Origin of the sequence: Burkholderia sp. LMU1-1-1.1 (genome assembly GCF_040675865.1) — a bacterium.
In the GTDB taxonomy this organism is placed as follows: Bacteria; Pseudomonadota; Gammaproteobacteria; order Burkholderiales; family Burkholderiaceae_D; genus Rugamonas.
The window spans coordinates 1-56759 of sequence record NZ_JBEGHG010000008.1 but is presented as its reverse complement, the minus strand read 5'-3'; the positions used below and the strand labels follow the sequence as shown (position 1 = coordinate 56759).

The 56759-nt window shown below is 64.3% G+C and carries 49 protein-coding genes and 1 rRNA gene (1 of these 50 running past the window's edge); 13 read left to right on the top strand and 37 right to left on the bottom strand.

Going from position 1 to position 56759, the window contains the following annotated elements; genetic code table 11:
- From astD to MRBLMU1_RS08975, 4 genes are all read right to left on the bottom strand, one after another.
- A protein-coding gene (gene astD / locus MRBLMU1_RS08990) for a succinylglutamate-semialdehyde dehydrogenase (RefSeq protein WP_363499882.1) crosses the window boundary here: on the bottom strand, positions 1–1050 show its 5' portion. It extends 447 nt beyond the left edge of the window; 1050 of the gene's 1497 nt are visible here — the first part of the coding sequence; the start codon lies at positions 1048–1050; its stop codon lies off the left edge, out of view.
- Positions 1043–2101, bottom strand: a complete 1059-nt coding sequence (gene astA, locus MRBLMU1_RS08985; RefSeq protein ID WP_363499880.1) for an arginine N-succinyltransferase — start codon at positions 2099–2101, stop codon at positions 1043–1045. Before astA ends, astD begins: the two co-directional genes overlap by 8 nt.
- A 13-nt stretch (positions 2102–2114) precedes the next feature.
- Positions 2115–3167 carry an arginine N-succinyltransferase gene (locus tag MRBLMU1_RS08980; RefSeq protein ID WP_363499878.1) on the bottom strand — a complete coding sequence of 351 codons (1053 nt, stop codon included), beginning with the start codon at positions 3165–3167 and terminating at the stop codon, positions 2115–2117.
- 99 nt (positions 3168–3266) lie between these two features.
- Positions 3267–4511: an acetylornithine/succinyldiaminopimelate transaminase gene (locus MRBLMU1_RS08975; protein WP_363499876.1), complete on the bottom strand. Its 1245-nt coding sequence runs from the start codon at positions 4509–4511 to the stop codon at positions 3267–3269.
- Positions 4512–4781: 270 nt separating this feature from the next.
- On the opposite strand from MRBLMU1_RS08975, the gene MRBLMU1_RS08970 reads away from it, so the two are divergent.
- Positions 4782–5480: a DUF1349 domain-containing protein gene (locus MRBLMU1_RS08970; protein WP_363499874.1), complete on the top strand. Its 699-nt coding sequence runs from the start codon at positions 4782–4784 to the stop codon at positions 5478–5480.
- A 21-nt stretch (positions 5481–5501) separates the two neighbouring features.
- Here the strand turns inward: MRBLMU1_RS08970 and MRBLMU1_RS08965 are convergent, their stop codons facing one another.
- Entirely contained in the window at positions 5502–6452 is a 951-nt protein-coding gene (locus tag MRBLMU1_RS08965; protein ID WP_363499872.1) for a GlxA family transcriptional regulator, read from the bottom strand.
- Positions 6453–6478: 26 nt separating this feature from the next.
- A complete protein-coding gene (locus MRBLMU1_RS08960) occupies positions 6479–7393 on the bottom strand; it encodes a DMT family transporter (RefSeq protein ID WP_363499870.1) in 915 nt (304 codons plus the stop codon).
- Between the two features lie 88 nt (positions 7394–7481).
- On the opposite strand from MRBLMU1_RS08960, the gene MRBLMU1_RS08955 reads away from it, so the two are divergent.
- The 3 genes from MRBLMU1_RS08955 (at position 7482) to MRBLMU1_RS08945 (ending at position 9190) form a co-directional block, all read left to right on the top strand.
- Positions 7482–7955, top strand: coding sequence for a MarR family winged helix-turn-helix transcriptional regulator (locus tag MRBLMU1_RS08955; protein ID WP_363499868.1), 474 nt, complete (start codon positions 7482–7484; stop codon positions 7953–7955).
- Positions 7952–8236 (top strand): hypothetical protein, encoded by a 285-nt coding sequence (locus tag MRBLMU1_RS08950; protein WP_363499866.1) that lies wholly within the window; start codon positions 7952–7954, stop codon positions 8234–8236. Before MRBLMU1_RS08955 ends, MRBLMU1_RS08950 begins: the two co-directional genes overlap by 4 nt.
- Before the next feature lie 117 nt (positions 8237–8353).
- Complete coding sequence (locus MRBLMU1_RS08945; RefSeq protein ID WP_363499864.1) at positions 8354–9190, top strand: HDOD domain-containing protein; 837 nt, start codon at positions 8354–8356, stop codon at positions 9188–9190.
- A 212-nt stretch (positions 9191–9402) separates the two neighbouring features.
- Here MRBLMU1_RS08945 and MRBLMU1_RS08940 read toward each other — a convergent pair whose 3' ends face one another.
- The 6 genes from MRBLMU1_RS08940 to eat all read right to left on the bottom strand — a co-directional run bounded on the left by MRBLMU1_RS08940 (position 9403) and on the right by eat (position 15438).
- Positions 9403–10020: a glutathione S-transferase family protein gene (locus MRBLMU1_RS08940; protein WP_363499862.1), complete on the bottom strand. Its 618-nt coding sequence runs from the start codon at positions 10018–10020 to the stop codon at positions 9403–9405.
- A 59-nt stretch (positions 10021–10079) separates the two neighbouring features.
- On the bottom strand, positions 10080–10775 hold the full coding sequence (locus tag MRBLMU1_RS08935; RefSeq protein ID WP_363499860.1) for a helix-turn-helix transcriptional regulator: 696 nt from the start codon (positions 10773–10775) through the stop codon (positions 10080–10082).
- A gap of 6 nt (positions 10776–10781) precedes the next feature.
- Positions 10782–11624, bottom strand: coding sequence for an ethanolamine ammonia-lyase subunit EutC (eutC, locus tag MRBLMU1_RS08930; protein WP_363500148.1), 843 nt, complete (start codon positions 11622–11624; stop codon positions 10782–10784).
- Positions 11625–11656: 32 nt separating this feature from the next.
- On the bottom strand, positions 11657–13048 hold the full coding sequence (locus MRBLMU1_RS08925; RefSeq protein WP_363499858.1) for an ethanolamine ammonia-lyase subunit EutB: 1392 nt from the start codon (positions 13046–13048) through the stop codon (positions 11657–11659).
- Positions 13049–13222: 174 nt separating this feature from the next.
- On the bottom strand, positions 13223–14038 hold the full coding sequence (locus MRBLMU1_RS08920; RefSeq protein WP_363499856.1) for a TorF family putative porin: 816 nt from the start codon (positions 14036–14038) through the stop codon (positions 13223–13225).
- A gap of 20 nt (positions 14039–14058) precedes the next feature.
- Positions 14059–15438, bottom strand: coding sequence for an ethanolamine permease (gene eat / locus MRBLMU1_RS08915; protein WP_363499854.1), 1380 nt, complete (start codon positions 15436–15438; stop codon positions 14059–14061).
- Positions 15439–15616: 178 nt separating this feature from the next.
- On the opposite strand from eat, the gene MRBLMU1_RS08910 reads away from it, so the two are divergent.
- On the top strand, positions 15617–16588 hold the full coding sequence (locus tag MRBLMU1_RS08910; RefSeq protein ID WP_363499852.1) for a helix-turn-helix domain-containing protein: 972 nt from the start codon (positions 15617–15619) through the stop codon (positions 16586–16588).
- Between the two features lie 6 nt (positions 16589–16594).
- On the opposite strand, the gene MRBLMU1_RS08905 is transcribed toward MRBLMU1_RS08910, so the two are convergent.
- Positions 16595–17128, bottom strand: coding sequence for a chromate transporter (locus MRBLMU1_RS08905; RefSeq protein WP_363499850.1), 534 nt, complete (start codon positions 17126–17128; stop codon positions 16595–16597).
- Positions 17121–17720: a chromate transporter gene (locus tag MRBLMU1_RS08900; protein ID WP_363499848.1), complete on the bottom strand. Its 600-nt coding sequence runs from the start codon at positions 17718–17720 to the stop codon at positions 17121–17123. The genes MRBLMU1_RS08905 and MRBLMU1_RS08900 overlap by 8 nt, the downstream gene beginning before the upstream one ends.
- Positions 17721–17824: 104 nt before the next feature.
- Between MRBLMU1_RS08900 and MRBLMU1_RS08895 the strand changes: the two genes are divergently transcribed.
- Positions 17825–18712: a LysR family transcriptional regulator gene (locus MRBLMU1_RS08895; protein ID WP_363499846.1), complete on the top strand. Its 888-nt coding sequence runs from the start codon at positions 17825–17827 to the stop codon at positions 18710–18712.
- Positions 18713–18975: 263 nt separating this feature from the next.
- Here MRBLMU1_RS08895 and secF read toward each other — a convergent pair whose 3' ends face one another.
- The 5 genes from secF to queA form a co-directional block, all read right to left on the bottom strand.
- Positions 18976–19998 (bottom strand): protein translocase subunit SecF, encoded by a 1023-nt coding sequence (secF, locus tag MRBLMU1_RS08890; RefSeq protein WP_363499844.1) that lies wholly within the window; start codon positions 19996–19998, stop codon positions 18976–18978.
- A gap of 15 nt (positions 19999–20013) precedes the next feature.
- The gene (secD, locus tag MRBLMU1_RS08885; RefSeq protein ID WP_363499842.1) at positions 20014–21912 is read right to left on the bottom strand and encodes a protein translocase subunit SecD; all 1899 of its coding nucleotides are present in this window, start codon (positions 21910–21912) and stop codon (positions 20014–20016) included.
- A gap of 80 nt (positions 21913–21992) precedes the next feature.
- On the bottom strand, positions 21993–22325 hold the full coding sequence (gene yajC, locus MRBLMU1_RS08880; protein ID WP_090324870.1) for a preprotein translocase subunit YajC: 333 nt from the start codon (positions 22323–22325) through the stop codon (positions 21993–21995).
- Between the two features lie 126 nt (positions 22326–22451).
- Complete coding sequence (gene tgt / locus MRBLMU1_RS08875) at positions 22452–23591, bottom strand: tRNA guanosine(34) transglycosylase Tgt (protein ID WP_363499839.1); 1140 nt, start codon at positions 23589–23591, stop codon at positions 22452–22454.
- A 13-nt stretch (positions 23592–23604) separates the two neighbouring features.
- The gene (queA, locus tag MRBLMU1_RS08870; protein WP_363499837.1) at positions 23605–24630 is read right to left on the bottom strand and encodes a tRNA preQ1(34) S-adenosylmethionine ribosyltransferase-isomerase QueA; all 1026 of its coding nucleotides are present in this window, start codon (positions 24628–24630) and stop codon (positions 23605–23607) included.
- Positions 24631–24769: 139 nt separating this feature from the next.
- Here queA and recG point away from each other — a divergent pair, with 139 nt between their 5' ends.
- On the top strand, positions 24770–26860 hold the full coding sequence (gene recG / locus MRBLMU1_RS08865; RefSeq protein WP_363499835.1) for an ATP-dependent DNA helicase RecG: 2091 nt from the start codon (positions 24770–24772) through the stop codon (positions 26858–26860).
- A 315-nt stretch (positions 26861–27175) separates the two neighbouring features.
- On the opposite strand, the gene MRBLMU1_RS08860 is transcribed toward recG, so the two are convergent.
- The 5 genes from MRBLMU1_RS08860 to MRBLMU1_RS08840 all read right to left on the bottom strand — a co-directional run bounded on the left by MRBLMU1_RS08860 (position 27176) and on the right by MRBLMU1_RS08840 (position 33564).
- Complete coding sequence (locus tag MRBLMU1_RS08860) at positions 27176–28393, bottom strand: MFS transporter (protein WP_363499833.1); 1218 nt, start codon at positions 28391–28393, stop codon at positions 27176–27178.
- Positions 28394–28465: 72 nt separating this feature from the next.
- Positions 28466–29461 carry a Gfo/Idh/MocA family protein gene (locus tag MRBLMU1_RS08855; RefSeq protein ID WP_363499831.1) on the bottom strand — a complete coding sequence of 332 codons (996 nt, stop codon included), beginning with the start codon at positions 29459–29461 and terminating at the stop codon, positions 28466–28468.
- Positions 29462–29521: 60 nt separating this feature from the next.
- A complete protein-coding gene (locus MRBLMU1_RS08850; RefSeq protein ID WP_363499829.1) occupies positions 29522–30319 on the bottom strand; it encodes a DUF3025 domain-containing protein in 798 nt (265 codons plus the stop codon).
- Between the two features lie 3 nt (positions 30320–30322).
- Positions 30323–31375, bottom strand: coding sequence for a dihydroorotase (pyrC, locus tag MRBLMU1_RS08845; protein WP_363499827.1), 1053 nt, complete (start codon positions 31373–31375; stop codon positions 30323–30325).
- Between the two features lie 203 nt (positions 31376–31578).
- Positions 31579–33564 carry a zinc-binding dehydrogenase gene (locus tag MRBLMU1_RS08840; protein WP_363499825.1) on the bottom strand — a complete coding sequence of 662 codons (1986 nt, stop codon included), beginning with the start codon at positions 33562–33564 and terminating at the stop codon, positions 31579–31581.
- Between the two features lie 107 nt (positions 33565–33671).
- Here MRBLMU1_RS08840 and MRBLMU1_RS08835 point away from each other — a divergent pair, with 107 nt between their 5' ends.
- The gene (locus MRBLMU1_RS08835; protein ID WP_363499823.1) at positions 33672–34592 is read left to right on the top strand and encodes a LysR family transcriptional regulator; all 921 of its coding nucleotides are present in this window, start codon (positions 33672–33674) and stop codon (positions 34590–34592) included.
- A gap of 117 nt (positions 34593–34709) precedes the next feature.
- On the opposite strand, the gene MRBLMU1_RS08830 is transcribed toward MRBLMU1_RS08835, so the two are convergent.
- The 5 genes from MRBLMU1_RS08830 to MRBLMU1_RS08810 all read right to left on the bottom strand — a co-directional run bounded on the left by MRBLMU1_RS08830 (position 34710) and on the right by MRBLMU1_RS08810 (position 39426).
- Positions 34710–36146 (bottom strand): amidohydrolase family protein, encoded by a 1437-nt coding sequence (locus MRBLMU1_RS08830; protein WP_363499821.1) that lies wholly within the window; start codon positions 36144–36146, stop codon positions 34710–34712.
- 44 nt (positions 36147–36190) lie between these two features.
- On the bottom strand, positions 36191–36883 hold the full coding sequence (locus MRBLMU1_RS08825; RefSeq protein WP_363499819.1) for an amino acid ABC transporter permease: 693 nt from the start codon (positions 36881–36883) through the stop codon (positions 36191–36193).
- Positions 36883–37614, bottom strand: coding sequence for an amino acid ABC transporter permease (locus MRBLMU1_RS08820; protein ID WP_363499817.1), 732 nt, complete (start codon positions 37612–37614; stop codon positions 36883–36885). The genes MRBLMU1_RS08825 and MRBLMU1_RS08820 overlap by 1 nt, the downstream gene beginning before the upstream one ends.
- A 16-nt stretch (positions 37615–37630) precedes the next feature.
- Complete coding sequence (locus tag MRBLMU1_RS08815; protein ID WP_363499815.1) at positions 37631–38611, bottom strand: amino acid ABC transporter substrate-binding protein; 981 nt, start codon at positions 38609–38611, stop codon at positions 37631–37633.
- 89 nt (positions 38612–38700) lie between these two features.
- Entirely contained in the window at positions 38701–39426 is a 726-nt protein-coding gene (locus MRBLMU1_RS08810) for an amino acid ABC transporter ATP-binding protein (RefSeq protein ID WP_363499813.1), read from the bottom strand.
- A gap of 248 nt (positions 39427–39674) precedes the next feature.
- On the opposite strand from MRBLMU1_RS08810, the gene MRBLMU1_RS08805 reads away from it, so the two are divergent.
- Complete coding sequence (locus MRBLMU1_RS08805) at positions 39675–40937, top strand: dicarboxylate/amino acid:cation symporter (RefSeq protein ID WP_363499811.1); 1263 nt, start codon at positions 39675–39677, stop codon at positions 40935–40937.
- 145 nt (positions 40938–41082) lie between these two features.
- Here MRBLMU1_RS08805 and MRBLMU1_RS08800 read toward each other — a convergent pair whose 3' ends face one another.
- Both MRBLMU1_RS08800 and MRBLMU1_RS08795 read right to left on the bottom strand, forming a co-directional pair.
- Complete coding sequence (locus MRBLMU1_RS08800) at positions 41083–42498, bottom strand: M20/M25/M40 family metallo-hydrolase (protein WP_363499809.1); 1416 nt, start codon at positions 42496–42498, stop codon at positions 41083–41085.
- 126 nt (positions 42499–42624) lie between these two features.
- Positions 42625–44484, bottom strand: coding sequence for an ABCB family ABC transporter ATP-binding protein/permease (locus MRBLMU1_RS08795; RefSeq protein WP_363499807.1), 1860 nt, complete (start codon positions 44482–44484; stop codon positions 42625–42627).
- 61 nt (positions 44485–44545) lie between these two features.
- Here MRBLMU1_RS08795 and MRBLMU1_RS08790 point away from each other — a divergent pair, with 61 nt between their 5' ends.
- Both MRBLMU1_RS08790 and MRBLMU1_RS08785 read left to right on the top strand, forming a co-directional pair.
- A complete protein-coding gene (locus tag MRBLMU1_RS08790) occupies positions 44546–44995 on the top strand; it encodes an acyl-CoA thioesterase (protein WP_090324820.1) in 450 nt (149 codons plus the stop codon).
- Positions 44996–45014: 19 nt separating this feature from the next.
- Positions 45015–46586 carry an alkaline phosphatase D family protein gene (locus MRBLMU1_RS08785; protein ID WP_414646053.1) on the top strand — a complete coding sequence of 524 codons (1572 nt, stop codon included), beginning with the start codon at positions 45015–45017 and terminating at the stop codon, positions 46584–46586.
- Between the two features lie 34 nt (positions 46587–46620).
- Here MRBLMU1_RS08785 and MRBLMU1_RS08780 read toward each other — a convergent pair whose 3' ends face one another.
- The 4 genes from MRBLMU1_RS08780 to MRBLMU1_RS08765 form a co-directional block, all read right to left on the bottom strand.
- Positions 46621–48297 carry a long-chain-fatty-acid--CoA ligase gene (locus tag MRBLMU1_RS08780; RefSeq protein ID WP_363499802.1) on the bottom strand — a complete coding sequence of 559 codons (1677 nt, stop codon included), beginning with the start codon at positions 48295–48297 and terminating at the stop codon, positions 46621–46623.
- A gap of 2 nt (positions 48298–48299) precedes the next feature.
- Positions 48300–49991 carry a long-chain-fatty-acid--CoA ligase gene (locus MRBLMU1_RS08775; protein ID WP_363499800.1) on the bottom strand — a complete coding sequence of 564 codons (1692 nt, stop codon included), beginning with the start codon at positions 49989–49991 and terminating at the stop codon, positions 48300–48302.
- Positions 49992–50180: 189 nt separating this feature from the next.
- The gene (locus MRBLMU1_RS08770; protein WP_363499798.1) at positions 50181–51317 is read right to left on the bottom strand and encodes an aminopeptidase; all 1137 of its coding nucleotides are present in this window, start codon (positions 51315–51317) and stop codon (positions 50181–50183) included.
- Between the two features lie 9 nt (positions 51318–51326).
- Complete coding sequence (locus MRBLMU1_RS08765; RefSeq protein WP_363499796.1) at positions 51327–53405, bottom strand: molybdopterin-containing oxidoreductase family protein; 2079 nt, start codon at positions 53403–53405, stop codon at positions 51327–51329.
- Between the two features lie 159 nt (positions 53406–53564).
- Here MRBLMU1_RS08765 and MRBLMU1_RS08760 point away from each other — a divergent pair, with 159 nt between their 5' ends.
- Complete coding sequence (locus MRBLMU1_RS08760) at positions 53565–54758, top strand: M20 aminoacylase family protein (RefSeq protein ID WP_363499794.1); 1194 nt, start codon at positions 53565–53567, stop codon at positions 54756–54758.
- A 200-nt stretch (positions 54759–54958) separates the two neighbouring features.
- Here MRBLMU1_RS08760 and MRBLMU1_RS08755 read toward each other — a convergent pair whose 3' ends face one another.
- Positions 54959–55804: an NAD(P)-dependent oxidoreductase gene (locus tag MRBLMU1_RS08755; RefSeq protein WP_363500145.1), complete on the bottom strand. Its 846-nt coding sequence runs from the start codon at positions 55802–55804 to the stop codon at positions 54959–54961.
- A gap of 161 nt (positions 55805–55965) precedes the next feature.
- Here MRBLMU1_RS08755 and MRBLMU1_RS08750 point away from each other — a divergent pair, with 161 nt between their 5' ends.
- Positions 55966–56508, top strand: coding sequence for an acyloxyacyl hydrolase (locus MRBLMU1_RS08750; RefSeq protein WP_363499792.1), 543 nt, complete (start codon positions 55966–55968; stop codon positions 56506–56508).
- A gap of 132 nt (positions 56509–56640) precedes the next feature.
- On the opposite strand, the gene rrf is transcribed toward MRBLMU1_RS08750, so the two are convergent.
- A 5S ribosomal RNA gene (rrf, locus tag MRBLMU1_RS08745) occupies positions 56641–56753 on the bottom strand.
- Positions 56754–56759 lie beyond the last annotated feature (6 nt).

Sequence of the window (56759 nt, the reverse complement as noted above, 5' to 3'; positions counted from 1 at the left end):
TACCATGTCCTCCTGCGCCCGCACCAGGCGTTTGGCCACCGCCGACGAGACGACAGGGCCCATGAATGGCGCCGGTTCGGCATTCGAGGCGCCGATGGTCAGGCGGCCGGCCACGTCGACCAGGCGCGCGACGATCGCGTCGCCGGCCGCGCCGGTCGGCAGGATCAGGCGGCGCGCGCAGGTGCAGCGCTGGCCGGCCGAAATGAAGGCCGACGAAATCGCCATGAAGACGGCGGCGTCGATATCTTTGACGTCCCAGATCACCAGCGGATTGTTCCCGCCCATTTCCAGCGCCACCATCTTGCCCGGCTGGCCGCCGAACTGCTTGTGCAGCGCGGAGCCGGTCTGGCAGCTGCCGGTGAACAGCACGCCGTCGAGCAGCGGATTCTGGCCCAGCGCGACGCCGGTATCGCGGCCGCCGTTGACCAGATTGATCACGCCTTTCGGCACGCCGGCTTGCTCCCACAGCTGCACGGTCTTGACGGCGGTGCGCGGCGCGTATTCGCTCGGCTTGAACACCACCGTGTTACCGGCGATCAGTGCCGGCACGATATGGCCGTTCGGCAGGTGGCCGGGGAAGTTATACGGACCGAAAACACCGAACACGCCGTGCGGACGGTGGCGCAGCACCGCTTCGCCGTCGGCGACCTTGTTGTGCGACTCGCCGGTGCGCGCGCCATAGGCCTGCACCGAGATATCGATCTTGTTGGCCATCGTCGCCACTTCGGTGCGCGCTTCCCACAGCGGCTTGCCGACTTCCTCGGAGATCAGCAGCGCCAGTGCCTCGGCGTCCTGCTTCAGCAGATCGCGGAAACGGGTGCAGACGGCGATGCGCTCATCGAGCGGCGTCAGGGCCCAGGCTTCGAAGGCCTCGCGCGCGGCGGCGCAGGCTTGCGCCACATCTTGCGGCATCGATTCATTGCTGGCCCAGGTCTGCTGGCCGTTCGATGGATCGATGGTCGAAATTTCGGCGCCGCTGCCCGGCAGCCATTCGCCGTTGATGAAGTTACTGAGTGCGGTGTTCGATGCGTTGGGCGATGCGTTAAACATGGGGATTCTTCCTCAAATTGAGAGTCAGTGTGCGGACGGTATCGCCGGCCTTGCAGCACAGGGCGTCCTGCTCCGCGACGGGCAGCTCCAGGGTGCCGTTGACGGGCACCGACTGCGACAGGATCATGCGGAAATCGCTCAGCGTGGTGTTCGACACCAGCATCGGTTCATCCGCCGGCGCCTCGGGCGCGCACGCCGAGGCCAGATCGGAGACCGGACCGATTTCGGCCAGCGTGCTGTCGCGCATGGCGCGCAGCTCCGACACGCGCGCCTGCAGCACCGGGCCGGCGTCGAAGATATCGATATAGCCTTCGAAGTACAGGCCCTCCTGCTCCAGCAGGCGGCGCGCCGGCGCGGTCGAGGTGTGGACCTTGCCGATCACCTGCTGCGCGTCCTCCGGCAGATAGGCGACGTACAGCGGCTGGCGCGGCATCAACTCCGCGATGAAGGACTTCTTGCCGACGGCGGTCAGGTCGTCGACGTGGTCGAAATCCATCTTGAAGAAATGGCGGCCCAGTCCCTCGTAGAACGGCGAGCGGCCGCCCTCCTCCTGGTAGCCGCGCATTTCGGCGATCAGCTTTTCGGTGAACAGGTGCGGGAACTGGGCGATGAACAGGAAGCGGCTTTTCGACAGCAGCTTGCCGTTGTTGCCGGTGCGGTAGTCCGGGTGCAGGAACAGCGAACACAGTTCGGTGCTGCCGGTCAGGTCGTTCGACAGGTACAGCGTTTCCATGCGGGTGAACACATCGAGCTCGCGGCTCGAATGCACCAGGGTGCCGATGCGGTAGTTATAAAACGGCTCGTTCAGTCCGACCGCGCCCTTGATCGCGCACACGCCGGCCAGGCGGCCCGTGTCGGTATCCTCCATCACGAACATGTAGTCGCGCTTTTCGGGCGGGATGGTTTCGGCGAACGAGGCGACGGCGATCGCGACGCGGTCGCCCATCATCTTCATGTCCGGCTTGAGGGTGGTCATGCCGCTGCCGACCTGCGTGGCCATCACGTACAGGGCGTCGAGGTCGTCGGCTTTGATTGCGCGTACTACTAGCATAGGTTGTCCACTCTTAGATTCTGACGCAGATGACGGTGTCGCCGTCGGCGACTTGCAGCGCCTCCAGCACATCGGCCGGCAGCGCGGCGGTGACTTGCGATTCCAGCGCGCCGCAATGGGTGATCACGGCGCGGAAGTTATGCTCGGCGCCCGACGACACCGCGTAGCGCAGCTGCGGCTCGCGGCCGCGGTCCGGCGTCTCGGCGGCGGTGGCGACGCGGCGCTGCAGCGCGCCGCTGAAGGTGCGCAGCGAATTCTTGTGCGCCTGCAGGATCGGGCCGCCGTCGAAGATGTCGATGTAGTCGTCGGCCTCGAAGCCTTCGGCCGTCAGCAGGTTGAACGCCAGCTCGCCCGACGGATGGATCTGCCCCATTGCCGCCTGCGCGTCGCCCGGCAGCAGCGGCACGTACACCGGGTAGTGCGGCATCAGCTCGACGATCAGGGTGCGGTTGCGGGCGCCGCCGATCACGCGTTCGGCGTCGAGGAAATCCATCTGGAAGAACTTGCGGCCCAGCGCGTCCCAGAACGGCGAGCCGCCGGCGTCGTCGGTCACGCCGGCCAGCGGCACGAAGAAGCGGTCGGAGAAGCGGTGCGGCGCCAGCACGGCGAACATTAGCCGCGCGCGCGACAGCAGAGCCGCTTCCGGCGTGCCGTATTCGCGTTCGCCGACGTAAAAACTGGACAGCTGCGAGTAGCCGGTCAGCTCCGAGCAAAGCGTCAGCGCGTGCACGCTGTGGCTGATGTTCAGATCGCGCGACACCTGCTGGATCACGTCGTTGCGGAACGAGAAATAGGTGCCGTTGGAACCGGCGGCGGCGAAGATCGCGGCGGTGCCGACGATGGTTTTATCGGCCAGCGACTCATCGCCCAACGACTCAAGCACCAGCAAATACGCTTCTTCGCTCGGGATATCCACGTGCGCGGCGAACGACGCGATCGAACGCTCGATCATGGCGAGTATTTTCTCGCGCGTCTTCGGCAGGGTATGCACTCCCGGCATCGGCACCGCGGCCAGCGCTTCGAGGGCAGCGATATCCGCAAGTTCGACCGGACGGACTACATACATGGGAACTCCTTCGGTAATTCAACGCAAGCGACCCGGCGCATCGGAATGCGCCGGGTCCCAAATGAAAAGCGACGGAACCAGGTCCGCCGCAAGTACTTCTTAGGCTGCGGCGATCATGCCGTCCAGCGACAGGCGCAGGATGCGGTCGACTTCAGCGATCTGCGCGTCGGAGACGATCAGCGCCGGCGCCAGACGCACCACGTCCATGCCCGCGATCAGCACCATCAAGCCATTGCCTTCGGCGGCCTTCTGGATATCCTTCGAGCGGCCCTTCCAGGCGTCGGTGACGACCATGCCCAGCAACAGGCCGGCACCGCGCACCTGCGTGAACACTTGCGGGTAGTCGGCGATCAGCTTTTCCATCGTGCCGCGCAGCTTGGCGCCGGCTTCCTTCACCCGCGCCAGGAAGGCCGGCTGGTTGATCGTCTCGAGCACCGTCAGCGCCACGGTCGCGGCCAGCGGGTTGCCGCCGTAGGTGGTGCCGTGCGAGCCGACGCCCAGGGTCGCGGCCAGTTCGTGGGTGGTCAGCATGGCGCCGATCGGATAGCCGTTGCCCAGCGCCTTGGCCGACGTCAGGATATCCGGCGTGATGCCGTAGGTCATGTAGTGGAACAGGTCGCCGGTGCGGCCCATGCCGCATTGGACTTCGTCGAAGATCAGCAGCGCGCCGGTCTTGGTGCACAGGTCGCGCAGCTCCTGCAGGTAGGCCTTGTCGGCCGGGACCACGCCGCCCTCGCCTTGCAGCGGTTCGACGATCACGGCGCAGACGTCGTCGCCGATGGCGGCGCGCGCCGCTTCGATATCGTTATAGACGATATGGTCGATCGACGGCGGCAGCGGCTCGAAGCCTTCGGTGTACTTCGACTGGCCGCCGACGGACACGGTGAACAGCGTACGGCCGTGGAACGACTGGTAGCACGAGATGATGCGCGATTTGTGCGCGCCGAATTTGCCGTGCGCGTATTTGCGCGCCAGTTTCAGGGCCGCCTCGTTGGCTTCGGCGCCGGAGTTGCAGAAGAAGGCGCGGTCGGCGAAGGTCGCCTCGGTCAGCGCGAGGCCCAGGCGCAGCACCGGCTCGTTGGTGTAGCCGTTACCGAGGTGCCACAGCGTGTTGGCCTGGCGGGTCAGCGCCTCGACCACGACCGGGTTGCAGTGGCCCAGCGAGGCCACGGCGATGCCGGACGTGAAGTCCAGATAGTGTTTGCCATTCTGGTCCCACAGGTCCAGGCCAGCGCCTCGGACCGGAACCATCGCTGCGGGTGCGTAGGTAGGCACCAGGACTTCATCAAAAGTCTGACGAGTCACAGGACGGGTCGTTACGGTCGTATCTAGCTTGGCGTTCATGGCATTCCCTATCAATGTTAGTGGGGCGACCAGCAGAAATCCGCTGACGTTGCGCCATTATAGGCAGGACCGCAAAACGCTTCTTTCGGATACGCGACAGGCATTTTCAAATTCGCCACGTCTGCAAGGCCGCGCCATAGGGGAGGCGGCCATATTTTATTAACATCAAGACATCATGCGTGTTATTTTTCTTTTAACACTATGGGAGCGCTTCCATTTCGGCGGGCGGCCCCGGGCGCGCGGACGCCAATCACCGAGGACGACATCTTCATGTTTCAAGACAAGAAATCCACACTTGGCGCGCTCGCCGTTGCGGCGGCGCTGATGCTGATGGCGGCGCAGGCGCACGCCAGCGAGGCCACGCTCAAGGACGGCAAGCTGGTGATCGACACGCTGCCGTTCGCGCTCGAATCGCAGCTCGACCTGGGCGCGGCCAGCGTCAAGGACAAGGCGCTGGTGTTGCAGGCCAAGAAGGGAACCGACCTGTACGCCAACACGGACGGGACCGAGATCGCCGACAAAACGCCGCGCGTGCTGTTCCAGCCGGTCGGCGACTTCATTTTTTCGGCCAAGGTCACGGCCGGCGCCAACCACGCGTTCAACGGCGGCGCGCTGATCGTCTACAACGACAAGGCCAACTGGGCCAAGCTGCTGTTCGAGTTCGCCAAGACCGGCGCGGCGGGCATCTCGTCGACGGTGGCCAAGGGCGTCGGCGACGACGCCCACCACGGCGTGCGGCCGGGCGGCGCGGTCTACCTGAAGGTGTTGCGGCGCAAGGACATGTTCGTGTTCTACACGTCGCCGGACGGGCGCGACTGGAGCATGGTGCGCAGCTTCGGCCTGCCCGGGGCGGCCACCGTGAAAGTCGGCTTCTCTTCGCAATCGCCGGCCGGCGACGGCTTCAGCGCGCAGTTCTCCGACGTCAAATTCCGGAACGCCACGTTCAAGGACTTCTGGCAAGGGGAGTAAAGCGGCCCGGCGGCGAACGGCTCAGGCCGGCCGGTTGGCCAGCTTGCGCTGGCGCTCCTCGCGCGGGGTGTTGCCGAACAGCGCGCCGAAGGCGGTCGAAAAGTGCGAGCCGGACGAGAAGCCGCACATCAGCCCGACCTGGACGATCGAGTGGTTGGTGTCGAGCAGCAGTTGCCGGGCGCGTTGCAGCCTGAGCTCCAGGTAATAGCGCGACGGCAGGCTGTTCAGGTATTGCTTGAACAGGCGCTCCAGCTGCCGGCGCGACAGCCCGACCAGGTTGGCGATGTCGTCGGTCGACAGCGGTTCCTCGATGTTGGTTTCCATCAGGGTCACCGCCTCGGACAGGCGCGGCTGCAAGGCGCCGAAGCGGGCCTGCAGCGCCACCCGCTGGCGCTCCTCGTGGCCGCGCACGCGCTCGATGCACAGCCCCTCCTTGATGGCGGCCTGCACCGTCGCGCCGAACAGGGATTCGATCAGCGTCAGCGAGAAGTCGATGCTGGCGGCGCCGCCGCAGCAGCTCAGGTGGCGCCCGTCGAGCTCGAACAGGTGGGGCGTCAGGATCGCGCGATCGTTGATGTGCTCGGTATCGGCGTACAGCGCCCACGGCAGCGCGATGCGCACGCCCGCCATCAAGCCGGCCTCGGCCAGCCACAGCACGCCGGCGCCGACGCCGCCCCAGTAGTCGGCCGCGCGGCAGCGCTCGATCACGGCGCGGCCCAGCTCGGGCGCCATCGGCAATTGGTTCTCGTCGGCCACGAGCAGCGCCAGATGGTGCTGCGCCGGCTGGGCCAGCGCCATTTGCGCCGGGGTCATCGTCTCCAGGTGCAGGGCGTCCTTGCCGAGGATGGTCGCGGCCAGCCGCAACGGCTGCACCAGCCCGGCCCAGGTGATGGCGTCGGCCTCGCCCGCGTTCACCAGCAGCATGCGCAGGGGCCGTTGCCGGGCGAGCGGGGAGAGGTTAGCGAAGGACATCGGTGATCGTCATGTGGTTATGTTGCCTATTCGGGCGCCAGCGCGGCGGCCGGACGCTCGGTGCTCCACTGGCTGACTATCATACCGGAGATCAAGAGCGCCGCGCCGAGCAGGCCGTTCCAGGCCAGCGTCTCGCCCAGCCAGAAATAGGCGAAGATCGCCGCGCAGCCCGGCTCGAAGGCGTAGATCACGGCCGCCTCGTTGGCGCTGCTGTGGCTCTGGCCCCAGGTCTGCAGCGAGATGATGGCGGCCGTCGCCACCACGCCCAGGTAGACGATGTTGACGCCGTACGTCACCAGCCCGGTGCGGATGTAGCTCAGGTAGTTGGGCAGGTCCTCGGCCCGTTCGGCCGCGCCCAGCGGCACCTCGCGCAGCAGCAGCCAGACGGCCGAGCACAGCGCCACCGTGACGATCTGCGACGCCGTCAGCACCATCAGCTTCTCGACCTTGCGGGTGGTCGCCGCCATCAGCACCACGTAGATGCCGAAAAACACCGCGCACAGCAGCGCCAGGGTGTCGCCGCGCCCCCAGACGAAACCGCCCTCCCAGCACAGCGCGAACAGGCCGGCCAGCGCCAGCCCCAGCGCGACGACGATGCGGCGCTCCAGTATCTTCCCCATCAGCACGCCGATCAGCGGCGGCACCAGCACGTTCAGGCCGGTGACGAAGGCGTTGCGGTTGGAGGTGGTCAGCGCCAGTCCCTCGATCTGGAACACGTAGCACAGGAACAACACGCCGCCGGCCAGCACGCCCCAGCGCACATCGCGCCATTTGGCGCGCCACAGGAAAGGCAGCAGCAACAGGCTGGCGATGGCGAAGCGGCTCAGCACGATCCAGCTGGCGGACAGATAGCCGGTCATGTCCTTCATCGCCGGAAAGGTCGTGCCCCAGACCAGTGTCACGATGAGCAACGCGACGACGCCGCGCAAGTGGTGTGGCATGTTTTATTATCAAGTAGATTAGAAATTATTGTGGCGCATAGTGTACCCGCCGGGGCCGCAAATTGCGAACCAGCTATAATCACTGTCTATGGGTGAACGATATCTGAAAAGTATCCGGTTGCTGGCCGAATGCATGCAGGGCTTTGAACGCCTGTCGAGCGAACAGGCGCGCCGGAGCGGTTTGACGCATCCGCAGTTCGACATCATCGCCACGCTGGGCAATACGCCCGGCATGTCGTATAAGGAGCTGGGCGAAAAAACGCTGATCACCAAGGGCACGCTGACCGGCGTGATCGAACGGCTGGAACAGAAAGGGCTGGTGGAGCGTCAGCGCAACGACTGCGACAAGCGTTCTTTCTTCGTCCGGCTGACGGCCGAGGGCGAGGCGACGTTCAACGCCGCCTTCCCCCAGGTGATGGAGATGGGCAGGAAGCTGTTTGCGGACTACCGCGAGGAAGATCTCGCGGCCCTTGAAAAAAACCTGTCCAAGCTCAAAACTGTGATCATGGCCAGCCATCCCGGATGCCCGTCCACCCCCGACCCAACCAAGGAAAACATTTGAAAACGACTCTGCTCGAAGGCAAAAAGCCAGCCAAATTCGACAAACACATCATCGGCAACCTGTTGCTCAACGTCGCCACCCCGGATGAAGTACGCCAGGAAAAGCTGCTGATCGGCGTGCGCAACGAGGACGGCGAGATTTATCGCCTGATCGGCGCCACCAAGCACAATAGCTTCATGAATGCTATCGAAGAGCTGTTCGACCTCGGCCTGACCGACGAACTGCAGGACTCCGACGACATCGTCGAAGGCTGCGACGCCATCTTCAGCGAACAGCAGTAATCCGCGGTAATCCGGCCGGCCGTGGCGGCCGGCGGCGGCCCGGGCGGGTGTGGCGCGGCATGAAAGTATTTTCCGGAAAAGTGCTCCAGGGCAATATTCGGGAGTATAATTTTTGTGATGGACAGACTCGACGCCTTCAAAGCTATCGCCGCGCAAGCGAGCCGGGGGGAACTGACGTTTCCGGCCAACGTCAACGCCTCGCTGCGGCTGCAGCAGGCGCTGAGCGACCCGGACTGCCACGTCGAAGCGGCGGCCAAACTCATCCAGGCGGACCCGTTGCTGGCCGCGCGCAGCGTCGCCATCGCCAACTCGGTCGCCTACAACCGTTCCGGTACTGAAATTTCCAGCGTCCGCGCGGCCGTCCAGCGGCTCGGCGTGCGCACCTTGCAATCGCTGGTCGCGGCGTTGATCGTGCGCCAGATCGGCAGCCAGGTCACCGAGCCGGTCTTGCGGGACAAAGTCAATCAATTGTGGGAACACACGGCGCATGTCGCCGCGCTGTCGCAGGTCATCGCGCGGCGCGTCACGCATGTCGATCCGGACACGGCGCTGTTCGCCGGCATCGTGCATGAGGTGGCGGGGTTCTACATGCTGTCGTGCGCGGGCGCGTATCCGGAGGTCATGGAGGGCGAGCCCGAGGATTGGGTCGAGCATGGCGAGGTCGAGATCGGCCGTGGCGTGCTGACCAAACTGGGCGTGCCGGACGGCGTGTATAAATCGATCGAGGCGATGTGGCTGGGCTTGCGCGCCTTGCCGCCGGAAACCTTGGGCGACACGCTGCTGTTGGCCAACGATTTGTCGCCGGTGCATTCGCCGCTGTATCAGCGGCCGGGCGCCACCACCTTGCAGGGCGCGCGCACCATCGACTTTGTCGTCGGCGAAGGGACCCTGCATGCGATCATGAGCGAGTCGGCGCATGAGGTGCGGTCCTTGTATGCGGTGTTGATGCTCTAGTACGTGGCGCGAGGCGCCGCCCCCACCCGCACATAGCGTCGAGCCCGTGTAGAAATGGTGGACCTGACCCCGGAGTTGCAGGCAAAAAAAAGCCCGCTTGGTAGCGGGCAAAGTCCAAAACTAGGGATCTCCTCCAGAGGAGACAGTTCAAGAATACCTGCCCCCGCCTCCCTGCTCTGTGCGCCAACTCACATAGCGGGGACATTTCATCATCACCATACCGGTTCGGTGTTTTTCCAGACCTCGAGCTGACGCACGCGCTCGTACCACGCCATGATGTGGGGATATTGCTTGACCGGCAGCTTCGCTTGTTCGGTGTACATCAGCGGCGGCGCGACCGCGAAATCAGCCAGGCTGAGCTTGTCGCCGACCAGCCATTCGCGTCCCGCCAGGTGGCTGTCCAGCACAGCCGCGAACTGCGCCAGCTGCTTCTCGGCGCGGGCGATCACGTCGGCGTCCGGCCCGCCCTGGCCGATCAGGCCCTTCCAGATCCGTTCGAACGTCAGGTAGCCGATCGCCGGCGACCAGTGCTGGCATGCCCACAGCATCCAGCGATTGATGTCGGCCCGCGCCAGGATATTGTCGGGATATAGCGTCTGGCCCAGGGTGCGGTCGGCCAGGTATTGCATGATGGCGCACGATTCCCATAAGGTGAAGTCGCCGTCCTGCAAGACGGGTAGCTTGCAATTGGGATTGAGCTCGGTCAGCAGGCGCCGGTCGTCCGGGTTCATCAAATTGACCTCGGTCAGATCCAGCGGCGTGCCCATGGTCTCGGCGGCCAGCATCACGCGGCGCGAGTTGGAGGAGATGGAGTGGTGGAAGAGTCGCATGGCTTGCTCCGATGAGTGGGTGAGGACTGCATCGTACGGCCACCCCGCGACAGTTTTTGTCAGGAGTCTTCGGGGATCGCGTGTTCCCGGCGCCACGTGCGCAGCAGGTCGTGGCGGCGCGCGGGATAGCGCTCGCCCGTCGTCTGCACCTCGGCGATGCGGTCGATGCGGAAGTGGCGGAACGCCATGCGCAGCTCGCACCACGCGGCCAGCATGCGGCTGCCTTCGAAGAACGCCAGCGCGAACGGCCACACCATCCGGTCCGACGCCGCGCCCTTTTCGTCGCGGTAGCCCAGCCGCAGCCGGTGCTGGTGGCGGATCGCTTCGCGCACCGGCCGCACGTGGACGTCGGCGGCCTGGTCGCAGTTGGCCCCCATCGGCACCCACAGGCTGGTTTCGGCCATGTCGTCGCGCAGGTCCTTGGGCGTGGCGGTGGCGATCTTGGCCAGCGCGCTGGTGGCGGCCGCCGCCAACCCTTCGTCGCCCTGGCGGCGCACCCAGCGCGCGCCCAGCACCAGCGCCTCCAGTTCGTCCGGGCCGAACATCAGCGGCGGCAGGAAGCTGCCGGCTTTCAGCATGTAACCGACGCCGGCCTCGCCCTGCAGCGGCGCGCCCAGGCTCGATAGGGTCTGGATGTCGCGGTAGATCGTGCGTTCGGAGACGCCCAGCTGTTCGGCCAGGCGGGCGGCGGTGACGGGACGGCGGTAACCGCGCATCGCGTCCATCAGCAGGAAAAGTCGGCCGGATCGGCTCATGTTTTTTTAGTCGTGGTCGAGCAGGAAGTTGCGCCGGGGCGCGTCCAGTGCGTGGTTGTCGGTGGCCGTTTCATCCTTGAGCGCGACACCGGACAATTGCCGTTTGCGCGCTTCGGATAACAGATAGTGAAGCTTGAACGCTGCGTCGTCGTAGGTCAAGCCCGCCGGACGCACATTCGAGATGCAATTGCGGCTGGCGTCGGTCAATCCGGTCTTCGGCGCCCACGTCAGGTACAGGCCCATGCTGTCCGGCGAGCTCAGGCCGGGCCGCTCGCCGATCAGCACCACCACGGCGCGCGCGCCGAGCAGCTCGCCCACCTCGTCGCCGACCGCCACCCGGCCCTGGCCGACGATGGCCGGCGGCGCCAGCGACCAGCCGTCCACCGCCAGCCGCGCCATCAGCGTCTGGACGAAGGGGACGGCGTTTTGTTCGATGGCCAGCGCCGACAGGCCATCGGCGATGACGATCGCCAGGTCGTAGCCGCCCGGTTCCGTCGCCCGCCGCCGCAACAGGGCGTCGCGCGAGGCGTCGTCGAGCCGGCGGCCCAGGTCGGGCCGCTGCAGATAGATGTCGCGGCTGGCCGCCGCGCTGTGCAGCGGCAGGCAGCGCAGGCCGCAGGCGGCCAGCAGCGCCTCGCCCAGCGCGGCCTGGTCCAGCGCCAGATGCACGGCGTCGCGGGCGCGCGCGTGCGCCAGCTGGAACGCCAGCTGCGGCGCGGTCGGCTGGCTGACGCCGCTGCGTCCCAGCGCGATGCGCGCGGCCGTGAAGCGCCGCAGCGACTGCCAGGGGTTGGCGGTCACCACGCCGTCGCCGCCGTCTTCGTACTCCGGCGCCGGCTGGCCGACCATGATGTTGCTCTCGTCCATGGAATTCCTGTGCTTTACGTCAAACTGGCCAGCGCGCGCTGGAACGCCACCGGCATGCCGTTGCCCAGGGTGGCGCGTTCATCGTCGGTGAAAATGTTCATCGCCTTCAGCCACGCCTCGAATTCGGGCGCCGTCTTCAGGCCCAGCACGCGGCGCGCGTACAGGGCGTCGTGGAAGGACGTGGTCTGATAGTTGAGCATGATGTCGTCCGAGCCCGGGATGCCCATGACGAAAGTGCAGCCGGCCGCGCCCAGCAGTGTCAGCAGCATGTCCATGTCGTCCTGGTCGGCCTCGGCGTGGTTGGTGTAGCAGACGTCGCAGCCCATCGGCAGGCCCAGCAGCTTGGCGCAGAAGTGGTCCTCCAGCCCGGCGCGGATGATCTGCTTGCCGTCGTACAGATACTCGGGGCCGATGAAGCCGACCACCGAGTTGACCAGTAAGGGCTGGAACTTGCGGGCGACCGCGTAGGCGCGCGTTTCGCAGGTTTGCTGGTCGACGCCGTGGTGGGCGTTGGCCGACAGCGCGCTGCCCTGTCCCGTTTCGAAATACATGACGTTGTCGCCGACCGTGCCGCGCCGCAGCGACAGCGCGGCCTGGCGCGCCTCGTCGAGCAGCGCGATGTTGATGCCGAAGCTGGCGTTGGCCGCCTCGGTTCCGGCGATCGACTGGAACACCAGGTCGACCGGGGCGCCGCGCTCGATGGCGGCGATGGTGTTGGTGACGTGGGTGAGCACGCACGATTGCGTCGGGATGCCGTAGCGGGCGATGATCTCGTCGAGCATGGTGACGATCTTGATCACCTGCGGCACGTTGTCGGTGGCCGGGTTGATGCCGATGACGGCGTCGCCGCTGCCGTACAACAGGCCGTCGAGCACGCTGGCGGCGATGCCGGTGGCGTCGTCGGTCGGGTGGTTCGGTTGCAGGCGCGTCGCCATGCGGCCCTGCAGGCCGATGGTGTTGCGGAAGCGGGTGACGACGCGGCATTTTTTCGCCACCAGGATCAGGTCCTGGATGCGCATGATTTTGGAGACGGCTGCCGCCATCTCGGGCGTGATGCCGGGGGAGACGGCGGCCAGCGCCGCTTCGTCGGCGGTGTCGCCGAGCAGCCAGTTGCGGAAGTCGCCGACCGTCAGGTGGGCGATGCGGGTGAAGGCGCTCTTGTCGTGGTCGTCGATGATCAGGCGCGTGACCTCGTCTTGTTCGTAGGGGATGACGAGTTCGTTGAGGAACAGCGTCAGCGGCAGGTCGGCCAGGGCCATTTGCGCGGCGACTCTTTCCTCGGCGCTGGCGGCGGCCAGGCCGGCGAGGTGGTCGCCGGAGCGGGCCGGCGTGGCTTTCGCCATCAGGTCCTTGAGGTCGCGGAACTGGTAGGTTTTGCTGCCTACCATGTGCGAGAAGCTGCTCATTCGTGTCTCCGATGCCAATTCCAATTCCGGGTTCCTCGCAAACACGTAGGACGGATTCGGCGGGACGCCGTAGTCGGCCATCGATGCGCCGTCGGCGGCGCAACCATGGCCGATTACGCTTCGCTAATCCGCCCTACGTGTCTCCGTTGATACCGGTTATTCCAAGGTGCCGATTTAGAACGTGCGCGTGGCCGTCACCAGCAACCGCTTTTGCACCACGTTCTTGCCGCTGCCGTCGGCGTTGAAGAAGGTCCACAGCGGTGTGCCATTCTTGCTGGCGTCGCCGCTGTTGTACACCGCCGCCGCCGAGAACGCCCATTTGTCCATCGTCTTCGTCACGCCCGCCTTTACATCATAAAAATTGAACTCGCTCATGTGGCGCACGTTCTGCTTGCCCGCGTGCAGGTTCAACACCAGGCCCGGCGCCAGCTCCGGATTCCAGTTCACTTCGCCATACAAGGTGCCGCGCGTGTCGACCAGCTCGCCCGTGGTGGGCTGGACCGTGAAGCCGAACCAGCGCTTGTTCAGCGACACCCAGCCGTAGGCGTTGAAGGCGCCGATGTTCACGCCCAGCTTGGCCTCCTGCGTATGGTACTTGATGTCCTTGCCGCCCGTCGCGTAATGCGCGCCGGGGAACCAGTACGTGACCAGGCCGGCGTCGATGACGGTGTCGGCGTTCAGGCTGTGGCGGTAGCCGCCGTAGACGTCGATCTCCGACCCGGCGCCGTTGTTATAGGCCGCGTGCGAGACGCCCGAGCCGAACAGGCCGAGGTAGAAGCCGCTCGAATGCGTGGAGTCCAGGGTGGCCTGGATGGTCGGCTTGGCCTGCGTTTGCGAGATGCCCCGGAACAGGTAGTCGGAGACGACGGTGACGTTGCCGCTCTCGGTCCAGTCGGGCGCGGGGGCTGGTGCAGCCGGCGCGGGATCGGCCGCCATCGCGGCACCGGAGAACAAAGCGATACAACCCAGCATGATGATAGTTTTAGACATCGAGTATGCTCCAAGATAAATTAAACGGGGTCCAACGCGGCGTGCTGCTGGCGGCTGTCCTTGGTGAACAGGAAGAACACGTAGCCGGCGGCAAGGAAGCCGACGAACAGCGCGAAGATCAGCGGGTTGTAATAGATCATCGTCCCCATGCAGACCAGCGCGCCGGCCAGCGCGATGGCCGGGAACAGCGGGTAGAACGGCGCGCGGAACGGCCGCGCCATGTGCGGCTCGGCGCGGCGCAGCTTGAACAGGCTCAGCATGCTGATGATGTACATCGTGATGGCGCCGAACACCGACATGGTGACGATGTTGGCGGTCAGGGTCAGACCGCCGATCTTGATCAGCTCGTCGCTGTAGATGGCGGCGATGCCGACCACGCCGCCGGCCAGCACGGCGCGGTGCGGCGTCTTGAAACGCGGATGGATCTTGGCGAAGTAATGCGGCAGATAGGCCTCGCGCGCCAGCGCGTAGATCTGGCGCGAGTAGCCGAGGATGATGCCGTGGAAGGAGGCGATCAGGCCGAACAACCCGAGCCACACCAGCATGTGCAGCCAGCCGCTGTTTTCGCCGACGATCAGTTTCATGGCCTGCGGCAGCGGGTCGTTGATGTTGGCCAGCTTGGTCCAGTCGCCGGCGCCGCCGGCGAACACCATCACGCCGATCGCCAGCAGCACCAGGGTGATGATGCCGGTGATGTAGGCGATCGGAATCGAACGCCGTGGATCTTTGGCTTCCTCGGCCGCCATCGCCACGCCTTCGATCGCCAGGAAGAACCAGATGGCGAACGGGATCGCCGCGAACATGCCCGGCACCGACGCCAGGCTGAAGCTGTCCGCGCCCGACCAGCCGCCCTTGGTGAAGTTGGCCATGGAGAAGCCCGGCGCGACCACGCCCATGAACACCAGCAGCTCGAAAATCGCCAGCAAGGCCATCAGCAACTCGAAGGTGGCGGCCACCTGCACGCCGATAATGTTGAGCGTCATGAACACCAGGTAGGCGCCCACGGCGGCCAGCTTGGGGTCGATCTGCGGGTACTGCACGTTCAGGTAGGCGCCGATGGCCAGCGCGATGGCGGGCGGGGCGAACACGAACTCGATCAGCGTGGCGGCGCCGGCCAGGTAGCCGCCGGTGGGGCCGAAGGCGCGCTTGCTGTAGGCGAAGGGGCCGCCGGCGTGCGGGATCGAGGTGGTCAGCTCGGTGAAGCTGAAGATGAAGGTGGTGTACATGGCCGCGACGAACAGCGCGGTGATGGTGAAGCCGAGGGTGCCGGCCGAGGCCCAGCCATAGCTCCAGCCGAAGTATTCGCCGGAGATGACCAGCCCGACGGCGATGCCCCATAGCTGGAAGGTGCTCAGCGTCTGCTGCAGCGCGGGCTTGCCGGCCGCTTGTTTTGCGTTCATATTTTTTCCCCTAATTTAGCCGCGTCTGAGCCCGGAGGGACGCTTGGTCCGGGCGGGTATGGAAGTTGCTGCGAATTTCAGTATAGAAGCGGGGCCGGGCCGGCCGTTATCGAAAATCGGCAAACTTGAAGCCGCCCTGCCCGGCGGCGGCGCTAAATACAACAGCGGGGGAATTGATATGCACCAGACTGCAACACAGTTGTTGCACCATGCGCGCGATGTGCGCACGGTGCTGGCGCACGACGCCGACGCGCTGGCCAGCGAGCTGACCAACTGGCAGCAGCGCTACGACCAGATCAGCTCGGGTCTGTTCCACGGTGCCCTGACGGAACGTCAGTTACCCCAGCTACAAGTGTTTCGCGAACGTCTGAGCCAGTCGGTGCGGCAGTCGTGCCGCGTGTGGCCGGACGCGATCTGGTTCGGCCTGCCCGACCACGCGGCGGCCACGCGCATCAACGGCCGCCAGACCGAGGCCGATTCGATCATGGTGCAGCCGGGCAATGTTGAGTTCGAGTTGGTCACGCCGAGCGACTACAGTATCTATGGCATCGTCGCCAGCCGGCAGCTGCTGACCGATACCGCGCGGGCGCACGGCTGCGAGATCGACTGGCGGCGCGTGCAGGCGGCCGACCTGCTGCAAGTCGACGCGGCGGAGCGCGCGGCCTTCCTGCGCACCCTGGCGCGGCTGCTGCCCGATGAGACGCAACCCGCCGCCGGCGAGGCTGAGCCGCAGTGGCAGCAAGGCGTTCTGCTGGCGCTGCTGGATATGCTGGATCATCGATGCGTGGAGCCGGAACTGGCCGCCAGCCTGCAGCGGCGGCGGCGCGTGGTGGCGCTGGCGCGCGAGTATATCCATGCGCACCGCAGCGAGGCGATCACCGTGCCGGAGCTGTGCGAGCAGGTGCACGTGAGCCGCCGCACACTCCAATATTGTTTCGAGGATGTGCTGGGCATGAGCCCCATGCTGTACCTGCGCATGATGCGGTTGAACGGCGTGCGCCGCCAGCTGAACGACGGCGCGCCGGGCGAGGTGGCGATAGGCGATGTCGCCGATGCCTGGGGCTTGAGTAACTTTAGCCAGTTCTCCAGCGACTACCGCAAGCTGTTCGGGCTATGTCCGTCGGCGACGTTGAAGGCGCGCGCACAGTAGCGGCGGTCAGATGATGTGCAGGGCGCCGGCGGCGGCGCCGAGCGCGATCAGCACCACCGGATTAAGCTTGGTGCGCAGCAGGATCAGCGCCGACAACAAGGTCACGACATCGGCGCGCCAGTCGGTGTTGGATATGCCGGTGAACAGCCACGCGGTGGCGGCCATCAAGCCGATCGACATCGGGCCGAACGCCTCGCCCAGCGCGCGCGACAAGCGGCTGCCCGCGCGGCCCGCGTGCCAGCGGACGGCGGTGAGCGTCAACAAGGTGGACGGCACGATCACGGCGACGGTCGTCATGATGGCGCCGGACCAGCCGCCGATCAGCCATCCCACCAGGGAGATGAACAGCAGGTTCGGGCCGGGGGCCGCCTGGGCGATGGCGTAGGCGGCGGAGAACTGTTCGTTGGTCAGCCAGTGCTGCCCTTCGACCACATACTGTCCCACCTGTGGAGCCAGCAGCACCACGCCGCCGCCGACCGCCATCAGCGACATCAGAGCGATATGCAGCGACAACTGGCCGATCGGCGATTGCTCATTCATGTTTGTCTCCCAGCAGATACGCGGCGGCGGTGCCCAGCGGCGCCAGCACGCAGAACACCAGCGCCAGCTGCCACTTCAACAGCCCAAGCGCGATGAAGGCCAGCACCATCAACACCAGCTTTAACTGATCGTGCTTTCGACGCCAATGGGCCTTGGCGAACATCGCCAGCGCCATCTTCGCCGCCGTCGCCAGGATCAGCCCCGCCGCGACGGCGGCCATGCCGCCGATCGCGCGCCGTATGATCTCCAGGTCGCCGAACTGCTGATACACCACACCCAACCCGATGACGATGAAGAACGGCCCGAGGATCAAGCCGCCCACCGCCGCCAGCGCGCCGGCGATGCCGGCGTAGCGGTTGCCGACCATCAGGCCGACATTGCAGACCGTCGGTCCGGGCAGCATCTGGCTCATCGCCATGCACTTGGCGAATTCCTCTGCCGTCAGCCACTTGTGCTGCTCGACCAGGGCGCGATAGGCGAACGGCATCACGCCGCCAAAGCCCATCAGCGCCAGCCTGGAGAAGACGAAGAAAATCGTCGATGGGGACAAGTGGTCTGCGCGCTCGGTAAGCGCGCCTGCCTGGGTGTGCATGGTGTGTACTCCTGGACTCGATGGCGGGATTTTCCTCCTCCATCAAATATAAGTACAATGAATTTATTTAGACCATTCATTCAATAGATTGATGAAAGCCATTGATGAAGATTGATATTCTCGGCGTGCAGGCGTTTGTCGCGATCGCGGACTTTGGCGGCTTTCAGAAAGCGGCGGATACGCTGCATGTGACGCAAACGGCGGTGACGCAGCGGCTGCGCAACCTGGAGGATTTCCTCGGCGTGATGCTGGTCGAGCGCACCACGCGCTCCATCGCGCTGACCAGCATCGGCAAGGACTTCCTGCCGCAGGCGCGCAGGTTGCTGCAGGAGCTGTCGTCCACGCTGACCGAAATCCGCGAGACCGGCAAGGCGCAACGCGGCGACATCTCGATCGCCAGCGTACCCACCGCAGGAATTCAATTCCTGCCCGAGATCATTCGCGAATACTCGGCGCGTTTTCCGGGAAACCGCGTCAAGATACTCGATCACGCATCGGCGCGCGTGGCCGAGGCGGTGCTGAGCCGCGAGGCGGAATTCGGCATCAACCTGTCCGGCAGCACGCATCCGGATTTGGTCTCGGTGCCGGTGGTGCAGGACGAATTCGTGCTGCTGTGCCGCGACGACCACGCGCTGGCCAAACGGCGCTCGCTGACGTGGGTGCAGATCCAGCCTTACCCGTTGATCTTCTCCGGCGACGTCAACGGCAATCGCGCGCTGCTCGACAGCTACCTTGGCGACAAGAGCATGAATCTGAGCCTGCAGTTCCAGTACGAGGTGCAGCGCAGCTCCACCGCCATCGGCCTGGTGGCGGCCGGCGTGGCGGCGGCCATCGTGCCCAATCTGGCGATCCAGAAGGGTACCTATCCGCGTCTGCGCGTGATCAAGCTGAAGGAGCCGACCATCTCGCGCCAGCTCGCCCTGATCACCCGCAAGTCAGGCCACCTGTCACCCGCCGCGCGGGCGCTGTACGACCTGATCAAATCCGCATGACCACGGGTGGGGAGAGAGCTGCGCGGTCCGTGTGGTAAACCTTCTTTTTTCTCCTCGCTTTTCTTCTCTTTTCTTCTATTTCGATCGCTAATTTAAAAAAGCGGGGGAACGAGAAGAAAATAGAAGAAAACAGAAGTCAAAAGAGAGGGTTTACCACAGGGAGTGGAATACGCCCACCGCCCCACCGTACCCCCGACTTCCCGCACGACGTAAAAAACCCTCCCGGCGCGAGCGCGGGGAGGGTCTTCGAGGAGTGGCGGCGATTACACGACCGCGCCGTCCGTTTCGTCTTTTTCCTTGACCGGCTTGATCAGGTCTTCGCGCTTCACGCCCAGCCACATGGCGATGGCGGCGGCGACGAACACCGACGAGTAGATACCGAAGCAGATACCGATGGTCAGCGCCATGGCGAAGTAGTGCAAGGTCGGGCCGCCAAAGAACAGCATCGCCAGCACCATCATCTGCGTGCTGCCGTGGGTGATGATGGTCCGCGAGATGGTCGAGGTGATCGCGCTGTCGATCACTTCATGCACGCTGGCCTTGCGCTGCTTGCGGAAGTTCTCGCGAATCCGGTCGAAAATAACCACCGATTCGTTGACCGAGTAACCGAGCACCGCCAGCACGCCGGCCAGCACCGTCAGCGAGAATTCCCACTGGAAGAAGGCGAAGAAGCCGAGGATGATCACCACGTCGTGCAAGTTGGCGATGATCGCCGACACGGCGTACTTCCACTCGAAGCGGATCGCCAGGTAGATCATCACGCCGATCACCACCATCACCAGCGCGTTCAAGCCGTTCTGGGTCAGCTCGTCGCCCACCTGCGGGCCGACGAACTCCACCTTGCGCAGTTCGACCTGCTCGACGTTGTTAGGGCCCATGCAAGCCTGTTTGACGACGTGCTCGCCCTTGGCGTTGACGTTGTCGACCTGGGTCAGCGCGCCTTTTTCAGCCTTGCACAAGGCATCGTAGACCTGTTGCGAAGCGTCCTTGGCGGTGATGTTCTTCACCACCGGCAGACGCAGCAACACGTCGTGCGCGGTGCCGAAGCCGGCCGCTTCCGGGTGCTCGTAGCCGATGCCGCGCAGCGACGCCCGTATCGCCTCGAGATTGGCCGGTTGCGCGTACCGCAGCTCCATCACGGTGCCGCCGGTGAACTCCACCGACAGGTTCAGTCCGCGATGGAACAGGAAGAACACGGCCGCGACAAAGGTCAACGCCGAGATGACGTTGAACACCAGTGCATGCCGCATGAACGGTATGTCTTTTTTAATGCGGAAAAATTCCATGTGATATGCCTCGAATTATTTGGTATCAGGACGCGTCGCGACCTTGCCGCCAGTCGCGTTGTCCGGCCGCCAGATGGTGCCGATGGCGATCGATTGCAGCTTCTTCTTGCGGCCGTACCAGAGGTTGACCACGCCACGCATGATGAACACGGCGGAGAACATCGAGGTCAGGATACCGAGCGTGTGCACCACGGCGAAACCGCGGATCGGACCGGAACCGAACACCAGCAGCGCCAGGCCGACGATCAGGGTGGTGACGTTGGAGTCGATGATGGTGGCCCAGGCGTGGTCGAAGCCGGCCGAGATGGCCGACTGCGGCGACGCGCCGGCGCGCAATTCCTCGCGCACCCGCTCGTTGATCAGCACGTTCGAGTCGATCGCCATACCCAGCGCCAGCGCGATAGCGGCCATGCCCGGCAAGGTCAAGGTCACGCCCAGCAGCGACAGCAAGGCCACCAGCAGCAGTAGGTTGCACGCCAGCGCGAACACGCTGAACAGGCCGAACATCATGTAGTAGGCGATCATGAAAACGGCCACGGCGGCGAAGCCGTACATCGTCGAGTGGCGGCCCTTGTCCACGTTCTCGGCGCCCAGTTGCGGGCCGATGGTGCGTTCCTCGATCACTTCCATCGGCGCGGCCAGCGCGCCCGAGCGCAGCAGCAGCGCCAGCTCGGCCGAGTTCTCGGAGTTGCCCATGCCGGTGATCTGGAAGCTGCTGCCCAGTTCGGCCTGGATGGTGGCGACCGACAACACTTCCGGCTTGCCTTTTTCAAACAGCACGATCGACATCTTCTTGCCGATGCGGTCGCGGGTGGCGTCGCGCATGCGGCGCCCGCCATCGCCGTTCAGGTCGATGCTGACGGCCGGCTGGCCGTTCTGGTCCTGGCGCGCGGTGGCGCTGGAGATGTAGTCGCCGGTCAGGATCACGTCCTTGCTCAGCACGACCGGCACGCCCTTGCCGACGGTGAACAGTTCCGAATTCAGCGGAATCGACGACGTCAGCTCGGTGCCCGGGGTGATCGACTCGTCGACCATGCGGATTTCCAGGGTGGCCGTGCGGCCGATGACGGCGCGCGCGCGCGCCACGTCCTGCACGCCCGGCAGTTGCACGATGATGCGGTCCGGACCTTGCTGCTGGATCAGCGGCTCGGCCACGCCCAGCTCGTTGACGCGCTTGGACAAGGTGGCGATGTTTTGCTTGACGCCCTCGTCCGTGGTCTGCTTGATGGACGCCGGCTTCAGGGTCATCACGGTTTTCAGGTCGGTGTCGGCGCCGGTGTCGGCGAACGTCACGTCCGGCAACTGGTCGCCCAGCACGGCCTTGGCCTTCTGGCGAGTGGCGTCGTCGCGGAAGTTGACGACGATGGTGTCGCCCACGCGCTCGATGCCGGCGTGGCGCACGTTCTTGTCGCGCAGCAGGCTGCGGGCGGACGCCTGCATGCCTTGCACGCGCTTGGCCAGCACGGCCTTGGTGTCGACCTGCATCAGGAAGTGCACGCCGCCGCGCAAGTCGAGGCCCAGGTGCATCGGCGTCGCGCGCAGCGCCTGCATCCATTTCGGGGTGTCCGGCTGCAGGTTCAGCGCGACCAGGTACGACGGATCGACGGGATCGGCGTTCAGCCCTTTTTCCAGCACCGCCTTGGCGCGGAACTGGGTGTCCGGATCGGGGAAGCGCACGCGCACCGAGGCGTAGGTGCCGGTGCCGTCGAAGGTCAGCTCGCTGTGCGGGATTTTTTCCCGGGTCAGCACTTCATCGACCTTGGCGATCATGTCCGACGTCAGCTTGAGCGTCGACTTGCCGCTCGTCACCTGCACCGCCGGCGATTCGCCGAAGTAGTTGGGCGCGGCGTACAGCGCGCCCAGCAGGATGGAGACGGCAATGAGGATGTATTTCCAGACGGGATAGCGATTCATATTGTTCAACGTTCAGGGTTAGGCGTCGGATGCAATACGGCCCGCTTATCCTGGGACAAGCGGGCCGGGGCCTGGGCCGGTTACAGCGCCTTGAGCGTGCCTTTCGGCAGGACCATGGTCACGGAGTTCTTCTGCACCACCAGTTCGGCGCCGCTGGAGATCTCCAGCGTGATGTACAGGTCGGAGATCTTCGAGATGCGACCGAGGACGCCGCCGGCGGTGACGACTTCGTCACCCTTGGCCAGCGCTTCCATCATGGCCTTTTGCTCCTTGGCGCGCTTCTGCTGAGGACGGATCATCAGGAAGTACATCGCCACGAACATCAGAATCAGAAAACCATACTGGCCCAGGAAGCCGCCGGTCGCGCCGAGGGCGTCGAGTGGATTTTGGGCATACGCGTTGGATATAAACACAGGTGACTCCGATAATAGTTTGAAAAAACAGCGCTGTATTCTAGCACTGGCCGGAAGCCGAAAGGACTTCCGGTTATATGGGTGGTTGAATTCTTTTTACAAGACTTGCAACACTTGTTGAAGCAATTAGATGCCGCGCGCCCGTTCCGCGTGGAATTGCAGGGTCCAGGCGTGGAAACGGTCGTCATCCAGCGCCTCGCGCATCTGGCGCATGATGTCCAGATAGTAGTGCAGGTTGTGGATGGTGTTCAGGCGCGCGCCCAGGATCTCCTGGGTGCGGTTCAGGTGGTGCAGGTAGGCGCGCGAGAAATTGCGGCAGGCGTAGCACGAGCAGGTGCTGTCCAGCGGCTCCTTGTCATCCTTGTAACGCGCGTTCTTGATCTTGATGTCGCCGAAGCGGGTGAACAGCCAGCCGTTGCGGGCGTTACGGGTGGGCATGACGCAATCGAACATGTCGACGCCGTTTGACACGCCCGCCACCAGGTCCTCCGGCGTGCCCACGCCCATCAGGTAGTGCGGCTTGTTGGCCGGCAGCTTGGGGCCGACGTGCGCCAGGATGCGCATCATGTCCTCCTTCGGCTCGCCGACCGACAAGCCGCCGATGGCCAGGCCCGGGAAATCGATCTCTTCCAGGCCGGCCAGCGACTCGTCGCGCAGGTTCTCGAACATGCCGCCCTGGACGATGCCGAACAGCGCGTTCGGATTCTCGCCGCGATGGAATTCGTCATGCGACCGTTGCGCCCAGCGCAAGGACATGCGCATCGACTTTGCCGCCTCGTCAAGAGTGGCCGGACGGTTGTCGATTTCATACGGGGTGCATTCGTCGAACTGCATGACGATGTCGGAATTGAGCACGCGCTGGATCTGCATCGACACCTCCGGCGACAGGAACAGCTTGTCGCCGTTGATCGGCGAATTGAAATGCACGCCCTCTTCCGTGATCTTGCGCATCGCGCCCAGCGAAAACACCTGGAAACCGCCGGAATCGGTCAGGATCGGCTTGTCCCACCCCATGAAGTCGTGCAGGCCGCCGAATTTCGAGATAACGTCGTTGCCCGGGCGCAGCCACAGGTGGAAGGTGTTGCCCAGGATGATCTGGGCGTCGATCTCCTTCAACTCCAGCGGCGACATCGCCTTGACCGAACCATAGGTGCCGACCGGCATGAAGATCGGGGTCTGCACCACGCCGTGGTTGAGTTTGACTTCGCCGCGGCGGGCCTTGGTCAGGCCGCTGCTATCGGTCTTGTGTAGCGTAAATTCCAACATTGGGGATTCCTTATTATGCTCGGGCTTGCGTCGTCAGCAGCATGGCGTCGCCATAGCTGAAGAAGCGGTATTCGTTGGCGATCGCGTGGGCGTAGGCCGCGCGGATCTCGTCGTAACCGGCGAAGGCCGACACCAGCATCAGCAGGGTCGACTTGGGCAGGTGGAAATTGGTGATCAGCCGCGTGACGGTCTTGAACCGGTAGCCGGGCGTGATGAACAACGCGGTGTCGGCGCTGCCGGCCTCCAGCTGCCCGCTTTGCGAGGCCGACTCCAGCGCGCGCAGGCTGGTGGTGCCGACCGCCACCACGTCGCGCCCGGCGGCGCGCGCCGCGCGCACCGCGTCCACGGTCTCCTGCGGCATGGTGTACCACTCGGTATGCATCTTGTGCTCGGACAACACCTCGGCGCGCACCGGCTGGAAGGTGCCCGCGCCCACGTGCAGGGTCACGTAGGCGAACTCGACACCTTTGGCCTTCAGCTCGGCCAGCAGCTTTTCGTCGAAATGCAGGCCGGCGGTCGGCGCGGCGACGGCGCCGGGCACCTTGTTGAACACGGTCTGGTAGCGCGTCTCGTCGAAGGAATCGGCGTCGTGCTCGATGTACGGCGGCAGCGGCAGGCGGCCGTGGGCCTCGATCAGCTCGAACACGTCGGCGTCGAAGTGCAGCGTGAAGAACTCGCCGGCGCGCTCGCCGACGGTGACGTCGAAGGCGTCGGCCAGGCGAATCTTGACGCCGGGGCCGGGCGACTTGGAGGCGCGCACCTGGGCCAGCACGGTGCGGTTGTCGAGCACGCGCTCGACCAGCGCCTCGATCTTGCCGCCGCTTTCCTTGACGCCGAAGAAACGCGCCTTCAGCACGCGGGTATCGTTCATCACCAGCAGGTCGCCGGCCTGCAGCAGGCCGACGATGTCGGCGAACTGGCGGTCGACGATCGTCTCCCCGTCCAGGTGCAACAGACGGGAGGCGCTGCGGTCCGGCAGCGGGAATTGCGCAATACGCTCTTGCGGCAGGTTAAAATCGAAATCGGAAAGCGAATACATTTTGCGGACTTCTGGAAACTGTTGAAGAAAATCGGGTACGCCATAAACCTATGGGTAGCCTTACAATACCGGCGTCATTGCCATTGATTTGTCACGGGCAACCCTCTATTTTACGCTAGTGCCCGAAAAACGCTCGAATATGCCTCTGCCGCCACCCAACAGCGCGCTGAAAAGCCCGCCCAAGCCCGCCCGGAAGACCGTCAGCCCGGAAGCCAAGCTGGCCAAGCTCGGCCTGCACACGGACATGGACCTGGTGCTGCACCTGCCGATGCGCTACGAGGACGAGACCCAGGTCATCACCATCGAGGAAGCACGCCTGCACGGCGGCGACACCTCGCAGGTCGAGGGCGTGGTGGTCAAGAACGAAATCACCTACAAGCCGCGCAAGCAACTGCTGGTGCACATCGCCGACGAAACGGGCGACCTGCAACTGCGCTTCATGAACTTCTACGGCAGCCAGGTCAAGCAGCTGGCCGAAGGCACGCGGGTGCGCGCGCGCGGAGAGCTCAAACACGGTTTCTTCGGCGCCGAGATGGTGCATCCGGCCTACAAGGTGATCAACGAGGGCGCCCCGCTGCCGACTTCCCTGACGCCGGTGTATCCGTCCGGCGAAGGCCTGTCGCAGCCTATCCTGCGGCGCGCCATCGGCGACGCCATGAAGCGGGTCGACTGGACCGACACCTTGCCGGCCGAGCTGCGCGCCGAGATGCGGCTGTCGGACTTCGAACCGGCGGTCAGGCTGCTGCACCATCCGCCGCAGCAGGTCGACGAGCACGCGCTGGCCGACCGCTCGCATCCGGCATGGACGCGGGTGAAGTTCGACGAGCTGCTGGCGCAGCAGCTGTCCTTGAAACGCGCGCAGCGCGCGCGCCGCTCCAAGGGCGCCGCCGCGCTGAAAGTGGTCGGCGCCTTGTCCGAGCGCTTCCAGGCCGCACTGCCGTTCAAGCTGACCGGCGCGCAGCAGCGCGTGCTCGATGAAATCCGCGCCGACTTGCGCCACCCGTTCCCGATGCAGCGGCTGTTACAGGGCGACGTCGGCAGCGGCAAGACGGTGGTGTCCGCGCTGGCCGCCGCACAAGCGATCGACAGCGGCTTCCAGGCCGCGCTGATGGCGCCGACCGAAATCCTCGCCGACCAGCACTTCCGCAAGATCGCCGCGTGGATGGAACCGCTGGGCGTCAAGGTCGCGTGGCTGACGGGCAGCCTGAAGAAAAAGGACAAGCTGGCCGCCTATGAACTGATCGAATCGGGCGAAGCGCAGCTGGTGATCGGCACGCACGCGCTGATCCAGGAAGCGGTCATCTTCGCCAATCTGGGGCTGGTGATCGTCGACGAACAGCACCGCTTCGGCGTCGGCCAACGGCTCACGTTGCGCAACAAGGGCAACGAAGGCGCGATCCCGCACCAGCTGATGATGTCGGCCACGCCGATCCCGCGCACGTTGGCGATGACCTACTACGCCGACCTGGAAGTCTCGGTGATCGACGAACTGCCACCGGGGCGCAGCCCGATCGTCACGCGCGCCATCGACCAGAACCGGCGCGACGAAGTGATCGAACGCGTGCACGCGGCGGCGCTGGAAGGCCGGCAGATTTACTGGGTCTGCCCGCTGATCGAGGAATCGGAAGCGCTGCAACTGCAAACGGCGACCGACACGCACGCGCTGCTGGCCGAAGCGCTGCCTGACCTGAGCGTGGGCCTGGTGCACGGACGCTTGAAGCCCGCCGAAAAGCAGGCGGTGATGGACGCCTTCATCGCCAACGAAATGCAGGTGCTGGTGGCGACGACGGTGATCGAAGTGGGCGTCGACGTACCGAATGCGTCGTTGATGGTGATCGAGCACGCGGAGCGATTCGGGCTATCGCAGCTGCACCAGTTGCGCGGGCGCGTGGGGCGGGGTTCGGCGGCCAGCGTGTGTTTGCTGCTGTATCAAAGCCCGTTGGGCGGCGTCGCCAAGCAGCGGCTGATGACGATGCGCGAAACCACCGACGGCTTCGAGATCGCGCGGCGCGACCTCGAGATACGCGGGCCTGGCGAATTCCTCGGCGCACGGCAATCGGGGCAAGCGATGCTTCGCTTCGCCGATCTGGAGACGGACGGCTGGCTGGTGGACCAGGCGCGCGACGTCGCGCACGACCTGCTGCACGCCGACAGCGCCGAAAAAGCCGCCACGGTCGAAGCGCACCTGGCCCGCTGGCTAGGCGGCCGCGAAGAATTCCTCAAAGTCTAATCCGGGGTCAGGTCCACCATTGCTACACGGGCTGGGCTTTAACAAGGCTGTCGGCGGCTCCTGGCGGATTACGCTTCGCTAATCCGCCCTACGTGTTTCCGCATTATTATTGACCTTGGTGGTCATCATGTAATTCGCGGGGGCCACGGCGTGCGGCTCAGCCGTGGAGACACGTAATCCGCCATGTACGCTCCGCTCAGAAGCACATGTAGAATCGGTTCGCCAGATCGACCACGAACTCCGGCTGCAGGTACGCCATGAACACCAGCGCCACCACCACTACACCCGCCGCCCGGAGCGCCCACGTTTTCATCGCTACGCCGCCTTCAATACGCTGCGCACCACCGGCAGCTCGTTGATCGGCAGATTAATCAGCCCCGCCATCACGCCCAGCGCAATCGAGATGCCCCAGACGATGTCATAGCTGCCCTGCTTGGCGAACAGGAATCCGCCCATCCACACACCCAGGAAGCTGCCCACCTGGTGCGAGAAGAACACCACGCCCGCCAGCATCGACATATGCTTGACGCCGAAAATCCCGGCGATGATCCCGTTCGTCAGCGGCACCGTCGACAGCCAGATCAAGCCCATCGCCGCCGCGAACACGTACACCGAGAACGGCGTCAATGGCGCCAGCAGGAACAGCGAGATCACAACCGACCGCGTGAAGTAAATCGACGACAGCAAATACCGCTTCGGCAGCCGTCCACCCAATTTGCCGGCGTAGTAGGAGCCGACAATATTGAACAAGCCAATCAGCGCCAGCGCCATCACCGCCACGCTCGGATCGCCGATGCCCTTGTCCTTCAGATAGGCCGGCAGGTGCACGCCGATGAATACGACCTGGAAGCCGCAGACAAAATAACCCGCCACCAGGAACAGGAAGGAGCGGTTGCGAACCGCCTCGCTCATCGCCTCGCGGATGCTTTGCTGCGGACCATCGCCATGGTCGAGCGCCGGCTCGCGCAGATAGAAGGTCATCGGTATCATCAACAGCAGCACCAGCGCGGCCAGCACGTAGAAGGCGTTTTGCCAGCCGATCGCGGAGATCAGCTGCTGCTCGACCGGCATCATCAGGAACTGGCCGAACGAGCTGGCGGCGCCGGAGATCCCGAAGGCCCATGAGCGCTTCTCGGCCGGCGCGACGCGCCCGATGATGCCGCTGACGGCGCCGAACGCGGTGCAGGAAAGCCCCAGGCCGATCAGCACCCCGGTACCGATGACGAACATCGTCGGATCGGTCACCACCGCCATCCAGATCAATCCCGCCGCGTAACTGAGCGCTCCCACCAGCACCACGCGCATGGTGCCGAAGCGGTCCGCCGCCATGCCGGCGAACGGGCCGAAGGCGCCCCACATCAAATTCTGCAAGGCCTGCGCCAGCGAATAGGTTTCGCGCGTCCAGCCGTTAGCCTGGGAAATCGGCTGCATCCAGAAGCCGAAGCCGTGGCGCACGCCCATCGCCAGCGTCAGGACCACACCGGTGGCGATCAACACGGTTTTGAGCGAAGGTGCGCGGCTGGCGACGAACATGGTTTTTTCCCGGTTATCGAAACGACATCTGTCGATTTTACCCAGTTCCCGCCAACCGCGCTTGAACTTAACTTATTCGTCGGCGCTGTAGCGCAGCCCGATCTGCGAACGGATCTCGTCGAGCGTACCCATGATATTGAGCGTTTCCGCGTGCGGCATGACCGGGCTTTCGATCAGGCCTTCGCGGATGCAGCGGCCCACTTCCTGCGCTTCGTGGGTGTAGCCGTTGCCGCTGCGGGCGATCGTCATCGTGCGCTCGCTGCGCGAGGCGCCGTCGACCAGGGTGACGGTGATGGTTTCGGTGTTGTGGAACCGGTCGCTCAAGCGCACAAAGCCCTTGGTGCCGGAGATCGTCAGCTCGGTCGGCGTGCGCGAACGCAGGCTGCACGCGCAGGCCGACACGCCGCCGCCTTCGTGCGTGAGCGTGAACGCGGTCTGCATATCGACGCCGGTCGGCGCCATCTCGGCTTGCGCCTTCACGCCGGTGACCGCGCCAAGGAAGAACGACGACATCGACAGCGGATAGATGCCCAGGTCCAGCAGCGCGCCGCCGCCCAGCTCAGGATTGAACAGGCGATGCTCCGGTCCCGCGTCGGAGGTGAAGCCGAAATCGGCGGTGACATGCGCCGGCTTGCCGATCTCGCCGCTGTCGACGATGCGCTTGGCCTCGACCACGGCCGGCATGAAGCGCGTCCACATCGCCTCCATGACGAACAATTTTTTCTCGCGCGCCAGCGCGATGATGTCCTCGGCCTGGCGGCGGTTCATCGTGAACGATTTCTCCACCAGCACCGCCTTGCCGCCGTTCAGGCACATCATCGCGTTCTCGTGGTGCATCGGATGCGGCGTGCCGATGTAGATGACATCGACCTCCGGATCGTCGGCCAGCGCCTGGTAGCTGCCGTGGAAACGCTCGGCGCCGAACTCCGCGCCAAATTTGGTAGCGCTATCTACCGAGCGCGAACCGATGGCCGCCAGTCTTGCGCCCGGCGTGTCCTGCAACGCGGTGGCGAAGGCCTTGGCGATTTTGCCCGTTCCGAGAATACCCCAGCGAATTACCTGCGTCATGGCGTGATCTTTCTGCCGCGTCGGCGGCAATGTTGGTTGTCGTGCGGTGATATCGAGATGCTATTTTACTGCGACTGGCCGTTTGGGGCGGAACACCGTTGCGTCGGCGTAGAAGGCGTCGTCCTGGTCCGGCCACCATCCGGGCACGCCCAGCGCCTGCATCGGCGTGAAGTCGGCGGTACTGAGACCATTGTCGGCCAAGTCCAGCGCCACTTTGCGGTCCAGCCATGTGCGCCGCGCGGCGTGCTCCATCGCGAAGAAATCGTCGCCCGCCACCACCACGCGCGTGTGCGCGGTGATCGCCTTGCGGGGTGCAACCAACTTCTCCATCAGCGCGTGGCCGAACAGCCAGACCTGCGCGTCGGGACCGAAGCTGGCGCGCTGGCCGATGAAGGCGTCGTGCCAGCGATGTTCGCGCAGCGCCTCGGTGAGACGCCGGCCGCTATCGCAATCGCGCACCACCAGCAGCGCCGCGTTCTCGTCGAAAATGGTGGCGCCGTCGCGCGCCGGGCCGCGTGATTTGCCGACGCCGTCCTGCGCGATCTGCGCCGCCTGCAAGGCGTTCAGCCGCACTTTGATCAGTGGGAAACTAAGCCATACCAGGCCATTGAAGAAGTCGTGGAGGTTGTCGCGGGTGGGCACGCCGCCGGTGGCGCCGATGAAGGCTTCGTACGCCGTCCCGTCGGGCAGCGCCTCCTGCGGCACGAAGGACAGCGGCAAGCCAAGATGATTGCGCAGGCCCAGTGCAGCGGCCTGCGCGCTGAAGGCGTCCCTGAAATGAACGTCCGCTGTCAGCTTTCCGGCCGCGTCCCGTACCGATTCATACCAGGGGCGCGACCAGTCGATCGATTCCAGCACTGCTTATACCATTTTCCAGTTGATGGTTTCGCCGGCGTTGAGCGGCACCACCTGCTGGTCCGCCATCGGCAGCGTTTCGGGCAGCGTCCACTGTTCGCGTTTGAGCGTGATGGTGTCGGTGTTGCGCGGCAGGTTGTAGAAGGCCGGGCCGTTGAAACTGGCGAAGGCTTCCAGCTTGTCCAGCGCGCCGGCGCGCTCGAACGCTTCGGCGTACAGCTCCATCGCATGCAGCGCGGTATAGCAACCGGCGCAGCCGCAAGCGGCCTCCTTGGCGCCTTGCGCGTGCGGTGCCGAATCGGTGCCGAGGAAGAAGCGCTCGTCGCCGCTGGTGGCGGCGGTGACCAGCGCCAGGCGATGTTCTTCGCGCTTGAGGACCGGCAGGCAGTAGTAGTGCGGGCGAATGCCGCCCTTGAAGATGTCGTTGCGGTTGTACAGCAGGTGATGCGCGGTGATGGTCGCGGCGATCGGGCCTTCGGCTTCCGCCACGTACTGGGCGGCGTGCTTGGTGGTGATATGTTCGAAGACGATGTTCAGCGCCGGGAAATCGCGGCGCAGCGGGCGCATGACGCGCTCGATGAAGACGGCCTCGCGGTCGAACAGGTCGATATCCTGGTCGGTGACTTCGCCATGGACCAGGAACGGCATGCCGACTTCCTGCATCATCTCCAGCGTTTTGTAGCAGTTCGACAGGTCGGTCACGCCGGCGTCGGAATTGGTGGTGGCGCCTGCCGGATACAGTTTGACGGCGTGCACGATGCCGCTTTCCTGCGCGCGCAGGATCTCGTCGGGCGGCGTGTTGTTGGTCAGGTAGAGCGTCATCAGCGGCTCGAACTTCATACCAGCGGGCAGCGCGGCCATGATGCGGCTGCGGTACGCCTCGGCGGCAGCGGTGGTGGTCACCGGCGGCTTTAGGTTGGGCATCACGATGGCGCGGCCGAACTGGCGCGCGCTATGCGGCAGCACGCTGGCCAGGGTGGCGCCGTCGCGCAGGTGCAGGTGCCAGTCGTCGGGACGGGCGATGGTGATGCTGTCGGGGGTGTTTTCGAAGTCGGACATGGCTGCGGGCTTTCTGGCTATCAAAGTACGGATACCGACATTTTACCTGCTGCCGGCCAGCGCCCAAGAAAGATTGGGGTCAAGTCTGACATTCGGACACGACCCCATCCGCAGCCCACAACAGCTCACTCTCAAAATCACGTTTTGCACCACAGTACCGACGAGGCCGTGTCCGAATGTCAGACTTGACCCCGTGGTTCTCGTCAGAACCGGATCACGGTCTTGCCGGCGCCGTGGCCTTGCTTGTTGCGCTCGATGGCAGCGCCGGCCTGCTCGACCGTCACCACTTCGTCGATCACCACGGTCAGGTCGCCGACGGCGACTTTACCCGCGATTTCGGCCAGTTGGACGCCGTCCGCACGCATCCGGAACCAGCCGCCGCGCCGTCCCTCCGATAATTGCGCCGCGATGTCCGGGGCCGCCGTGGTGAAGATGCGGCCCTTCGGCGACAGTACTTGCCAGGAACGGGCCAGGGTCTCGCCACCGACCAGATCGAGCACCAGGTCGACATTCTTCACCGACTCCTCGAAGCGGACGGCCTGGTAGTCGATCACTTCGTGGGCGCCAAGGCGGCGCAGCAGATCGGCGTTCCGGCCCCGCGCGGTGACCACCACCCGGGCGCCGGCCTGCTTCGCGAACTGCACGGCGAAGCTGCCGATGGCGCCAGCGCCGCCGTGGATCAGCACCGTTTCGTCCCGCTGAAGTTGCCCCGCTTCGAACAGCGATTGCCAGGCCGTCAGCGATGCGACCGGAATCGCTGCCGCCGTGGCGTCGTCGATGGCCAACGGAATCCGTGCCAGCTTGTCGGCGCCGATCACCACGTGACCGGCATACGCGCCCAACGCACCGAGCGCGCCGTGCACCCGGTCGCCGATGGCGTAGCCTTCAACACCCGCGCCGACAGCGGCAACCTCGCCAGCCAGCTCGATGCCCAGCGTGGCCGGCAGCGGCAATGGAAACGCGTCCTGCACCAAGCCATCGCGAATCTTCCAATCGAGGCCGTTGACGCCGGCGGCGGCCACGCGCACCAGTACTTCACCTTCGCCCGGCTGCGGCACCGGCACTTCGTCCCAACGCAAAACCTCCGCCCCGCCATACGCGTGGATACGCAGCGCGCGATTGGCGCGTTTGTCATCGAGCGCCGGATAATCGATGTATCCCTGCGGGCCGGGAACATAGAACAGCGCGGGATTCGGCGTGTTGAGCGGCGCGTTCAGTTCAAAGCGGCGCGGCAGATCCGGATTGGCCAGGAAGGTGCTGCCGTAGACTACGGCATCGGCCTCACCGGCGGCGATGCGCTGCTCGCCGGACTCGCGGCTCTGGCCACCACCCAGCAGGTAGGCGCCACCGAACAGCGGCCGCAGCGCGCCGTGATAATCGTACTTCGCCTTGAACAGGGCCACATGCAGATATGCCAGCTTTAACGGCGCCAGTTCACCCACCAGATAGGTGTAGGTTTCAACCGGATTCTCGTCGACGATGTCGTTGAAGCCCATCTCGGGCGAGATCTTGATGCCGACGCGGTCCGAGCCCGCCTCCGCGATCATCGCTTGCAGCACCTCCAGGATGAAGCGCGCGCGGTTCGCTACCGAGCCGCCGTATTGGTCCGTGCGCACATTCGTCCCGGATGCCAGGAACTGCTCCGGCAGATAGCCGGATGCCGCGTGCAGCTCGACGCCATCGAAGCCCGCCTCCAGCGCGCGGCGCGTCGCCACACGGTATTCGTCCACCACGGCCTTCACTTCCGCCGTCTCCAGCGCGCGGGGCGTGACGAAATCGGCCATGCCGGACATCGTGTACGCCTGGCCGGATGGCTTGATCGCCGACGGCGCGACAGGCAGCGCGCCTTGCGGCAGCATCGACGGATGCGAGATGCGGCCGGTGTGCATCAACTGCAGGAAGATGCGTCCACCCTCCGCGTGGACCGCGGCGGTGACGCGCTTCCAGGCCTCGACCTGGGCATCGCTGTAAATGCCGGGCGTGGCGACATAGCCCTTGCCCATCGCGCTCGGGAAGGTGCCTTCGGTGATGATCAGGCCCGCGCTGGCGCGCTGGCGGTAGTAAGTGACGGCGAGGTCGGACTGGACGCCGTCGGCGTGGTTGGCGCGCGAGCGCGTCATCGGCGCCATGAAGATGCGGTTGCGCAGGTCGTACGGGCCGATCTTGACGGCGGTGGAGAGCTGGTTCATTTAGGGTTCCTCGGGAAGTGGATGACAGTGAAGCCATCATCCATTGTTTCTCCTAGTGGATAAATAGCATAAAATGAATTCACTGATCCACTGATGGAGCAATCCCAATGACACTGCTGGCGAGTATGGAGCTGTTTGTGGCGGTGGCGAACGCCAAAGGCTTTCGCCGCGCGGCCGAGCAGCTGGACATGCCCAATTCGACGCTCTCGCGCCGCATCTCCGATCTGGAAAAGGAAATCGGCGTGCGCCTGTTCCACCGCTCCACCCGCAAAGTGGAGCTGACGGAAGCGGGCCAGGCGTACTTCCGCCGCTGCCAGGGCATCGTCGCCGAGGCGCGCATCGCGCACGAATCGCTGATGGAGCTGGCCGAGCGTCCCAGCGGCCTGCTGCGCGTGTCGATGCCGGTCGACCTGGCGATCAGCTATCTGGCGCCAGCGATCAAGCGCTTCGGCGAGCTGTATCCGCTGATCGATTTCGAAATGGATCTGACCCCGCGCCGCATCGACCTGGTGACGGACGGTTTCGACTGCGCGATCCGTATCGGCGCGCCGCCACCGACGCCGTCCACGTTGATCTCCAGGCAGATCGGCCTGCTGCCGCGCTATCTGTTCGCCGCGCCGGAGTACCTGCGCGACGCGCCGCCGCTCAAGCATCCGCAAGACCTCGCGCACCACCAATGCGTGATCCAGGCGGCGTCGGGAAAGCAATCGCGCTGGACGCTCACGTCGGGAAAACAAAGCACCACGGTCGACGTCTCCGGCCGCTACTGCGCCAACAACGTCAGCATGTGCCGCACGTTGGCGACGCTCGGCGTGGGCATCGCCATCTCGGCGGGGCCGGAGATGCGCGACGACGCCCTGCGCGGCACGCTGGAGCGCGTACTGCCCGAATGGGACGTCTCGCCCGCGCCGGTCCACGCGATCATCGAATCGCGCCTGATCCCGTCGCGCGTGCGGCTGTTCATCGACTTCATGCAGACCAGCCTGAAGGACTACGCGGCGCACGCGGGAGCTCGGGGTCAAGTCTGACATTCGGACACGGCCCCATCTTCAACCAGCAACACCCCACACCCGAATGACAGTTGGCCATCCACATTACAGATCAGTCCGTGTCCGAATGCCAGACTTGACCCCCGTAGTTCGTAGTTACTGCGACGACACCCACTCCTTGGTATCGGCCAGCATCTTGTCGAGCTGGGCGCGGTCGTAGACTTTTCCCCGGCTGACGACAGCGCGGATCTGCCGCGTGGCGGCGATGTCGAGCAGCGGATTCGCATCCAGCACCAGCAGATCGGCCGTCTTGCCGGCGTCGATCGCGCCGTAGCGATCCAGCTTGCCGAGGAAGCGCGGCCCGTTGATCACCGCCGTCCGCAACGCCTGCGCGGGCGTCAGGCCATACCGCACATACAGGCCGATTTCGTCGTGCAGCGCTTGGCCGGGATAGTCGTACGAGTTCAAAAAGCCGGCGTCGGTGCCGGCGATGATGCTGACGCCCTCCCGCTCCAGCAATGGCAGAAGCGCTGCCGATTTCTCGAACGTCGCCTTGCGCAGTGCGATCGCGTCGGCGTCGTCCTGCGCCGCGCGCTGCACGCGCCATTCGTACGTCGCGCGCAAGCCTTTGCCGATGTACTGCAACGCCGGGTCGTGCGAATGATCGTCACGGTCCAGATAGGCGATCACCCGCGATACCGACAACGTCGGCACCACCGCCGTGCCTTTTGATGCCATATAGCGGAAGGCGCCGAGCGCGGTCTGCTCGTCGTAGCTTTGCAAGCTCAGTTTCATCGCCTCCTTGCCGGTCAGCGTGCCCGCCGCCACCCGGGCGGTCAGCTCGCGTTCGCGCGGCGTGGCGGCGCGCAGCAGATACGATTGATGTTCCACCGTTCCGAGGCCGGCGTCGAACATCTGCGATAGCGTCATCTGCACCGGCACGTGGCCCGACGTGCGCATGCCGCGCGCTTTGGCCTGGCGCAGCGCTTCCAGATACATCTCCGGTTTGAGCGTGTTCTCGGTGATCTTGACGAAATCGACCTTCTGCGCCTGCAAACCGTCAAGCGCCTTGCCCACCTCTTCCGGCGTGCCGACTTCGATGGTGCCCTTCCAAAGCGGCTTATAGCCTTCCAGCTTGGCGCCGGAGGTGAAGATGGTCGGCCCTTCGAGCTGGCCTGACTTGATCTGGTCGCGCCAGGCCAGCACGGTGTCCGGCAGGTCGCCGGAGCAATCGCGTACGGTGGTGATGCCGTTGGCGAGATACAGCGGCAGCAAATGCTTGTTCTCGTCGATCAGCGCCGGGCCGCCGCCGAAATGCACATGGGTGTCCCACAATCCCGGCATCAGATATTTGCCGGGCAGGCGCATCGTCTTGCTGGCGGTGTAGCCCGATAGCTGTCGGTCGTCCACCACGGCCAGGATACTACCGTCCTTCACCACCACCGATTTGCCTTTAATGGTGGCGCCGTTGGCGACGTCGATCAACGTGGCCTGCGTGAGCACCAGATCGGCGGCGATTTTATCGGCGGCGTGCGCGCTGGCGAGCAGTCCGAGCGTCAGCAAGGCGCCGGCGATTTTCTTCATGAATGGCATGCGATGTCATTTGATTGGTTCGAGTCGCACGATACTAACAGAGCCTAGCGCACGATCGCCACGCGCTTGTGCAGCTGCCGCGCGAGCCACGACAACAGGCAGCACAGCACGAAGTAGACCAGCGCCACAAAGGTGTACATCTCCACCAGCCGGCCGTCGCGCTGGGCCACCTTGCTGGCCGCGCCGACGAAATCCGGCACCGACAGCACGTACACCAGCGAGACGTCCTGGAACAGCACGATGGTCTGCGTCAGCAGCACCGGCAGCATGTTGCGGAAGGCCTGCGGCAGCACGATGCGTCCCATCGTCTGCCAGTAGCTCAATCCCAAAGCCTGCGCCGCCAGCACCTGCCCGCGCGGTATCGCCTGTATGCCGCCGCGCATGATCTCGCAGTAGTACGCGGCCTGGAACAAGGTGAACGTGATCAGCGCCGACCAGAACGTGCCGACCTTGACCGGCTCCTGCGCGCCGATCACCCACGCCGCCATGTACGGCACCAGGAAGTAGAACCAGAAGATCACCAGCACCAGCGGCACCGCGCGTATCAGGTTGACGTAGGCGGCGGCCACCAGCGCCAGCGGCGGAAAGCTGGACATGCGCCCCAGCGCCAGCAACGTGCCCAGCGCCACGCCGCCCAGCATCGACAGCACCGTCAGCTCCAAGGTGAACGCCATGCCGACCTGGAACAGGTAGACCCACGAGTTGGCGATGACGCTGGTGTCGAATTGGGCGAACATCAGCGGCCTCCCAGGGTGCCGGGAAGCGCGAGGCGGTGCTCCAGCCAGCGCATGGCGGCGATCACCACCAGGTTGACCACCACATATATCAGCGTGGCGGCGGTGAAGGCTTCAAACACCTGGAAGGAAAATTCCTGGATCGCGCGGGCGCTGGCGGTCAACTCCATCAGGCCGATGGTCAGCGCCACGGAGCTGTTCTTGATGATGTTGAGGAATTCGCTGGTCAGCGGCGGCAGGATCATGCGCACCGCCAGCGGCAGCAGCACGAAACGGTAGGTCTGCGGCAGGTCAAGCCCCAGCGCCAGCGCGGCCAGGCGCTGTCCACCGGCCAGCGCCTCGATGCCGGCGGTGACCTGCACAGCCACCCGCGCCGACGTGAAGAAGCCGAGGCACAGCACCGCCGTCACGAAGGGCGCGTTGGGCAGGGACTTGAGCCAGTCGCCGCCGGCCGGCGGCAGCAGTTCCGGCATCACGAAGAACCACAGGAACATCTGCACCAGCAAAGGCACGTTGCGGAATAGCTCGACGTAGCCGGTGCCCACCATCCGCAGCCAGCGGTTGGGCAAGGTGCGCATGGCGCCGACCGCGAAGCCCAGCGCCAGCGCGATCGCCCAGCCGGCCAGCGACGTCGCCATCGTCCAGGCCAGGCCGGACAGCAGCGTGTCCCAGTACGTTTGCACGCCGTCCGGCGACATCTCCCAGAAGATGTTCCAGTTCCATTGGTAGTTCATCGCGACGCGCCGCCGCTTATTTCTTGGCGTCGGTCTTCTGCGCGGCCGGCGCCGGCGCCGCCGTTACCGCGTACGCCGCCGGATCGGGCGAATCGGTCGGCTTGGCGATGACCGCCTTGAGCGTCGCCGGCATCGGGAAATTCAGGTTGATGCCGCGCGGCGGGATGGTGCTCATGAACCACTTGTCGTAGGTCTTGGAGAATTCCGGCGACTGGTAGAACTGCTTCAGCGCCGCGTCGACCACCGCCTTGAAGGCCGTGTCGCCACGCCGCATCATGATCCCGTACGGCTCGACCGACAACGCCTCCGGCAGGATCGTGTACTCGCCCGGGTTGCGGGCGGTGGCGACCTGGCTGGCCAGGAGGATGTCGTCGTTGGCTTCGGCGGCCGCGCGCCCGGTCTCCAGCATCAGGAACGATTCGGGATGGTCCTTGCCGACGGCGATGGTCATGCCCAGTTTGCGCTCGTTGTTCAGCATCGTCATCTGCTTGAGGGTGGTGGTGCCGGCGGTGGCCACCAGGGTCTTGCCCTTCATGTCGGCCAGGCTGCGGATGTTCGACGCCTTCTTGACCAGCAGCCGGTTGGAGATGACGAACATGGTGGGCGCGAATGCCACCTGCTTCTGGCGCTCGGCGTTGTTGGTGGTCGAGCCGCATTCGAGATCGATGGTGCCGTTGGCCATCAGCGGGATGCGGTTGGCGGCGGTGACGGGATTCATCACCACCTTCAGGCCGGACAGCCCCAAATGCTTCTCGATCGCCGCCACCGCCTTCAGGCAGAGGTCGACCGAGTAGCCCTGGTACTGCTGCTTGTCGTCGAGGTAGGAGAAGGGGATGGAGCCGTCGCGCACACCGAGCGTGATGGTGCCGGTGCGCTTGATCTTGGCCAGCGTGCCGCCGGCTTCCTGGGCGGCGGCGGGGCCGGCGAAGGCGCCGATGGCGAAGACCGCGGCGGCGGCGATGATGGCAGAACGATAGAGCACTCGCGGTAACGACATGATTCCTCCTAAGAAAAATACAATGAACGTCAAGAACGACCCGCCGGCGGGCGCCGGCGCATGCTACCGATTACTGTTAGTGGATGAATCTAATGAATGATACGCGCCAGGAAGTCCCGGGCGCGCTCGGACCGCGGCGCGCCGAAGAATTCATCCTTGCCGCAGTCCTCCAGTATCCGCCCCTTGTCCATGAAGACGACCCGGTTGGCCACCTTCCTGGCGAATCCCATCTCGTGCGTGACCACCATCATCGTCATGCCCTCCTGCGCCAGGCCGACCATCACGTCGAGCACCTCGTTGATCATCTCCGGGTCCAGCGCGGAGGTGGGCTCGTCGAACAGCATCGCGATCGGGTCCATCGACAGCGCGCGCGCGATCGCCACGCGCTGCTGCTGGCCGCCGGACAGCTGATTCGGATATTTGTCCTGCTGCGACAGCAGGCCGACCCGGTCCAGGTACTGCAGGCCGCGCGCGTTGGCCTCGTCCTCGCCGCGCCCGAGCACCTTGGTCTGGCCCAGGGTCAGGTTCTGGCGCACCGACAGGTGCGGGAACAGCTCGAAATTCTGGAACACCATGCCGATGCGGGCGCGCAGCTTGGGCAGATCGGTGCCCTTGGCGCCGACCGAGATGCCGTCAACCACGATTTCGCCCTGCTGAAACGGCTCGAGGCCGTTGACGGTCTTGATCAGGGTCGACTTGCCCGAACCGGACGGCCCGCAAATGACCATCACGTCCCCTTTGGAAACGCTGGTGGTGCATTCGGCCAATACCTGGAACTGGCCATACCACTTGCTCAGATTATTTATCGCTATCATATTTTTGGCAAAGTTAGAGTGCCCGCGACAGGTGTGTGGACCTGCGTCCACGCGAACTTGACAGTACCCTTGACCACAAGGATACTGCGGAACTTGCTCAATGTTTCATCAGCTTACAAAGCTGCATTGGCTGGATCATACCTCCACATTGCGGGGAAATGACATTATTTTGTACGAGACTGCGCTTTGGCGGACTAATCCCGCCACAGCCGGCGTCCATAGAGACACTACCATGGAAAACAGAGAACATGCCTAAACAAAGTCGTTTGACCACTTACATCCTGATCGCGCTGGCGCTAGGTATCCTTACGGGCTACATCGTTCATGCCAACATGGAAAACCCCGTCGGTTTCGCCGATTCGATGTCGCTGATTACGACCTTGTTCCTGCGCCTGATTAAGATGATCATCGCGCCGCTGGTGTTCTCGACCCTGGTCGTCGGCATCGCGCGCATGGGCGACGCCAGCGAAGTGGGCCGCATCGGCATCAAGACCATGGGCTGGTTCTTCATCGCCTCGGTCATGTCGCTGAGCCTGGGCCTGGTGCTGGTCAACCTGTTCCGTCCGGGCGACGCGTTGCTGGGCCACATGGCCGCCACCGCCACGGCCAAGGTCGAGCTGGCCACGTCCAGCCTGACGTTGAAGGACTTCGTCACCCACCTGGTGCCGGCGTCGATCGTCGACGGCATGGCCAAGAACGAGATCTTGCAGATCGTTATCTTCTCGCTGTTCTTCGGCTCGGCGGCGGCCGCCGTCGGCAAGAAGGCCGAGATCATGGTCGACGCGCTCGACGGCGTCGCCCACGTGATGCTCAAGGTCACCGGCTACGTGATGAAGTTCGCGCCGATCGCCGTGTTCGCCGCCGTCGCCGGCGTCATCGCCAAGAGCGGCCTGGGCGTGCTGTCGACCTACGGCGTGTTCATGGCCGAGTTCTACTTCGGCATTGTCCTGCTGTGGTGCTTGCTGATCTTCGCCGGCTTCCTGTTCCTCAAGGGCCGCGTGTTCGGCCTGATGAAGGAATTGCGCGGCCCGGCGCTGCTGGCCTTCTCGACCGCCTCGAGCGAAGCGGCCTATCCGAAAACGCTGGAAGGCCTGGAGCGCTTCGGTGTGCGCAACCGGATCGCCGCGTTCGTGCTGCCGATCGGCTACTCGTTCAACCTGGACGGCTCGATGATGTACTGCACCTTCGCCACCGTGTTCATCGCCCAGGCGTACGGCATCGAAATGTCGCTGGGCCAGCAGATGACGATGATGATGGTGCTGATGCTCACCTCCAAGGGCATGGCCGGCGTGCCGCGCGCCTCGCTGGTGGTGATCGCCGCCACCCTAAGCCAGTTCAACATCCCCGAGGCGGGCATGTTGCTGCTGCTCGGCATCGACCACTTCCTCGACATGGCGCGTTCCGCGACCAACGTCATCGGCAACGGCGTCGCCACGGCGGTCGTCGCCAAGTGGGAGGGCGAGCTGCTCGAACCGGGTCAGGAAGATGAGATGGTAAAAGACGCCGCATAAAAAGCGACCGCGCAAAGCAAAGGCCACCGTCAGGTGGCCTTTTTTAATCCGGGGTCAGGTCCACCATTTCTACACGGACCCGGCCGTATCAGCGCTCCAAGGTCCAGTCCGTGTAGAAATGGTGGACCTGACCCTGGAGTTGCTGCTACTGGTTGGCGTAGATTTTCACCAGCTCGTGCAGGAAGGTGCGGCCTTCCATCAACGATTGCACGCCGATGTATTCGTTCAGGCCGTGGATGTTGCCCAGGTCCGGCGTAAGGAAGATGCCGCTGATGCCGTACGTCGGAATCCCGGCAGCGTTCAGGAACTGTCCATCGGTGGCGCCGGACTGCAGGATCGGCATCACCGGCACGCCCGGCCACATCTTCGCCGTCATGCGTTCGACCGGCTCCAGGATCGCTTTGGTCAACACGGGCGGTGCCGAGTTCTCGCCGCGTATCTCCAGCGTTTCCACCTTCACCGCCGGGTCGTCGATCGCTTTGACCAAGGTTTGACGCACTTCTTCCTGCGTCACGCCGGGGAAGATGCGGCAGTTGATGTTGGCGCGGGCGCGCTGCGGCAGCGCGTTGGTGGCGTGGCCGGCGTCGAGCAAGGTCGCGACACACGTGGTGTGCAGCATCGCCCCCCAGCTGGAGTCGGTCGACGATACCAGCGCGACCGCCTTGGCGTCGCCCGGGTTCTTGACCACGGCCAGCATGGCGTCGGCGACGTCCTTGTGGCCGGCCGCCGCCTGGATCTTCGACATGCCGTTCAGGTAACCACGGCTGCCGTCGGCCAGCTGGATCGGGAATTCGTAGCCTTCGACTTTCTTCAACGCGGCCGCCAGCCGGTAGATGGCGTTGTCCTTTTGGGGGCGCGAACTGTGGCCGCCGCGATTGGTCACTTCCAGACGGTAGTTCTGCGCGACCTTCTCGCCCGCCTGCACCGTCATCGAGACGCGCTTGCCGGCGGCATTGAGCTCGCCGCCCGCGCCTTCGTTGAGCGCATAGCCGGCGTCGATCAGGTCGCGCTTGTTCTTCGTCAGCCATTCGGCGCCGTTGAAGGCGCCGGCCGTCTCCTCGCCGCAGGTCAGCGCCATCTTCAAGGTGTGCCGCGGCTTGAAGCCTTCCTTCTTGAAGCGGATCAGCGAGTCGGCCCAGATCGCCGCCTGCGCCTTGTCGTCCAGCGCGCCGCGCGCGTAGAACTTGCCGTCCTCCTCGATCAACGTGAACGGGTCGCGCACCCAGTCCTCGCGCTTGGCCTCGACCACGTCGATGTGCGCCAGCAGCAGGATGGCCTTGGCCTTCGGGTCGCTGCCCGGCAGGATGGCGACCAAGCCGCCCTCCTTCGGGAACTTGGGATCGGCGAAGGGATGCAGGTCGGCTTCCGGGAAGCCGGCCGCTTTCAGGCGCGTGGCGATGCGTTCGGCGGCCAGGGTACAACTACCCGACGACAAGGTGGTGTTGGTTTCGACCAGCTCTTTGTAGAGGGCTCGGAATTGCTGTTCTGTGGGGTCGGCGTAGGCATTCTGCATACACGCCACCAGCGCGGTGACAGCACCCAGGACAAAGCGTGACTTCATGGTCGGTTCCTTATCAACGTGAAAAAATCATTGGGGGTCAAGTCTGTCATTCGGACACGGCCTCATCGGCGATACGGTACAGCACGTGTCCGAATGACAGACTTGACCCCCGGGTGTTTGGACGGGTTATTCCGCGCGCACAGCGTCCTCGGGCGACGCGGTAAGTTCTTCTTCGGCCTTTGCCTGCTGCCGCTGCCACATCTGCGCGTACAGGCCATCGGCCGCCAGCAGCGTTTGGTGCGTGCCGCGTTCGACGATGCGGCCGTGATCGAGCACCAGGATCTGCTGCGCGTCGGCCACCGTCGACAGGCGGTGCGCGATGACCATCGTGGTGCGGCTTTTGGCGATTTCCTTGAGCTGCGCCTGGATCGCTTGCTCGGCCTTCGAGTCCAGCGCGGACGTGGCTTCGTCGAAGATCAGGATGGCGGGATTCTTCAGCAAGGTGCGGGCGATGGCCACGCGCTGCTTTTCGCCGCCCGACAGCTTCAGACCGCGCTCGCCGACCATCGTGCCGTAACCGTCGGGCAGGCTTTCGATGAAGTCGTGGATCGATGCCGCGCGCGCCGCCGCGATGATCTGCTCCTTGCTGGCGCCCGGCTTGCCGTAGGCGATGTTGTATTCGATCGTGTCGTTGAACAGCACCGTGTCCTGCGGCACGATGCCGATCGCGTGGCGCACCGAGTCCTGCGTCAGCGAGCGCAGGTCCTGGCCGTCGATGGTGATGCCGCCGGCGTTGACCTCGTAGAAGCGGAACAGCAATCGCGACAACGTCGATTTGCCCGAGCCGCTGTGCCCCACCACCGCCGTCGTGGTGCCCGGGGCGATGGTGAAGTCGACGTCAAACAAAATCTGGCGCTTCGATTCGTAGCTGAAGTCGACGTGGCTGAAGCGCACCTGCGCGCCATGCGTGACCAGCGGCTGCGCGTCCTTGGCGTCGGCGATCTCGCGGTTCTGGTCCAGCAGCGAGAACAGTTTTTCCATGTCGGCCAGGCTTTGCTTGATCTCGCGGTAGATCACACCCAGGAAGTTGAGCGGAATATAAAGTTGGATCATGAACGAGTTGACCAGCACCAGATCGCCCAGGGTCATGGTGCCGTCGATGACGCCCACCGTGGCGCGCCACAGGATCAAGGTGACCGCAACGGCGATGATCATCGACTGCCCGGTGTTCAGCAGCGACAGCGATGTCTGCGATTTGACGGCGGCCGATTCGTAGCGTTGCAGGCCTTCGTCGTAGCGCTTGGCCTCGTAGTCCTCGTTGCCGAAGTATTTGACGGTCTCGTAGTTGATCAGCGAGTCGATGGCCTTGGTGTTGGCCTTCGAGTCCAGGTCGTTCATCGTGCGGCGGAAGTGCGTGCGCCAGTTGGTGACGACGACCGTGAAGGTGATGTACAACACCAGCGCGACGAAGGTGATCACCGAGAACCAGATGTCGTAGTGCAGAACCAGGTAGCCCAGCACCAGCGTGATCTCAACCAAGGTAGGCAGGATGTTGAACAGCGTGTAGGAGATCAGCGAGCCGACCGCGCGCGTGCCGCGTTCGATATCGCGCGTCATGCCGCCGGTCTGGCGGTTCAGGTGGAAGCGCAGCGACAGCGCGTGCAGGTGGCGGAACACTTGCAGCGCGATGGTGCGCACGGCGCGCTGCGTGACGCGCGCGAACAGGAATTCGCGCAGCTCGGTGAACAGGGTGGTCGAGACACGCAGCACGCCGTAAGCCACCAGCGCGGCGACCGGCAGCACCAGCAGCGCCTGCGGATGCGATGGCGTGATCGTCAGCGAATCGATCAGTTTTTTCATCACCACCGGCACGCCGACGTTGGCCAGCTTGGCGCCGACCAGGCAGCACAGCGCCAGCAACACGCGCCATTTGTAGACCCACAGGTAGGGGATCAGTGTCTTCAGGGTGGCGGCATCGCTGCGGGTCGGTGTGGAGGCGGCGGCTGTGCCGACGGGGTCTGGCGGGGAATTCGGGTAACGGCGCATGGCGGATGTCGGCTTTTTATGGTTCAATCCCGGTAATTGTAGCCCCTGAAGAGAATTCACGATGACCACGCCCGAAAATCCAACACCCATCGCCGTCACCACGGTCAATCGCGGCCTGCCGGCCGGCAAAATGCCGGAACTGCGCATGATGCCGTCGCCGTCCGATGCCAATGTCTACGGCGATGTCTTCGGCGGCTGGATCATGTCGCAGGTCGATATCGCCGGTTCGCTGCCGGCCACCCGCCGCGCCAACGGCCGCGTGGCGACGATCGCCGTGAACTCCTTCCTGTTCAAGAATCCGGTGTTCGTGGGCGACCTGCTGTCGTTCTATGCTGATATTGTCAAGGTTGGCAATACGTCCATTACCGTCAACGTCGAGGTGTACGCGGAGCGCAACCGCCTGCAGGCCGATACCGTCAAGGTGACCGAGGCGGTGCTGACCTATGTCGCCACCGACTCGGACCGCAAGCCGCGCAAGGTGCCGCCGATCGAAACGCTGATGCATCCGTGATCGCCCGGTGACCACCCGGGTGGACGCGCAACGCCGCATCTTCCTCGCCGCGCTGGCGGCATCGGCCAGTGCCGGCGCTGGCGCCCTCCCCGCCGTCCCGGCGGGCGCCGGCAACGCCGGCTATCCGTTCAGCCTTGGCGTCGCCTCCGGTTCTCCCCTGCCCAACGCGGTCGTCATCTGGACCCGCATCCTCCACGATCCGCTCAACGCGGCCGCCATGCCGCGGCTGGCCATCGCCGTGCGCTGGGAAGTGGCCGAGGATGAGCGCTTCAGCCGCATCGTCGCCAAGGGCACGGCCAACGCCGCGCCGCAGCTGGCGCACAGCGTCCATGTCGACGTCACCGGCCTTTCGCCGGCGCGCTGGTACTGGTATCGCTTCATGCTGGGAGACGCCGTAAGCCCCATCGGCCGCACCCGCACCGCGCCGGCCGCCGACACGATGCCGGACCAGCTCAAGCTCGCCGTGGCATCCTGCCAGCACTGGGAGTTCGGCACCTACGCCGCGCACCGCCACATCGCCGCCGCGTCGCCCGATCTGGTGGCCTTCCTGGGCGATTACATCTACGAGTGGGGGCCGTACCAGCCGCGCCATCCAAAAAGCGCCGTGCGGTCCCATGAGAGCTTCACGCTGGCCGACTACCGCAACCGCTACGCCCAGTACAAGAGCGATCTCGATCTGCAGGCCGCGCACCACGCCGCGCCGTGGATCGTTACCTGGGATGACCACGAAGTCGCCAACGATTACGCCAATGACCGCGACGAGCGTCTGAATCCGAAGTTCCTGGAACGGCGCGCGGCGGCATATCAGGCGTTCTACGAGCATATGCCGGTGCGGCTGGTGCTGCCCAAGCCTGGCGACTTCGCCAACATGCGCATCTATCAGCGCTACGACTGGGGAAGGCTGGCGCGCTTCCATGTGCTGGACGACCGCCAGTACCGCGCCTGGCAGGCTTGTCCTCCGGCGGGACGCGGCGGCTCGTCGTCCGTGGTGCGGCGCCAGTGCGCGGCGCTTGGCGACACCCAACGCACGATGCTGGGCGAGGTGCAGCAGCGCTGGCTGGACGATGGCCTGAAGTCGTCGCGCGCGCGCTGGAACATCCTGGCGCAGCAGACGCTGATGGCGCAAAACAGCCAGGTGCCGTTCAAGAGCGAGGGCGACACGCGCATCTGGACCGATGGCTGGGATGGTTATCCGATGGCGCGCCGGCGTCTGCTCGACGGGCTGGCCATCAGCAAGGCGAGCAATCCGTTGATCCTGTCCGGCGACGTGCACAGCTTCTTCGCCGCCGAGATCAGCCGCGATCCGGCGCGTCCCCGGTCGGGAGCGAACGCGGTGCTGGCGACGGAATTTTGCGGCACGTCGATCACGTCGCCGTCGCGCCCGCAGTCGCGCACCGAGCAGTATGTGGCGATGAACCCGAGCATCAAGTACGGCCGCAGCGACAAGCGCGGCTTCATGCTGCTCAACATCACGCCGGCGGCGACCACCACGCATTTCGTCGGATTGAATGATGTGCACGACGCGGCCAGCGGCATCGCGACCGCCGCCAGTTTCGTCGTGCAAAACGGCCGGCCGCGATTGGAGACATAAAAAAATCGCCTGCGAACAGGCGATTTTTTGAAATTTACGCGGCGGCCTTCGGCTTCTCGTCGCGCAGCTGGCGCCGCAGGATCTTGCCGACGTTGGTCTTCGGCAGCTCGTCGCGGAACTCGATGAACTTCGGCTTCTTGTACGCCGTCAGCTCGTGCTTGCAGTAATCCAGCAACTGCTCGGCCGTCAGGTTCGGATCCTTGCGCACCACGAACAGCTTGACCGCCTCGCCCGAGTTCTGGTCCGGCACGCCGATGCACGCCACTTCCAGCACGCCCGGATGCGCCGCCACCACGCCCTCGACCTCGTTCGGATACACGTTGAAGCCAGACACGATGATCATGTCCTTCTTGCGGTCGACGATGCGCGTATAGCCGCGCTCGTCCATGATGCCGATGTCGCCAGTCTTGAAGAAGCCGTCGGCCGTCATCGTCTTGGCGGTCTCGTCCGCACGGTTCCAGTAGCCGGCCATCACCTGAGGACCGCGAATCGCGATCTCGCCGGTCTGGCCCAGCGGCACCGGATTGCCGTCGTCGTCGAGGATCTGCACCTCGGTCGACGGAATCGGCAGGCCGATGGTGCCGGTGAATTCCTTGATGTCGACGCGGTTGGCGGTGGCCACCGGCGACGTCTCCGACAAACCATAACCTTCGATGATCGGCGTGCCGGTCACTTTCAGCCACTTGTCGGCCACGGCCTTCTGCACGGCCATGCCGCCGCCATTGCACACCGAGTAGCTGGAGAAGTCGAGCTTGGAGAACTCCGGATTGTTCAGCAGCGCGTTGTACAAGGTGTTCACCGCCGGGAACACCGCCACGCGGTACTTCGACAGTTCCTTGACGAAGCCGGGGATGTCGCGCGGATTCGGAATCAGCAGGTTCAACCCGCCCATGCGCATGCCCATGAAGGCGCTGATGGTGAGCGAATAGATGTGGTACAGCGGCAGCGCGGCGACGAACACGATCTGCTCGGGCTGCTGCTTGAACTGCAGCCAGGCCTCGTTCTGCAGCACGTTGGCGATGATGTTCCGGTGCAGCAGGATCGCGCCCTTGGAGACACCTGTGGTGCCGCCCGTGTATTGCAGGAAGGCGATATCGTCGTGCCCCTGCTTGACCGGCTGCAAGGTCATGTTGGCCGCCTCGGACAGCATCTTCTTGTACGAAATCGAACCGGGCAGCGAGAACGCCGGCACCAGCTTCTTGACCTTGCGCACCACCAGGTTGACGATCGCGCCTTTCAGCGTGCCCAGCATGTCGCCCATGGTGGCGACGATCACGTGCTTGACCTTGGTGTGCGAAATCACCTGCTCCACCGTGGTGGCGAAGTTCTCCAGCACGATGATCGCTTCCGAGCCCGAGTCCACCAGCTGGTGCTGCAACTCGCGCGGCGTGTACAGCGGATTGACGTTGACCACCGTGTAGCCGGCGCGCAGGACGGCGGCCATCGCCACCGGATATTGCAGCACGTTCGGCATCATGATCGCCACGCGCGCGCCCGGCTGCAGGCCCTTGCTTTGCAGCCAGGCGCCCATGCGCAGCGACAGCTTGTCCAGCTCGCCGTAGGTGAGGAATTTATCCATGCACACGTAGGCGTTGCGGTCGGCGTATTTGCGGAACGATTCTTCCAGCAGATGCGTGACCGAACGGTATTGCGTCGGGTCTATCTCCGCCGGCATGTTTTCGGGGTAGGACTTGAGCCAGATTTTTTCCATCTTTATGCAGCCTTTTTCTTCTCGTTGGTATGTTCGTCCCGCAGCACGCGCCGCAGGATCTTACCGACATTGGTTTTTGGCAGTTCCTCGCGGAACTCTATGTATTTCGGTTTTTTGTAGCCGGTCAATTGCTCTTTGCAGTAGGCCATCAACTGGTCGGCGGTGAGGCTGGGGTCCCTGCGCACCACGAATACCTTGACCGCCTCGCCCGAGTGCTCGTCCGGCACGCCGATGCAGGCGCATTCCAGCACGCCCGGATGGGCGGAGATCACGCCCTCCAGCTCGTTCGGGTAGACGTTGAAGCCGGAGACCAGGATCATATCCTTCTTGCGGTCGACGATCTTGGTGTAGCCGTTCTCGTCCATCACGCCGATGTCGCCGGATTTGAAGAAGCCGTCGGCGGTCATCACCTTGGCCGTCTCGTCCGGACGGTTCCAGTAGCCGGCCATCACCTGCGGGCCGCGAATGGCGATCTCGCCTGGCTGTCCCGGCGGCACCTCGTTGCCGTCGTCATCGAGGATGGCGATGTCGGTCGACGGCATCGGCAAGCCGATGGTGCCGGTGAACTCGGCGATGTCGGTGCGGTTGCAGGTGGCCACCGGCGACGTCTCGGACAGGCCGTAGCCCTCGACGATGGGGACGCCCGTCACCTTGCGCCAGCGGTCGTTGACCGATTGCTGCACCGCCATGCCGCCGCCGTTGCACACCTTCAGCGCGGAGAAATCCAGGTGCACGAAATCGGGATGGTTCAGCAACGCGTTGTACAGCGTGTTGACCGCGGGCAGCATGTGGAAGCGGTACTTGTCCAGCTCCTTGATGAAGCCGCCGATGTCGCGCGGATTCGGTATCAGGATGTTGAGCGCGCCCACGCGCGTGCCCCACATGGCACAGGCCGTCAGCGCAAAGATGTGGTACAGCGGCAGCGCCGCGACGATGACGATCTGCTCGGACAGGCCGCCCATCGCCGGGTGGCCCCACGCTTCCGTTTGCAGCAGGTTGGCGATCACGTTCTTGTGCGTCAGCACGGCGCCTTTGGCCACGCCGGTGGTGCCGCCGGTGTATTGCAGGAAGGCCGGATCGTCCTGGGTCACTTCGACCGGCGTCAGCTTCATGCCGCCGCCCTGCGACAGCGCGGCCTTGAAGCGCACCGCGTTCGGCAGCGAGAACGGAGGCACCAGCCGCTTGACGTTGCGCACGACGAAGTTGACCAGCATGCCTTTCGGTCCGCCCAGCATCTCGCCGATGCTGCCGACCAGGATGTGCCGCACCTGGGTCCGGCCCAACACCTGTTCAAGCGTGTTGGCGAAGTTCTCCAGGATGATGATGGCCTCGCAGCCGGAGTCGTTGAGCTGGTGCTCGAGTTCGCGCGGGGTATACAGCGGATTGATGTTGACCACCGTGTAGCCGGCGCGCAGGATGGCGGCGATGGCGATCGGATATTGCAACACGTTGGGCAGCATGATGCCGACGCGCGCGCCCTTCTTCATGGCGCGGCTCTGCAGCCAGGCGCCGATGCGTTTGGAGTGGGCGTCGACCTCGGCGTAGGTCAGGAACTTGTCCATGCAGACGTAGGCGTTGCGGTCCGCGAACTTATGAAAAGACTCCTCCAGCAACTGCACCAGCGACCGGTACTGCGTTGTGTCGACTTCCGTCGGCATGCCGGGCGGATAGGACTTCAACCAGATTTTCTCCATCCTGTGCCTCTCGTCTCATTATCATTATCGTCGCGGCGCACAGTGCCGCTCCAGGGCAGGTGGGGTCGTCTGCGCGAACAGCCTGGCCTGCTTATGATGCGATGCTATCGGGCACGCAGCCCGGACGCAAGCGCATTTAAGCATAATTAGAACATCGCTTCTAACGGCTTTTTATGCTGCACAGCAGCATCAGCGTACGCCTTCGGCGATGGTGGCTTGCTGCTGCGGTCGGGCGAGGCGCTCGGCGTCGAGCATTGCGAGGCGGGTGAGGTGGTCCAGCTGCTGCTGGCGTTGAGCGAAATCAAGCAAAGCCAATTTTTGCGCCGCACCATAAAATCGCACGAACGTTCGCTCCTGCTTCATCAGCTCGCGGAAGGCGGGCAGATAATCGTGGTAAGTTCCCACAGCGCTGAGGTGGGCGTTGGTCAGCGGCTCGGCGAACCAGCGGTCGTAACCGGCGTAGCCGCCCCAGCTTTCCTTGAGTTTCTGGTAGTCCGATTTCAGGTGGGCGAAGATGCGGGCCTTCTCGGCGCGGCGGTGGCGGGTGCTGGTCTTGCTGGCATAGTTATCGGCCAGCATCTGGCGGTGCTTGACCAGTAGCGCCAGGAAGTCCTGGCGGCGCGCGTTGTTGCGCACGTAGCTCTCGCGCATCTCGGGCGTGCCGTACAGTTCCAGCCAGCGCTGCACGCCGGCCTCCTCGACGGCGGTGGCGAAGCTCTCGTTGAACTGGGTATCGCCCTGCACATACACGACCTGATGCGAGAGCTCATGGAACACCATGCGCGCCAGCTCGGCGTCGGAATAATTGATGAAGGTCGACAGCAGTGGATCGCTGAACCAGCCCAAGGTGGAGTACGCCGGCACGCCGCCGACCTGGACGTCGTTGCCCTCTTCGCGCAGTTCGTCGGCATAGGCGGTGGCGTCGGCCTTGCTGTAATAGCCGCGGTAGCTAACGCAGCCGGCGATCGGGAAGCACCACTGGATCGGCCGCAACGACAGCTCCGGCGTGGCCACCACGTTCCACAGCACAAACGGACGCGACAGCGCGGCGTAGTTCTTGTAGCTGGCGTTGTTGGGAAGGCCCAGTTCCTGCACCGCGAAGCGACGGATCAGCAGGGCTTTTTCGAGGCGGGCCTTGAGGCGGGGATCGGTGTTCGGATCACCCAGCCAGTCGTCGATCGGACGGGCGTCCGACCACAGCGCGTACTGGCCCTGCGCGGCCTGTACGTAGTACCGCAGCTGGGCGCAACCGGCCAGCAGAAGTACGGAGCATGCCGTCGCGAGCCAGTATTTGGCCCGCATGACACGGCGGAGAAAATTGCGCATATGCTACCTTCAAGCAACGACTCTTTCAATCTCTACGAGTGTATCGTAAAAAGTCGGGGCGCGGCCCATGTCGGTGAGGCGTTGGCTGGTGACCTCATTGGCGTTTTTGCCATCCTTCGCTAGCTTCTTCCACCACACTGACAAACCGACAACCAGGCCCGGACGGGCCTTGTCCGTGACGCGCGCCTTGGCGATAAAACTGCCTCTGTCATTGTGGATGCGCACCATATCGGCGTCCGAAATACCGCGTTTCGCGGCGTCGTCGGGATGGATGTCGAGGTGCGGTTCGCCCTCCGCGGAGCGTAAACTCTTGACGTTTACAAATGACGAATTCAAAAAGTTTCGCGCGGGCGGGGAGATCATCGCCAGAGGATATTTTTTCGCAAGTTGAGGGTTGCTAGCAACAGATTCGTACGGAGGTAGATAAGTCGGCAACGGATCGAGTCCGTCGGCCTCCATCGCGGCGGAATAGAACTCGCATTTGCCCGACGGCGTCGTGAAGCCGCCCTGTGCGAACGGGGCCTCCGGCATGTTGAGCTTTTGCCAGCCCTTCAGTTTCAACGACTCCCAGTCGAAGTGCACGGCGCGCGCGTCCTTGGTGTTGAAGGCGATCGATGCCAGTTCGTCATCGCTGTCGCGGAAGCATGGATCGTCGAAGCCCATCGCCGCCGCCAGCAGGCGGAAGATCTCGGTGTTGGGCTTGGACTCGCCCAGCGGCGCGATGGCGGCGTTGTTGGCCATCATGTACAGGTGGCCGAAGGAGGTGTGCGTGTCGACGTGCTCGAGCTGCGTGGTGGCCGGCAGCACGATGTCGGCGTAGTCGACGGTGTCGGTCTGGAAGTGCTCGAGCACGACGGTGAACAGGTCCTCGCGCGCGAAGCCCGCCGCGACCTTCGACGAGTCCGGCGCGATCGCCACCGGGTTGGAGTTGTAGACGATGACGGCCTCCACCGCCGGCCCGAACTCGGGCGAGGCCGGGCGCAGCAGGTCGTCGCCGATGGTGGTCATGTTGATGGTGCGCGGCATCGACTTGAGCAGGTCGGGCCGCTGCAGCGCCACCTTGTTGGACGGGAAGGAGCCGCTCGACGACAACTGGATGCCGCCGGCCGCGTGGCGCCAGGCGCCCACCAGCGCCGGCAAGCAGGCGATGTTGCGCACGGCGGTGCCGCCGCCGCGCACCCGCTGCACGCCGTAGTTGACGCGGATCGCCACCGGCTCGCCGGCCTTGGCCATGCCGCCGTACAGGCGTGCCAGGTCGACCACCTCGGCCGCGGTGATGCCGCAGGTGGCGGCGACGCGCTCCGGCGTCCATTCGGCGACGCGCGCTTTTAACTGCGCGAAGCCGAGCGTATGCAGCGCGATGTAGTCATGATCGAGCAAGTCCTCGGCGATTAGCACGTGCATCAGGCCCAGCGCCAGCGCGGCGTCGGTGCCCGGCAGCGGCGCGATGTGCTGGTGGCATTTCTCCGCCGTCAGCGAGCGGTAAGGGTCGATGGCGATCAGCTTCGCGCCGTTGCGCTTGGCTTCCTGCGCACGCGTCCAGAAGTGCAGGTTGGAGGCGATCGGATTGCCGCCCCAGATGATGATCAGTTTGGCGTTCTGGAACTGCTCCATGTCGGTGCCGACCGACGCGCCTATCGTGTACTTGTAGCCGGTCGCGCCGGCGGTGGCGCAGACGGTTCGGTCCAGCAGCGAGGCGCCGATCTTGTTGAAGAAGCGCGAGGACATCGACTCGCCCTGCAGCAGGCCCATCGTGCCGCAGTAGCTGTACGGCAGGATCGCTTCCGGCGCGCGCGCGGCGATCGGCTTGAGCCTAGCGGCGATGGCGGCCAGCGCCTCGTCCCAGCTGATGCGCTCGAACTTGCCCTCGCCCTTTTTGCCGACCCGGCGCAGCGGGTGCAGCAGGCGCTCGGCGTGGTAGGTGCGCTCGGTGTAGCGCGCCACCTTGGTGCACAGCACGCCGGCGGTGGTCGGATGGTCCGGATCGCCCTTGACGGCGGTCGCGACGCCGTCCTCCACGGTCACCAGCAAGGCGCAGGTATCGGGGCAGTCGTGCGGGCAGACCGCGCGAACTTGTGTGGTTGTCATTATCAAAAGTCCAAAAAGCGTACACTGAAAGCAGTATCGTAAACCATTACGGGGCGCTGGATACCAAGCTTGGGGCCGCTCTGGATAAACTCGTACGACAAGGGCTACAATGGCTATTCTCGCCGCCCACAAGGCGGGCGACCCATTTTGGAGAAGCAAATGAAACTAGTTGATCCCATCATTGCCTTTCAGTCCGAATTACAGCACATCCGGCGCGACCTGCATGCCCATCCGGAACTCTGCTACGAAGAGCAGCGCACTTCCGACGTGGTGGCGGCCAAGCTGACGGAATGGGGCATCCCCGTGATTCGCGGCCTCGGCCTCACCGGCGTGGTCGGGATCATCAAGAACGGCAGCTCGCCCCGCGCGATCGGCCTGCGCGCCGACATGGACGCGCTGCCGATGCAGGAGGTCAACACGTTCCCGCACGCGTCACGCCATCCGGGCAAGATGCACGCCTGCGGGCACGACGGCCACACCGCCATGCTGCTGGGCGCGGCCAAGCATCTGGCCGAGAACCGCCACTTCGACGGCACCGTGTACGTGGTGTTCCAGCCGGCCGAGGAAGGTGGCGCCGGCGCGAAGCGCATGATCGAGGACGGCCTGTTCGAGCAATGTCCGATGGACGCCATCTACGGCATGCACAACTGGCCCGGCATTCCGTCCGGCCATATGAGTGTAGTCGAGGGGCCGATGATGGCTTCCAGTAACGAGTTTTACCTGACAATCAAGGGCAAGGGCGCGCACGCGGCCCAGCCGCACAAGGGCATCGATCCGGTGATGGTGGCGGTGCAGATCGCGCAGAGCTGGCAGACCATTATCTCCCGGCAGAAAAGTCCGCTGGATACGGCGGTGCTGTCGATTACGCAGATCCATGCGGGCAGCGCCACCAATGTGATTCCGGACGAGGCCAAGATGGTTGGCACCGTGCGCACCTTCACCACGCCGGTACTGGACATGATCGAGACGCGCATGGGCGAGATCGCGCGGCACACGGCGGCGGCGTTCGGGGCGGAGGTGGAATACAAGTTCCGACGAAATTATCCGCCGTTGGTGAATCATTCGGCCGAGACGCGCTTTGCGGTCGAGGTAATGAAGGAAGTGGTTGGCGCGGACAAGGTCGATGACAACGTCGAGCCGACCATGGGGGCTGAGGATTTCGCGTTCTTCCTGCAGGCCAAGCCGGGGTGTTATATCTTTATCGGCAATGGCGAGGGTGACCATCGCGATGGCGGCCATGGCCTGGGGCCGTGCGTGCTGCACAATGGCAGTTACGATTTCAACGACAACCTGTTACCGGTTGGTGCCAGTTTCTGGGTGCGGCTCGCCGAGAAGAGTTTGCCTCTCAATTAAGACGGCCCCAGATTTGACATGGAGACACGTGGGCGGATTAGCGAAGCGTAATCGGCCATGCATGCGCGGCCAGCGGCTCACAAATGGCCGATTACGGCGTTCCGCCTAATCCGCCCTACGTGTCTCCGTGGCATTCTGCCCCACAGAATCCCGCCCAACGTTTTACCGTGGCATTTCGGCGTCAGAGGTGCCAGCAACCGTTAAACACGGTCCGGGGCCTTGCCCACCCTTTGCCCAGGATTAAGCTGCTCCAACCCCACCAGCGCCGCCGAATGATCGGCCTGCGGCAGCGTCTCCGCCAACACCCGATACCGCTCCGTCACCAATTCCGTCACCGGCAGCGTCACCCCGGCCGCTTCCGCCGCCGCCAGGATATTGCGCTGATCCTTCAACTGCGTCGCGACCTTGCCGCCGGGGACGAAATTCCTCTCCAGCATGCGCTGACCATGCACATCCAGTATCTTGCTCTCGGCGAAGCCGCCACGGATCGCCGCTCGCATCGCCGCCGGGTCCGCGCCGGCAGCCTGCGCCAGCAACATCGCCTCGGCCACGATATTAATGGTCGCGCCGACGATCAACTGATTGCACAGCTTGGCCACCTGGCCGCTGCCGGCCGGCCCGACCAAGGTCGGCCGTCCCATCGCCGTCAGCACCGGCTCCACCTCGGCGAAGTCCGCCGGATCCCCTCCCGCCATGATCGCCAGCGTGCCCGCCGCCGCGCCGCCCACGCCACCCGACACCGGAGCGTCGACAAAGCGCCTGCCCTGCGCTTGCAACAGCGCATGAAACGCCTGCGCCTCCGCCTGCTGCGTCGAACTCATATCCACCCACAACGCGTCCGGCGCAAGGGCCGGCAAGGCGTCGCGCATCACTTGCTCCACGATTGGCCCCGCCTCCAGCATCGAGATAATGATGGCAGCGTCGCGCACGGCATCGTCCAGCCGCGCCTCCGGCAGCGCGCCGGCCGATGCCAGCGCTTCCGCCTTGGCGAAGGTGCGGTTCCACACCGTAACGGAATGGCCGGCCGCAAGCAGGCGGCGTACCATCGGGTCTCCCATCAAGCCAATACCGAGAAATGCGATTCGCATAGACAATTCTGCTCCTGGGCTAATCAAAAACAACGGTGCGCCGGAAGAAATTTCGGAACACCGGTACAATCTTGGCAGCCGTATACACACATGAATACAGCACTCAATACAAGGATACTATGTTCGCGAAAACAATGATGGCAGCAGCGGGGGCGCTGTTGATTAGCCAGGCCGCGATGGCCCAACAACTGATCGACTCGGTGTCGGTGGACTACGGCACGGCGTCGAAGCAGCGTATGGTGCGCCTGAGCGCAGCCAAGGATTGGGACGTGAAGTGGTTCCAGTCGAACGGCACGCACCTGAGCGGCTACTGGGAAGGTAGCGCCGGCTACTGGCGCCAGAACCAATACCGCAACGTGCCGGGTCAGGAGAAAAGCCTGTGGGACGTGGGCTTCACCCCGGTTTTCCGCTTCCAGAACGACAATAAGAAGGGGATTTTCTACGAAGCAGGCGTGGGTGTTCACCTTTTGTCCAGCCTGTATAGAAACGACGGCAAGGAATTGTCGACCGCTTTCCAGTTCGGCGATCACATTGGCATCGGCTACGTGATGCAGAACAATTGGGAAGTCGCACTTAAGTTGCAGCACTTCTCCAATGGCAGCATCAAGAGTCCCAATGGCGGCGCGAACTTCCTTGAAGTCAAAGCGGCGTACCACTTCTGATCAGCCGTAGAATCAAAAAAGGGCGCTTCCTCGAAGCGCCCTTTTTACGTCGCATGCCTCGCGTCGAACGGACGGGGCTTGAGACGCAAAAAAGCCCACCAGGATCACCTAGTGGGCTTCTTCTTATAACTAGCCTGACGATAACCTACTTTCACACTGGTTGCAGCACTATCATCGGCGCAGAGTTGTTTCACGGTCCTGTTCGGGATGGGAAGGGGTGGGACCAACTTGCTATGGTCATCAGGCATTGA

Excerpts from the sequence above, each read along its gene's own strand:
- astA (WP_363499880.1), bottom strand. The coding sequence starts at position 2,101 with ATGCTAGTAGTACGCGCAATCAAAGCCGACGACCTCGACGCCCTGTAC.
- MRBLMU1_RS08980 (WP_363499878.1), bottom strand. The coding sequence starts at position 3,167 with ATGTATGTAGTCCGTCCGGTCGAACTTGCGGATATCGCTGCCCTCGAA.
- MRBLMU1_RS08975 (WP_363499876.1), bottom strand. The coding sequence starts at position 4,511 with ATGAACGCCAAGCTAGATACGACCGTAACGACCCGTCCTGTGACTCGT.
- MRBLMU1_RS08970 (WP_363499874.1), top strand. The coding sequence starts at position 4,782 with ATGTTTCAAGACAAGAAATCCACACTTGGCGCGCTCGCCGTTGCGGCG.
- MRBLMU1_RS08965 (WP_363499872.1), bottom strand. The coding sequence starts at position 6,452 with ATGTCCTTCGCTAACCTCTCCCCGCTCGCCCGGCAACGGCCCCTGCGC.
- MRBLMU1_RS08960 (WP_363499870.1), bottom strand. The coding sequence starts at position 7,393 with ATGCCACACCACTTGCGCGGCGTCGTCGCGTTGCTCATCGTGACACTG.
- MRBLMU1_RS08955 (WP_363499868.1), top strand. The coding sequence starts at position 7,482 with ATGGGTGAACGATATCTGAAAAGTATCCGGTTGCTGGCCGAATGCATG.
- MRBLMU1_RS08945 (WP_363499864.1), top strand. The coding sequence starts at position 8,354 with ATGGACAGACTCGACGCCTTCAAAGCTATCGCCGCGCAAGCGAGCCGG.
- MRBLMU1_RS08940 (WP_363499862.1), bottom strand. The coding sequence starts at position 10,020 with ATGCGACTCTTCCACCACTCCATCTCCTCCAACTCGCGCCGCGTGATG.
- MRBLMU1_RS08935 (WP_363499860.1), bottom strand. The coding sequence starts at position 10,775 with ATGAGCCGATCCGGCCGACTTTTCCTGCTGATGGACGCGATGCGCGGT.
- eutC (WP_363500148.1), bottom strand. The coding sequence starts at position 11,624 with ATGGTCGGCCAGCCGGCGCCGGAGTACGAAGACGGCGGCGACGGCGTG.
- MRBLMU1_RS08925 (WP_363499858.1), bottom strand. The coding sequence starts at position 13,048 with ATGAGCAGCTTCTCGCACATGGTAGGCAGCAAAACCTACCAGTTCCGC.
- MRBLMU1_RS08920 (WP_363499856.1), bottom strand. The coding sequence starts at position 14,038 with ATGTCTAAAACTATCATCATGCTGGGTTGTATCGCTTTGTTCTCCGGT.
- eat (WP_363499854.1), bottom strand. The coding sequence starts at position 15,438 with ATGAACGCAAAACAAGCGGCCGGCAAGCCCGCGCTGCAGCAGACGCTG.
- MRBLMU1_RS08910 (WP_363499852.1), top strand. The coding sequence starts at position 15,617 with ATGCACCAGACTGCAACACAGTTGTTGCACCATGCGCGCGATGTGCGC.
- MRBLMU1_RS08905 (WP_363499850.1), bottom strand. The coding sequence starts at position 17,128 with ATGAATGAGCAATCGCCGATCGGCCAGTTGTCGCTGCATATCGCTCTG.
- MRBLMU1_RS08900 (WP_363499848.1), bottom strand. The coding sequence starts at position 17,720 with ATGCACACCCAGGCAGGCGCGCTTACCGAGCGCGCAGACCACTTGTCC.
- MRBLMU1_RS08895 (WP_363499846.1), top strand. The coding sequence starts at position 17,825 with ATGAAGATTGATATTCTCGGCGTGCAGGCGTTTGTCGCGATCGCGGAC.
- secF (WP_363499844.1), bottom strand. The coding sequence starts at position 19,998 with ATGGAATTTTTCCGCATTAAAAAAGACATACCGTTCATGCGGCATGCA.
- secD (WP_363499842.1), bottom strand. The coding sequence starts at position 21,912 with ATGAATCGCTATCCCGTCTGGAAATACATCCTCATTGCCGTCTCCATC.
- tgt (WP_363499839.1), bottom strand. The coding sequence starts at position 23,591 with ATGTTGGAATTTACGCTACACAAGACCGATAGCAGCGGCCTGACCAAG.
- queA (WP_363499837.1), bottom strand. The coding sequence starts at position 24,630 with ATGTATTCGCTTTCCGATTTCGATTTTAACCTGCCGCAAGAGCGTATT.
- recG (WP_363499835.1), top strand. The coding sequence starts at position 24,770 with ATGCCTCTGCCGCCACCCAACAGCGCGCTGAAAAGCCCGCCCAAGCCC.
- MRBLMU1_RS08860 (WP_363499833.1), bottom strand. The coding sequence starts at position 28,393 with ATGTTCGTCGCCAGCCGCGCACCTTCGCTCAAAACCGTGTTGATCGCC.
- MRBLMU1_RS08855 (WP_363499831.1), bottom strand. The coding sequence starts at position 29,461 with ATGACGCAGGTAATTCGCTGGGGTATTCTCGGAACGGGCAAAATCGCC.
- pyrC (WP_363499827.1), bottom strand. The coding sequence starts at position 31,375 with ATGTCCGACTTCGAAAACACCCCCGACAGCATCACCATCGCCCGTCCC.
- MRBLMU1_RS08840 (WP_363499825.1), bottom strand. The coding sequence starts at position 33,564 with ATGAACCAGCTCTCCACCGCCGTCAAGATCGGCCCGTACGACCTGCGC.
- MRBLMU1_RS08835 (WP_363499823.1), top strand. The coding sequence starts at position 33,672 with ATGACACTGCTGGCGAGTATGGAGCTGTTTGTGGCGGTGGCGAACGCC.
- MRBLMU1_RS08830 (WP_363499821.1), bottom strand. The coding sequence starts at position 36,146 with ATGCCATTCATGAAGAAAATCGCCGGCGCCTTGCTGACGCTCGGACTG.
- MRBLMU1_RS08825 (WP_363499819.1), bottom strand. The coding sequence starts at position 36,883 with ATGTTCGCCCAATTCGACACCAGCGTCATCGCCAACTCGTGGGTCTAC.
- MRBLMU1_RS08820 (WP_363499817.1), bottom strand. The coding sequence starts at position 37,614 with ATGAACTACCAATGGAACTGGAACATCTTCTGGGAGATGTCGCCGGAC.
- MRBLMU1_RS08815 (WP_363499815.1), bottom strand. The coding sequence starts at position 38,611 with ATGTCGTTACCGCGAGTGCTCTATCGTTCTGCCATCATCGCCGCCGCC.
- MRBLMU1_RS08810 (WP_363499813.1), bottom strand. The coding sequence starts at position 39,426 with ATGATAGCGATAAATAATCTGAGCAAGTGGTATGGCCAGTTCCAGGTA.
- MRBLMU1_RS08805 (WP_363499811.1), top strand. The coding sequence starts at position 39,675 with ATGCCTAAACAAAGTCGTTTGACCACTTACATCCTGATCGCGCTGGCG.
- MRBLMU1_RS08800 (WP_363499809.1), bottom strand. The coding sequence starts at position 42,498 with ATGAAGTCACGCTTTGTCCTGGGTGCTGTCACCGCGCTGGTGGCGTGT.
- MRBLMU1_RS08795 (WP_363499807.1), bottom strand. The coding sequence starts at position 44,484 with ATGCGCCGTTACCCGAATTCCCCGCCAGACCCCGTCGGCACAGCCGCC.
- MRBLMU1_RS08790 (WP_090324820.1), top strand. The coding sequence starts at position 44,546 with ATGACCACGCCCGAAAATCCAACACCCATCGCCGTCACCACGGTCAAT.
- MRBLMU1_RS08780 (WP_363499802.1), bottom strand. The coding sequence starts at position 48,297 with ATGGAAAAAATCTGGCTCAAGTCCTACCCCGAAAACATGCCGGCGGAG.
- MRBLMU1_RS08775 (WP_363499800.1), bottom strand. The coding sequence starts at position 49,991 with ATGGAGAAAATCTGGTTGAAGTCCTATCCGCCCGGCATGCCGACGGAA.
- MRBLMU1_RS08770 (WP_363499798.1), bottom strand. The coding sequence starts at position 51,317 with ATGCGCAATTTTCTCCGCCGTGTCATGCGGGCCAAATACTGGCTCGCG.
- MRBLMU1_RS08765 (WP_363499796.1), bottom strand. The coding sequence starts at position 53,405 with ATGACAACCACACAAGTTCGCGCGGTCTGCCCGCACGACTGCCCCGAT.
- MRBLMU1_RS08760 (WP_363499794.1), top strand. The coding sequence starts at position 53,565 with ATGAAACTAGTTGATCCCATCATTGCCTTTCAGTCCGAATTACAGCAC.
- MRBLMU1_RS08755 (WP_363500145.1), bottom strand. The coding sequence starts at position 55,804 with ATGGTACGCCGCCTGCTTGCGGCCGGCCATTCCGTTACGGTGTGGAAC.
- MRBLMU1_RS08750 (WP_363499792.1), top strand. The coding sequence starts at position 55,966 with ATGTTCGCGAAAACAATGATGGCAGCAGCGGGGGCGCTGTTGATTAGC.